This is a genomic window from Actinoplanes sp. NPDC026619, from assembly GCF_040638295.1.
In the GTDB taxonomy this organism is placed as follows: domain Bacteria; phylum Actinomycetota; class Actinomycetes; order Mycobacteriales; family Micromonosporaceae; genus Actinoplanes.
The window spans coordinates 227,391-268,452 of record NZ_JBEZYA010000016.1; the positions used below are offsets into that span (position 1 = coordinate 227,391).

At 70.0% G+C, this 41,062-nt stretch carries 37 protein-coding genes (1 of these 37 running past the window's edge); 21 read left to right on the forward strand and 16 right to left on the reverse strand.

Translation table 11 applies throughout. The features are described from left to right. Window positions 1-651, reverse strand: the beginning of a protein-coding gene (locus AB0E90_RS31460) for a HEAT repeat domain-containing protein (protein ID WP_360413944.1). 3,132 nt of this gene lie to the left of the window's left edge; only the first 651 of its 3,783 coding nucleotides appear in the window; the start codon lies at window positions 649-651; its stop codon lies off the left edge, out of view. A 278-nt stretch (window positions 652-929) separates the two neighbouring features. Between AB0E90_RS31460 and AB0E90_RS31465 the strand changes: the two genes are divergently transcribed. The 3 genes from AB0E90_RS31465 (at window position 930) to AB0E90_RS31475 (ending at window position 4,024) form a co-directional block, all read left to right on the forward strand. After that, on the forward strand, window positions 930-2,777 hold the full coding sequence (locus AB0E90_RS31465; RefSeq protein ID WP_360413947.1) for an adenylyl cyclase: 1,848 nt from the start codon (window positions 930-932) through the stop codon (window positions 2,775-2,777). 51 nt (window positions 2,778-2,828) lie between these two features. Then, complete coding sequence (locus AB0E90_RS31470) at window positions 2,829-3,317, forward strand: MarR family transcriptional regulator (protein ID WP_360413950.1); 489 nt, start codon at window positions 2,829-2,831, stop codon at window positions 3,315-3,317. A 77-nt stretch (window positions 3,318-3,394) separates the two neighbouring features. Beyond that, a complete protein-coding gene (locus AB0E90_RS31475) occupies window positions 3,395-4,024 on the forward strand; it encodes a putative glycolipid-binding domain-containing protein (RefSeq protein WP_360413953.1) in 630 nt (209 codons plus the stop codon). Here the strand turns inward: AB0E90_RS31475 and rho are convergent. Continuing rightward, a complete protein-coding gene (gene rho, locus AB0E90_RS31480) occupies window positions 4,021-5,172 on the reverse strand; it encodes a transcription termination factor Rho (protein WP_360413956.1) in 1,152 nt (383 codons plus the stop codon). The two genes, AB0E90_RS31475 and rho, sit on opposite strands and share 4 nt — an antisense overlap. A gap of 258 nt (window positions 5,173-5,430) precedes the next feature. Here rho and AB0E90_RS31485 point away from each other — a divergent pair, with 258 nt between their 5' ends. After that, on the forward strand, window positions 5,431-6,291 hold the full coding sequence (locus tag AB0E90_RS31485; protein WP_360413959.1) for a hypothetical protein: 861 nt from the start codon (window positions 5,431-5,433) through the stop codon (window positions 6,289-6,291). Beyond that, window positions 6,288-8,045, forward strand: a complete 1,758-nt coding sequence (locus AB0E90_RS31490) for a hypothetical protein (protein WP_360413962.1) — start codon at window positions 6,288-6,290, stop codon at window positions 8,043-8,045. Before AB0E90_RS31485 ends, AB0E90_RS31490 begins: the two co-directional genes overlap by 4 nt. 276 nt (window positions 8,046-8,321) lie before the next feature. Here AB0E90_RS31490 and AB0E90_RS31495 read toward each other — a convergent pair whose 3' ends face one another. From AB0E90_RS31495 to AB0E90_RS31520, 6 genes are read right to left on the reverse strand one after another with little or no spacing between them, the layout of a single operon-like run. Then, the gene (locus AB0E90_RS31495) at window positions 8,322-8,810 is read right to left on the reverse strand and encodes an N-acetyltransferase (RefSeq protein ID WP_360413965.1); all 489 of its coding nucleotides are present in this window, start codon (window positions 8,808-8,810) and stop codon (window positions 8,322-8,324) included. Window positions 8,811-8,836: 26 nt separating this feature from the next. Next, on the reverse strand, window positions 8,837-9,280 hold the full coding sequence (locus AB0E90_RS31500) for a hypothetical protein (RefSeq protein WP_360413968.1): 444 nt from the start codon (window positions 9,278-9,280) through the stop codon (window positions 8,837-8,839). A 6-nt stretch (window positions 9,281-9,286) separates the two neighbouring features. Next, window positions 9,287-10,042 (reverse strand): 5'/3'-nucleotidase SurE, encoded by a 756-nt coding sequence (locus tag AB0E90_RS31505; RefSeq protein ID WP_360413971.1) that lies wholly within the window; start codon window positions 10,040-10,042, stop codon window positions 9,287-9,289. 9 nt (window positions 10,043-10,051) lie between these two features. Next, on the reverse strand, window positions 10,052-11,245 hold the full coding sequence (locus AB0E90_RS31510; RefSeq protein ID WP_360413974.1) for a glycoside hydrolase family 27 protein: 1,194 nt from the start codon (window positions 11,243-11,245) through the stop codon (window positions 10,052-10,054). A 35-nt stretch (window positions 11,246-11,280) separates the two neighbouring features. Continuing rightward, window positions 11,281-12,396: a glycosyltransferase gene (locus AB0E90_RS31515; RefSeq protein ID WP_360413977.1), complete on the reverse strand. Its 1,116-nt coding sequence runs from the start codon at window positions 12,394-12,396 to the stop codon at window positions 11,281-11,283. Then, a complete protein-coding gene (locus tag AB0E90_RS31520) occupies window positions 12,386-13,336 on the reverse strand; it encodes a glycosyltransferase family 2 protein (protein ID WP_360413980.1) in 951 nt (316 codons plus the stop codon). The genes AB0E90_RS31515 and AB0E90_RS31520 overlap by 11 nt, the downstream gene beginning before the upstream one ends. A 210-nt stretch (window positions 13,337-13,546) precedes the next feature. On the opposite strand from AB0E90_RS31520, the gene AB0E90_RS31525 reads away from it, so the two are divergent. The 8 genes from AB0E90_RS31525 (at window position 13,547) to mmsB (ending at window position 23,579) form a co-directional block, all read left to right on the forward strand. Next, window positions 13,547-14,704, forward strand: coding sequence for an LCP family protein (locus AB0E90_RS31525; protein WP_360413983.1), 1,158 nt, complete (start codon window positions 13,547-13,549; stop codon window positions 14,702-14,704). A gap of 110 nt (window positions 14,705-14,814) precedes the next feature. After that, entirely contained in the window at window positions 14,815-15,669 is an 855-nt protein-coding gene (locus AB0E90_RS31530) for an MEDS domain-containing protein (protein WP_360413986.1), read from the forward strand. After that, on the forward strand, window positions 15,666-16,643 hold the full coding sequence (locus AB0E90_RS31535; RefSeq protein WP_360413989.1) for a sensor histidine kinase: 978 nt from the start codon (window positions 15,666-15,668) through the stop codon (window positions 16,641-16,643). Before AB0E90_RS31530 ends, AB0E90_RS31535 begins: the two co-directional genes overlap by 4 nt. A gap of 19 nt (window positions 16,644-16,662) precedes the next feature. Next, the gene (locus AB0E90_RS31540; protein ID WP_360413992.1) at window positions 16,663-18,228 is read left to right on the forward strand and encodes a GGDEF domain-containing protein; all 1,566 of its coding nucleotides are present in this window, start codon (window positions 16,663-16,665) and stop codon (window positions 18,226-18,228) included. Window positions 18,229-18,551: 323 nt separating this feature from the next. Further along, window positions 18,552-19,499, forward strand: a complete 948-nt coding sequence (locus AB0E90_RS31545) for a helix-turn-helix domain-containing protein (protein WP_360413995.1) — start codon at window positions 18,552-18,554, stop codon at window positions 19,497-19,499. Between the two features lie 167 nt (window positions 19,500-19,666). Further along, entirely contained in the window at window positions 19,667-20,797 is a 1,131-nt protein-coding gene (chvE, locus tag AB0E90_RS31550; RefSeq protein ID WP_360413998.1) for a multiple monosaccharide ABC transporter substrate-binding protein, read from the forward strand. Beyond that, on the forward strand, window positions 20,794-22,326 hold the full coding sequence (gene mmsA, locus AB0E90_RS31555) for a multiple monosaccharide ABC transporter ATP-binding protein (protein ID WP_360414001.1): 1,533 nt from the start codon (window positions 20,794-20,796) through the stop codon (window positions 22,324-22,326). The genes chvE and mmsA overlap by 4 nt, the downstream gene beginning before the upstream one ends. Further along, the gene (gene mmsB, locus AB0E90_RS31560) at window positions 22,323-23,579 is read left to right on the forward strand and encodes a multiple monosaccharide ABC transporter permease (protein ID WP_360414004.1); all 1,257 of its coding nucleotides are present in this window, start codon (window positions 22,323-22,325) and stop codon (window positions 23,577-23,579) included. Before mmsA ends, mmsB begins: the two co-directional genes overlap by 4 nt. A 3-nt stretch (window positions 23,580-23,582) precedes the next feature. On the opposite strand, the gene AB0E90_RS31565 is transcribed toward mmsB, so the two are convergent. Then, on the reverse strand, window positions 23,583-23,930 hold the full coding sequence (locus AB0E90_RS31565; RefSeq protein WP_360414007.1) for a DUF899 family protein: 348 nt from the start codon (window positions 23,928-23,930) through the stop codon (window positions 23,583-23,585). Window positions 23,931-24,071: 141 nt separating this feature from the next. Between AB0E90_RS31565 and AB0E90_RS31570 the strand changes: the two genes are divergently transcribed. Further along, complete coding sequence (locus tag AB0E90_RS31570) at window positions 24,072-25,517, forward strand: pectate lyase (protein ID WP_360414010.1); 1,446 nt, start codon at window positions 24,072-24,074, stop codon at window positions 25,515-25,517. 124 nt (window positions 25,518-25,641) lie between these two features. Further along, window positions 25,642-26,421, forward strand: a complete 780-nt coding sequence (locus AB0E90_RS31575) for a maleylpyruvate isomerase N-terminal domain-containing protein (protein WP_360414013.1) — start codon at window positions 25,642-25,644, stop codon at window positions 26,419-26,421. Window positions 26,422-26,977: 556 nt separating this feature from the next. On the opposite strand, the gene AB0E90_RS31580 is transcribed toward AB0E90_RS31575, so the two are convergent. After that, window positions 26,978-28,636 (reverse strand): GMC family oxidoreductase, encoded by a 1,659-nt coding sequence (locus AB0E90_RS31580; RefSeq protein ID WP_360414070.1) that lies wholly within the window; start codon window positions 28,634-28,636, stop codon window positions 26,978-26,980. A 51-nt stretch (window positions 28,637-28,687) separates the two neighbouring features. Between AB0E90_RS31580 and AB0E90_RS31585 the strand changes: the two genes are divergently transcribed. Beyond that, entirely contained in the window at window positions 28,688-29,449 is a 762-nt protein-coding gene (locus AB0E90_RS31585; protein ID WP_360414016.1) for an alpha/beta fold hydrolase, read from the forward strand. Between the two features lie 64 nt (window positions 29,450-29,513). Here the strand turns inward: AB0E90_RS31585 and AB0E90_RS31590 are convergent, their stop codons facing one another. Together AB0E90_RS31590 and AB0E90_RS31595 are read right to left on the reverse strand one after the other, a co-directional pair. Next, window positions 29,514-30,179, reverse strand: a complete 666-nt coding sequence (locus AB0E90_RS31590) for an alpha/beta fold hydrolase (RefSeq protein ID WP_360414019.1) — start codon at window positions 30,177-30,179, stop codon at window positions 29,514-29,516. 75 nt (window positions 30,180-30,254) lie between these two features. Beyond that, complete coding sequence (locus AB0E90_RS31595) at window positions 30,255-30,902, reverse strand: pentapeptide repeat-containing protein (protein WP_360414022.1); 648 nt, start codon at window positions 30,900-30,902, stop codon at window positions 30,255-30,257. Between the two features lie 180 nt (window positions 30,903-31,082). On the opposite strand from AB0E90_RS31595, the gene AB0E90_RS31600 reads away from it, so the two are divergent. The 3 genes from AB0E90_RS31600 to AB0E90_RS31610 are packed head-to-tail and all read left to right on the forward strand — an operon-like array spanning window position 31,083 to window position 35,072. Further along, entirely contained in the window at window positions 31,083-33,098 is a 2,016-nt protein-coding gene (locus tag AB0E90_RS31600; RefSeq protein WP_360414025.1) for an AMP-binding protein, read from the forward strand. After that, on the forward strand, window positions 33,095-34,576 hold the full coding sequence (locus tag AB0E90_RS31605) for an NAD(P)/FAD-dependent oxidoreductase (protein WP_360414028.1): 1,482 nt from the start codon (window positions 33,095-33,097) through the stop codon (window positions 34,574-34,576). Before AB0E90_RS31600 ends, AB0E90_RS31605 begins: the two co-directional genes overlap by 4 nt. Before the next feature lie 16 nt (window positions 34,577-34,592). Further along, a complete protein-coding gene (locus tag AB0E90_RS31610) occupies window positions 34,593-35,072 on the forward strand; it encodes a hypothetical protein (protein WP_360414031.1) in 480 nt (159 codons plus the stop codon). A gap of 63 nt (window positions 35,073-35,135) precedes the next feature. Here the strand turns inward: AB0E90_RS31610 and AB0E90_RS31615 are convergent, their stop codons facing one another. Genes AB0E90_RS31615 through AB0E90_RS31630 form a run of 4 tightly spaced genes read right to left on the reverse strand, consistent with a single transcriptional unit; the run spans window position 35,136 to window position 39,120 of the window. After that, window positions 35,136-37,457: a glycoside hydrolase family 95 protein gene (locus tag AB0E90_RS31615; RefSeq protein WP_360414034.1), complete on the reverse strand. Its 2,322-nt coding sequence runs from the start codon at window positions 37,455-37,457 to the stop codon at window positions 35,136-35,138. Beyond that, complete coding sequence (locus AB0E90_RS31620; RefSeq protein WP_360414037.1) at window positions 37,445-37,927, reverse strand: hypothetical protein; 483 nt, start codon at window positions 37,925-37,927, stop codon at window positions 37,445-37,447. Before AB0E90_RS31620 ends, AB0E90_RS31615 begins: the two co-directional genes overlap by 13 nt. After that, window positions 37,928-38,572, reverse strand: a complete 645-nt coding sequence (locus tag AB0E90_RS31625) for a methyltransferase domain-containing protein (protein WP_360414040.1) — start codon at window positions 38,570-38,572, stop codon at window positions 37,928-37,930. 8 nt (window positions 38,573-38,580) lie between these two features. Continuing rightward, entirely contained in the window at window positions 38,581-39,120 is a 540-nt protein-coding gene (locus AB0E90_RS31630; protein ID WP_360414043.1) for a GtrA family protein, read from the reverse strand. Window positions 39,121-39,400: 280 nt separating this feature from the next. On the opposite strand from AB0E90_RS31630, the gene AB0E90_RS31635 reads away from it, so the two are divergent. Then, entirely contained in the window at window positions 39,401-39,754 is a 354-nt protein-coding gene (locus AB0E90_RS31635; RefSeq protein ID WP_360414046.1) for a hypothetical protein, read from the forward strand. A 434-nt stretch (window positions 39,755-40,188) separates the two neighbouring features. Next, window positions 40,189-40,671: a hypothetical protein gene (locus tag AB0E90_RS31640; protein WP_360414049.1), complete on the forward strand. Its 483-nt coding sequence runs from the start codon at window positions 40,189-40,191 to the stop codon at window positions 40,669-40,671. Window positions 40,672-41,062: the final 391 nt, after the last annotated feature.

Genomic DNA, 41,062 nt, shown 5'->3' on the forward strand with positions numbered 1-41,062 from the left:
CGACTTCTGCCGGACCCGGACACGCTGGTCGAGGTGCGCGGCCCGGTCCCGTGGAACGAACTCCGGAAGGCCGCTGCGGGCGTCGTCCAGGATGGCGTGCAGGTAATCCGAGATGTCCTGGCGGTAGTCACGCGGGCCGCTCGGCTCGGGCCGGGATTCCCGGTGCTCGGCGCGCTGGGCGAGGAGTAGCTGAGTCAGTTCACGCAGTTCCGGCTGTGTGTGAGCGCCACGCATCAGCTCCTGCCGCAACCGGTCCGGGAACGCGTGCGCGAACTCCTCGACCGAGACGGTCTGTTCCAGCGTGTTCACGTCGCCGCCGGCATCCTCCAGCGCGGCGCGGAGGATCAGCTCGAACTGCCGCTGATTGCCGGCCGACGGCGCGGCGATCACCGAGATCAGCTGTGCGACTACGTCCGGCGTGAACGCAGGCGTCCACTGCTCGGCCACGGCGTCGATCCAGTCGTCCGTCGCCGGCAGACCTGGACGCCGCGCGCCGGCGAACGCGTGCGACGACGACCGGGCGACCACGGCGCTGAGAGCCCGGCGCTCCGGGTCTTGCTGGTAGTGCCGGTGCACGCCCATGGCAGCGATCGCATCGGCGACGGCATTGCCGAGCGCGCCAAGAGCAACGGATATGAGTATGTCCGACACTCTCAGCAACGTAGTGGGTGGCAGGGCGCGGATCCAGCGTCTACATCCTCCCGGGCGCCGCCGGCATCGACGGTTCGATCGTTTGCGCAGCGCAACTCGGCCACGGCGGTCGCCGGTACCGGTACCGGCGTTCGTTCGGGCAGTTCCTGGTGCGGAACCGGGCCGAGATGTCCGGAGCCGCCGCGTATGCCGGTCTCGGCGACGTTGACATCAACGAGCTTCTGTTGCCATCTGTGATCGCGTCTGTTGCAAACCCTTTACGGAAGGACCCCTCCAGCATGAGAAAGTTCGGGCGGATCTTCGCCATCGGCTTGGCGGTGGTTGCCGCCGGCGCGCTGACCGGCACCGCCGCCCACGCCAACCCCACCACCAAGGCGGTTCCCACGCCTGCCCTCGGCAGCAACGTGACCATTTTCGACCCGAGCATGCCGGTCGAGCAGATCCAGGCCAAGCTCGACGCGACCTGGACCAAGCAGGTCGACAACGAGATGGGCGCCGATCGCTACGCCTTCTACTTCAAGCCCGGCACGTACGGCACGGACGCCAAGCCGCTGCAGTTCAAGGTCGGGTATTACACCGAGATCGCCGGTCTGGGCGCGTCCCCGAACGATGTCGTGATCAACGGCAAGATCGAGGTCTACAACCGTTGCCTCGCCGACGGTGGCACCACCAACTGCCTGGCGCTGGTCAACTTCTGGCGGACCCTGTCGAACCTGTCGCTCAAGGTGAACAGCAGCGGTCAGGACGGCTGCCGCGGTGGCACCAACTTCTGGGCGGTGTCCCAGGCGGTGTCGCTGCGCCGGCTCAACGTGACCGGTGGCAACTTCTCCCTGATGGACTACTGCTCGGCCGGACCGCAGTACGCCAGTGGCGGCTTCATCGCCGACTCCCAGTTCCCGACCGTGATCAACGGCTCGCAGCAGCAGTGGCTGACCCGCAACAGCAAAGTCACCAGCTGGAGCAACGCGGTGTGGAACCAGGTGTTCTCCGGTGTCGAGGGCGCACCCGACGAGTCGGTGTTCCCGGGCACGCCGTACACCACCCTGGCAGCGACCCCGGTCAGCCGGGAGAAGCCGTACCTGTTCATCGACGCCAACGGCAAGTGGAACGTGCGGGTTCCGTCGGCGCAGAAGAACAGTGTCGGTGTCAGCTGGGCGAACGGGCTCACCCCCGGCAAGACGCTCCCGCTGAGCGACTTCTACGTCGCGAAGCCGTCCGACCCGGAGTGGCTGATCCAGGCGAACCTGCTGCTGGGTAAGAACCTGCTTTTGAGCCCTGGGATCTACCACATCAGCCAGGGCCTGAACGTGCTCTGGCCGAACCAGGTCGTGCTCGGCACCGGCCACGCGACGCTGACCGCCGTGAACGGCTCCACCCCGATCAAGGTGGCCGACGTTCCCGGCGCGATCATCGCGGGCGTCACCATCGACGCCGGCCTCAAGGAGTCGAAGACACTGCTGCAGGTCGGTAACAAGAACGGCCTGAACTTCAGCTCGGCGGCCAACCCGACGACGCTCTCCGACGTGTACTTCCGCGTCGGCGGCCCGCACATCGGCAAGACCGACACCGCGCTCGAGGTGAACAGCGACAACGTCCTCATCGACCACACCTGGGTGTGGCGCGCCGACCACGGCGTCGAGGGCTTCACCGGCGGTGACACCGAGCGGTGGAAGACCAACACCGGTCGCTACGGCGCCGTCATCAACGGCGACAACGTGACCGCGACGGGCCTGTTCGTCGAGCACTTCCAGAAGTACAACACCCTCTGGAACGGCAACGGCGGCACCACCGTGCTCTACCAGAACGAACTGCCCTACGACCCGCCGACGCAGGCCGACTGGAAGAACGGCAGCGAGAACGGATACCCCGGCTACAAGGTCAACGACAAGGTCAAGACCCACAAGTTGTACGGCGCCGGAGTGTACGTCTTCAACCAGAACAACCCGTCCATTCACACCGAGAACGGTTTCGAGGTCCCGAACCGTCCCGGCGTGCAGCTGCACCACATCATGACCGTCAACCTGTCGGCCGGCACCATCGACCACGTCGTCAACGGCGTGGGCGGCCCGGCTGAGACAACCGCGACCGGCACGCCGGTGTTCATCACCGACTACCCGGCGCCGTAACACCGATGGGGCCGGGGCCTGCAAGGGTCCCGGCCCTGCAATGATGCATTTGTGCAAACGCTGCCCGATCGCGAGCCCGCCGTCCAGGCGCTGATGCTCGCCAGCCGGGCCCTCGTCGGGCTGACCGTGCGGGCGCTCGCCGACCTCGAGGTCGACGTGACGATCCCGCAGTTCCGCGCCCTGGTCGTGCTGTCCAACCGCGGCTCGATGCGCGGCGCCGACATCGCCGACGAGCTCAACGTCAACCCGTCCACCGGCACCCGGATGACCGACCGCCTGGTCGGCAAGGGCCTCGTCCGGCGGGTGCGCTCGACCGACGACCGCCGCGTGGTGCAGCTGCGCCTGACCAAGGCGGGCCGCGACGTGGTCGAGGACGTGATGACAAAACGGCGCGCCGAGCTGGAACGCATCGTCACCGAGACGGCCTCGTTGTGGCAGCCCGCGGTCACCGAGGCACTCACCGCGTTCGCGACCGCGGCAGGCGAGATGCCCGAGCAGGAGTGGTGGCTGGGCTGGGCCCGGAGCGCCGAAGAGAGTTAGCAACTCGGCTACCCCGCGGCAATCGTTGCATGGTGCAATGATGGAACACCCCATCACCGACACCGAGGCGAGCTGAGATGACCCTCCGAACCGCGTCCACCCAGCGCCGGGTGACGTCCTCGCGCGCGCACGGCCCTCTTGTCTGGCAGCGCACCGGCACGATCGGCACCGAACTGGTGCTGCGTGACGACGCCGCGCCCGGTGTGGTGACCGGTTCGGCGGTGGTGGCCGGCCAGATGCCGTACTCCGCTCGCTGGCACGCCGACCTCGACGGCTCCTGGCGTGTCCGGGCTCTGACGATCACCTGCGAGGGCAGTGGCTGGCGCCGCAATCTGGCGCTCTCCCGCACGCCCGACGGTCAGTGGACGTGTGGCGCCGAGCAGTCCGGTGAGGTGGATGCCCCGCCGCCCGGCATCGACGACGCGGCGCGCATCGACGACACGGGTCTGCTGCTGGTCACCGACTCGCCGATCTTCCTGACCTGGGCGCTGCGCGCGTTGCGGCTGGAGCCGTCGTCCAAACCGGTCTCCGCGCCGACCGTGCGGGTGCGGATGCCGTGGCTGACGGTGGTGCCGGGCACGTCGGCGTTCCAGCGGGTCAGCGAGAACCGGCTACGGGTCACCGGCGACGGGCCGGCCAACTCCTACGACCTGGACGCCGAGGGCATCGTCACCTACCAGGCGGGTCGTCTGCGCATAACGCCCTAGAGGGAGAGGGCTACGCGACGGAGGAATTCGGCGTTCGAGCCGGTGGTGCGCAACTGCTCGAGCAACTGCCGCGTGGCGTTCGAGCCGGTCATCGCGCGGCGCACCTGGGCGAGCACGGCCAGTTCGGCCCGGCTCACCAGGGCTTCGTCGTGCCGGGTCCCACTCGATGCCACGTCGATCGCCGGGAAGGTGCGTGACTCGGCGAGCGTACGGTCGAGCTTCAGTTCGGCGTTGCCGGTGCTCTTGTACTCCTCGAAGATCACCGTGTCCATCTGCGAGCCGTTCTCGACCAGGGCGGTCGCGATGATGGTCAGCGAGCCGCCACCCTCGATGTTGCGGGCGGCGCCGAGGAACCGCTTGGGCGGGTAGAGCGCCCCGGCGTCGAGACCGCCGGAGAGCGTACGGCCATGGCCTTTCGCCGTGAGGTTGTAGGCCCGGCCCAGCCGGGTGATCGAGTCGAGCAGCACCACCACGTCCCGGCCCTGCTCGACCAGGCGCTTGGCCCGCTCGATGGCCAGCTCGGCGACGGCGGTGTGCTCCTGCGGCGGCCGGTCGAAGGTCGCGGCGATGACCTCGCCCTTGACCGTGCGCTGCATGTCGGTGACCTCCTCGGGCCGCTCGTCGATGAGGACGGCCATCAGGTGGATCTCCGGGTTGTTGCGGGCGATCGCCGCGGCGATCTGCTGCAGGATGATGGTCTTGCCGGCCTTGGGCGGCGCCACGACGAGGGCGCGCTGGCCCTTGCCGATCGGCATGACCAGGTCGATGACCCGGGTGGTCAGGATCTCCGGCGTGGTCTCCAGGCGCAGTCGTTCCTGCGGGTAGAGCGCGGTGAGCTCGTAGAAGTCGGGGCGGCGGCCCGGCTTGCCGCCGTTGATCGCCTCGACCTGCAGGGTGGCCGGCCGGCGGTTGCCGGCGACCTTGGCGAATCCGGTGATCCGGTCGCCGCGGCGCAGGCCGAGCTGGCGCACCTGCTGCATGGCGACCGGGATGTCGTCGGGGCCGGGAAGGTAGCCGTCGGCGCGTAACCAGGCGCGGTCGTCGACAATGTCGAGGAGCGCGTCGACCGCGACGTCGGCGGGTTCGACCGGCTGCTGCCGGCCTTTGGGTGTACGGGTTGTGGGTGTACGGGTAGCAACAACTGTCATTGAGGCGACTCCTCAGAAGGCCGGCTCTCGTGGTCCGGCTAGGGGAAACCGGCAGGCGTGGCCTGCTGGCTGAAGGAAACGAGTGCCGGGTCCAGGACTCTCGGCTTGGAGGGGATCGCGGGGGCCGGGGCCTCATCCGCTTTCCGATCTGGGCCAAAGGTAGCACCCTCGGCGTTCTGCGCAACAGCGACCCGCCCTCGGATGTTCCCGGCCACCCGCCGGACACGCGGTGTTTGCTTCGGTGATGTGGGATGGGGCGTGCATCATGCCAACCACTACTACGGGCATTCCCATGTCCTGGCGCGCTACTGCGGTCTCGACGACACCGACCCGCCGCGCCTGCAGGGCTACCTGCAGCACGGCTGGAACATCGGCGACGGCCTGGCCCCCGATCATGAGTACGCGCCGGGCGTGCCGTCGTTCCTCTGGTCGGAGCGCACCCGCCGGCGCGCCTGGTCGCTTGGCCGCCGCCAGGGTTACGTGGTCGGCGCCCCTTTCGCGTACTTGTTGACCATGGAGCCGCTGTCTGATTCCGATCAGCGCGAGGGCACGATCTGGTACCCGTTCCACGGCTGGGAGGGCCAGCACGTCGTCGGCGACCACGACGGGCTGATGGCGGAGATCCGTGAGGTGGAGGACGGCCCGGTCACGGTGTGTCTCTACTGGCAGGAGTTCCGGTCGGCGAAGCTGCGCCGCCGCTACGAGAGCGCCGGCTTCCGGGTCATCTGCCACGGCTACCGCGGCGGCTGGTGGAAGGACCTCGATCCCGGCTTCCTCTACCGGCAGCTCGCTGAGCTGCGCCGGCACCAGCGGGTGGCGTCGAACCGGCTGTGCAGCGCAGTCTTCTACGGCGCCCTGGCCGGATGCGAGCCGGCCGTCTACGGCGATCCGATGCACCTGGAGAACGAGAAGGCCGCGTTCGGCGGCCAGGCCCGCATCCTGCGCGAATGGGCCGAACTGCACGGCCCGCGCCCCGACCCGGCAACCGCTCGCCGGATCGCGACCGACGAGCTCGGCGCCGACCGCCTGCTCACCCCGGCCGAGCTGCGCCGCCTGCTCGGCTGGCCGATGCCCACGAGCGTCGCCGACGCCGAGCTGACCGGAGTGCTGACCCGATGATGCAGCTGATCGGCGGCGAGATGTCGGTCTGGTCCGACCTCGTCGGCGACCCCGCCGCCGACCCCGCCTTTCTCCCGTTGCTGGCCGCGACCACCGGCCGCACGCTGGTCGCCGGCCCGCACGCCCCACAGCTGATCGACGCGCTCCCGGCCGCCGAGATCACGCTGCTGGTGCGCGGCGTGCCTGACGCCGAACTGCTGACGGCCCGCCACGCGTCCCGCCCCGGCGTGACGGTGTGTTGCGGCAGCCTGGAGAAACTGACGGACTTTCCGGCGTACGACACGGTGGTCGCCCTGGACGGCCTGGACCGTCTCCTGACCACCGAGGCGCCCAGCCTGACCTGGGACGAAACCCTCACCCTCCTGCTGTCGTTCCTGGCCCCGCAGGCCCGCCTGCTGCTGCGCCTGGAAAACCTGTTCGGCCTGCACCGCCTCCTGGCCGTCCCCGGCGCCCCCACCGACACCGAGTGGTCGGCGGCCGGCGAAGGCGACCCCTCCCGCCCCACCGGCCCCGACGCGCTCCGGACCAGGCTCGCCGCCGCCGGCCTAACGGTGGTCCGCGACTACGCGGCCTATCCCGGCGCCCTGCTGGGCGGCGAGGTCCTGGCCGACCCGGCCCTGCACGGCTTCCTGGCGGCAACGCTGAACCTGCCACCGGCCCGCCTGCTGGCCGACCCGTCTCGCCTGATCACCGGCGCCCTGCACCACGGCCTCGCCGACGACCTCGCCCCGGCCTGGATCTTCCTGACCGGCCCCGGCCCCACCGGCCCGGCAGCCGTGCTGGCCGACCCCGGTTCCTCCGGCCCGGCGGCCGTGCTGGCCGACCCCGGTTCCTCCGGCCCGGCGGCCGTGCTGGCCGACCCCGGCCCCACCGGCCCGGCAGCCGTGCTGGCCGACCCCGGCTCCTCCGGCCCGGCGGCCGTGCTGGCCGACCCCGGTTCCTCCGGCCCGGCGGCCGTGCTGGCCGACCCCGGCCCCACCGGCCCGGCGGCCGTGCTGGCCGGCTCCGGCCCCTCCGGCCCGGCGGCCTCCGCGGGCGCGGACACGCCGGCCGTCCCGGCGGAGCCCGCTGCGGAGAGCGCGGCAGCGAGCCGGCCCGGCCGAGTCGGGTGGGTTGATGAGATCCGGCGCGATGGCGCGGGTCGCTGGGCGCGGGGTGAAGGCGTGCCGATCCCGAGTGGCCGCACGCTCGATGACCTGCTGATCTCGGCGTGCCAAAGGCGTGCGACGCCGGAGGTGCGCGGGCTGCTGACCGCCTGGCAGGACAGCCCGGCAGCGGGCGTCCCGGCCGCCCAGGTCGTGGTCGATGCCGACGGCAATCATCACGCCTTGGCCCCGGCCGGAAACCCGGTCGAGGCACTGCGCCGGCTCGCCGCCTCCATGATCGACGGTGGCTACGCCCACCTGTGGCCGTCCCCGGCCGACGAGGCCTCGCTGACCGCGCTGCTGGCCGGCATGACCGGCCGCGAGCTCGACCCGCGCGACGTGCCGCCCGGCCCGCGCGCCGGCGTGGAAACCGTCCGCGAGCTGACCATGGCCCGGGACCGCCTCGAGCGCGAACTGGCCGACGCCCGCGCCACGCACGAGTTCTACGAACGCCAGATCGCCTACCGCGACCACGAGCTGAAGCGGCTGCGCCAACTCAACGCGGTGCTCTCCGCAACCGTGCCCGGCAAAGCCGCGAACACCCTGGTCGGCGGCCTGAAAGCGGGCCGCCGAGCGGTCCGCGCGGTAGTCCGCCGCACCCGCGGCTGAGCGGTATTCCGCAGGACCGTTCCGCGTGGGCCGCGACGAGCACCCATGCCCGGTGCCGCCGCTTTGCTTTGCGCACCTATGCGCGCTGCTCTGCGCACCCATACGCGCCGCGCGTATGGGTGCGCAGAGCAAAGCGGCGATGGGGACTGCTGATCTGTCGGGCAGGCACCACGCTGACCAGTAAGAACGCGCTGGGTCGCCGCGCCGGGCCGGCTGAGGGGCTCGCATGGCATTCGTGCCCGGGGTCTGTTCGGGCCGTCGTCGGCCGCGATCTGTCTACTCGCGATTTCGACGAATTGTCGTCGGGGAGTCGCCCGAGCGGTACTGCACGATCTCGAACGGCCACGCCGCCAGCAGCCACCGACCCACCACGTCGGTCAGCGGACCGTCCAGGTCGGCGCGGGCGGCGGTTACCCACGACGACGCCGTCACCTCGCCCTCCGTGGTCGGAGACGGCTTGAAGTACACGCAACCCACCACATCGCCGGTGGCGGTCTCGATGGCCGAGAACGCGAAATCCACCCGTCGGGCTGACCGGTCCGCGTGGCTTTCCAGGTCTGACAGGTTCGCGGCGAGTGTCATCCCGTCGGCGGGCGGCCAGCCGCGTCCGAACCCCGGCGTCGACCGGATGTGTTCGATGCTCGACATCCAGGCCGCGTGATCCTTTTCGTTGTGCTGCGGCCCGAGCAACTCGAGCCGGAAACCATCGGCGACAAGCACGCCGGGCACCGCGAAGGAGTCGTCAACCAGCGGCCGAATCGTCATGACCCGAGCCTAGGGGCCATGCCGATTCAAGCTCCGGCGGCCCGTGACGGGAACAGCGCGATCTCGGCGGCCCACTGATCAGCTGCTCGAGCGAGATCGCCGTCGGAGAGATCCAGACCCAGCGTGTACACGCGGCCGAGGCCGGAGCCGGGCAACCACGGCGGCAACGACTCGTGTGAGAAGGAGACGTCGAGCCGGCCGGAGCGCGTCCGGAAAGCAATGTTGGGCTCGGTGAACAGGATTTCGTGCTCGCCGGGCGGGCGCCGAAGCCATCGGGCGAGATCCCCGGCCTCGGCGGTGGTCAGGCAGGGGTCGCGGAACGACCAGGTGCGCCGATCAGCGGTGGTGGCCTCCGCGGCGATGACGAGCCAGTCGTCCCATTCCTCCCATTCATCCGGCGCTTCGACGCCGAATTGGTAGCCAACCGGCCAGACCCGCAGCCAGGCACCGTCGTCAGAGCGGATCTCCATGGCTGCTCAGCGCGGGATGCGCTGGGTCGGGATCGAGATGTTCGGGGCTTCGGTCACCGGCTGGAGGGCGGTCAGGGTGGCGTAGCCCTGGGACAGGAGGGCCACGTCGCTGTTCTCCTCGGGCGGTTCGTCGCGTTCGAGGGTCAGGCGGGCGAAGTCCGCGCCGTGTTCGGCGACGGCCATGCGGACCTGACCGAAACTGGCCAGCGTGGCCCGGCGCAGCTCGGCGGCCGGGCGGTCGGGGACGTTGAGGTTCAGGACGGTGCGGTGCGGGGCGTCGGCCAGCCGGTCGAGCAGGTCAGCGGCCAGGTCGGCGGCGGTGGACCAGTGCAGGCGGGCGTCCTCGGTGACGGTGAACGTGTCGCCGGGCGCGATCACGTCGAGGGAGACGGCCAGGCCGCGAAAACCCTGGTTGGCGGCGGTGAGCGCGGCGCCGACCGTGCCGGAGTGCAGGACGCCGCGGCCGGTGTTGGCGCCGCGGTTGATGCCGGACAGCACGAGGTCCGGCGGTGGGCCGAAGACGCCGAGTGCGGCCAGGACCACGATGAACGCGGGGGAGGCGGCCACGGCGTACCCCAAGGGGTGGGTCCGGAAAGCTACCCGGCCGTCCTCGGTGACCGCGGTGAGGGCGGCGCTCATGCCGCTGGCCTCCTCGGCGGGCGCCGCGACGACCGTCTCGTAGCCGCGGTCGCGGACCGACGAGGCCAGCGCGCGGATGCCGGGCGCGTCCGCCCCGTCGTCGTTGGTGATGAGCACTCGCATCCGACGAAACTAATCGATCCGGTAGAGAACGGTGCCGTGCGCCGGGACGGTCGCCTCGATCGGGCCGGCCGACGACGTGGCCGCCCCGCTCCACAGGTCGGTCCGGGTGTGGTTGCCGGCGGCCACGCCGACCGCCGAGAGGTTGGTGGTGATGGTGGCGGGGGAGTCGGTCTCGTTGAACAGCGCGACCGCCACGTCGCCGCCGGACAGCGGCCGGGCCAGCACGTTCAAGCCGTCGGCGGCGGTGACCAGCGTGGCCGCGCGGCCGAGAGGGTCCTGGTCGACGGCGATGACGGCGGCGTTCGTCAGCAGCGCCAGGGTTTCCGGCGTCGCGGACACCAGGTCGGTGCCGGTGATCAGCGGCGCGGCCAGCATCGCCCACAGGCTGAGCTCGGTGCGGTCCTCGATCACCGTCATGCCGTTGCCGATCTGCAGCATGTCGGGGTCGTTCCAGCCGTGCGGCCCGGCCGAGGCGGAGAGCCCGACGGTCTGTTCGAAGATCGAGAGCATGCTGGTGTACGTCGTGGAGATGTCCCCGGTGGTGCGCCACAGGTTGCCGTAACCGGCGGCCCAGCTCGCCACGTTCTCGGTGCCCCAGCTGCAGATGCTGAAGACGATCGGGCGGCCGGTGGCCAGCAGCGCGTCCCGCATGACGGCGTAGCGGTCCTGAGCCGGCGCGGCCGTCCCGTCCGGGCAGCTGATCTGGTCGCAGCCCGGCCCGGCGTAGCAGTTGTCGTACTTCAGGTAGTCCACGCCCCAGGACGCGAGCATGGTGGCGTCCGCCCGCTCGTGGCCGAGGCTGCCGGGCAGGCCGCCGCAGGTCTTGAGCCCGGCGTCCTGGTAGACACCCAGCTTCAGCCCGCGGGCGTGCACATAGTCGGCGAGCGCCGCGATGCCGCTCGGAAAGCGGGCCGGGTCGGCGCGCAGGTTGCCGTCGGCGTCGCGGGTGGCGGCCATCCAGCCGTCGTCCAGGTTGACGAATTGGTACCCGGCGTCGCGCAGCCCGGTTGAGACCATCGCGTCGGCGGTCTGGCGGACCAGTTCTTCGGTGAAGTCCAGCCCGTACGCGTTGTAGTTGTTCCAGCCCATCGGCGGCGTCGCGGCCAGCCCGTTGTAGCCCCGCCGCAGCGAATCGCCCGTCACCGGATCGCCGGCCAGAAGGACAGTGAACAGGACACTGACAGCCAGGACGACATTCCGCACGCTCGACCCTCGCATGACGGCCTGTGCCGGACCTGTCAGCGACTCACCTCGTCGTAGAGGGACTCCAGCCGGCGGGTCTGGGTGACCAGGTCGAACTTGGCCTGCATGTAGGCGCGGGCCTGCGACCCGAGTTGTTCGCGCAGCGGCTCGTCGGCCAGCAGCCGGGCTATGTTGCCGGCCAGCGCGGGGCGGTCGCCCTCGGCGCTGAGCAGCCCGGTCTCGCCGTCGGTCACCGCCTCGGGGATGCCGCTGTGCCGGGTCGCCACCACCGGCAGGCCGAGCGCCGCGGCCTCCATGATGGTCGTCGGCAGGCCCTCGGTGTCGCCGTCGGCGGCGGTGCGCGAGGGGGCCGCGAACACCCGGGACGCCGTCACGACCTCGAGCACCTCGTGCGGTGTCCGGGAACCGAGGAATTGGGCATCCACGCCCAGCTCCCGCGCGTACGCAATCATGGCCGGAAGCAAAGGTCCCTCGCCGATCAAGATCGCCCGAGGTTTGGCGGCCCGGGGTTTGTCCTGGCCGAGTGAAGCGAGGGCAGCGAGCAGGTCGCCGGCGCCCTTCTTCTCGACGAAGCGCCCGACGAAGGCCACGTCCCACTGTTTCGGCGACGGCGGGACGGCGGCGGGGATCGGCACGCCGGTGTAGTGGACGCGGACCTTGGCGGGGTCGGCGCCCCAGCCGATCGCCTTGCTCTTGATCACGTCGGAGACCGCGATGATCGCCGCGGCGCGGTCGAAGACGGTGCGCAGGTTGCGGCGGTAGCGCAGGCCGTGCGCGCCGCCGCTGGCCGGCTGGCGGGTGACGTCGTGGCCGTGCACCGTGACGACCAGCGGAATGCCCAGCCGGGCCGCCTCGCCGCTGACCAGCCAGCCGTCGCCGCCGAAGTGCGCATGAACCAGATCAAAACCGGCGAGCAGGCGGCGGAGGCGGGGCGAGCTTCCGGTCAGGCGCAGGCGGAGGAAGGCGTTGCGGTCACTGCTTGCGGGGTACGCGATGAGGTCGCTGTCGCGGGACAGGGCCGAACTCTGTTTTGTCGCCCCGATATAGGTCGGCTTCCACCGGGACAGGGCGTCGCCCTGGTTGCGCACGAACGTCTCGGAGCCGCCGAGCATCGCGCTGCGCCAGATGGCGACCCGCGGGTCAGCGGGCATCGGCGCCGGCGCGGCGGCCGACGACCAGATCGCGCAGCCGGTGGCGGACGCTCGGCGGCAGCGACCAGATCTGCAGGAACGTCACGTAGTCGATGGCGCCGGGCCGGCCGTGGGTGCGGGCCTCGGACAGCAGTTCCCGGAAGACGTGGCCGCTGCGGGTGGGCGCGGCCATCGAGCTCAGCACGCTCATCGTGAACGCAGCATAGGCCCGCTTGGTGAACAGGGCCCGGTTGGCGCGCAGCCACTCGAGCTGCTCCTCCCACGGGTTCTGCAGGCTGATCCGGTCGCGGTCCTCGTCCTGGTGCCAGAGCACGAGCGCCTCGTCGGCGTAGAGCAGCTCGGTGTCCGCCTCCCGGATGGCCCGCAGCGTCCAGTCCAGCTCCTGCTGGCGGCGCAGCCCGACGGTGAACGGCACGCGCCGCAGCAGCTCGGTCGGCGCCATGATCGTCGAGGTCTGGATGAAGCCGTCGCCGTAGAACAGGCCGCGGCGCACGGTGAGGTATTCGCTGAGCGGTTCGCCGGGGGCGGGCAGCCGGCGTGGCATGACGCTGTCGGCGCGCGGCGTGCGGCTGATCATGCGGGTGGCGACGATCGGCGATGCCCGGGTGGCGGTCGCGGCCAGCTTCAGCTGCGTCTCGAGCTTGCCGGGCAGCCATTCGTCGTCGTCGTCGAGCAGCGCCGTCCAGGTGCCGCGGGCGGCCAGCGCGCCCTGGTTGCGGGCGTTCGGCGCCTTGCCCCGCTGGGGCAGCTCATGCACCCGCACCCGGTCGTCGCCGATCGACTCCAGGGTGCGGCGGGTGTCCGGGTCGGGGCCGTCGACGACCACGACCACCTCGAGGTTCGTGTGCGTCTGCGCGAGGGCGCTGCGCACGGCCCGGGCGGCCAGTTCCGGGCGGTTGAGCGTCGGGATGACGACGCTGACGTCCGGTTCAGTGGACATGAGGCGACCTGCTTAGCGGGGAGGGGAGCGCTGGCAGGTCGGACGTTAGGGGCACCCGGCGGCCAACCGGTTAACACGGGACGGACAGAAGGGGAAGTGAGGGAGTCTCAGGACCTTGACAGATCTTTCTCACCAAATTCTCACCGGGCAGAGGCATCTTTTGATGTCCCGGCGTCCGTCTTATAGGAGGAAGCCGCAGAGGAGATGGTCTTGAAGAGGAAAGTTCGCCGGCGGCGCAGCCCACGCTGGGCACGCCTATGTCTCGTGTTCGGCGCAGTGCTGACCGTGGTCGGCGGGGGATCGGTGGTGGCCCTTCAGGCGACCGTCGACGCCGCGACCAAGGCGGTCAGCCAGCAGAGCCTGATCGGTTCGGCCAAGACCACCGAAGAGGTCAAGCACGCGTCGATCACCGGGGCGAAGAACATCCTGCTCGTCGGCATCGACGCCCGTAAGGACGCGCTGCCCACGGCCGGCACCCGGTCCGACTCGATCATCCTGCTGCACATCCCGTCGGATCACGACTCCGGTTACATGATCTCGTTGCCCCGGGACAGCTATGTGCCGATCCCGGCCTACGACAACGGCAAGCAGTCCTTCGCCGGCGGCAAAAACAAGATCAACTCGGCGTTCTTCTTCGGCAGCCGCGGGCTGACCGGCGAGGCCGCTTTGTCGCACGGGTTCGAGCTGCTCTCCCTGACGATCAAGGAGCTGACCGGGATCACCCCGGACGCCGGCGCGATCATCGACTTCCAGGGCTTCAAAAATGTGGTCAACGTGCTCGGCAAGGTCTGTATGTATGTCGACGAGGACACCACCTCGATCCACATCGGCAAGGACAACAAGACCGGCAAGACCGCCGCGCCGTACGTGATCAACCCGGACGGCACGCTCAAGTCGAAGATCAAGGGCGTCACCGCGAACTTCTACGCCAAGGGCAACCACTGCTTCACGCCGACCGAGGCGCTCGACTTCGTCCGCCAGCGCGACCTGCTGGCCAACAACGACTTCGACTACGGCCGCCAGCGGCACCAGCAGCAGTTCTTCAAGGCGATCATCAACCAGGCGGTGAAGGACGGCCTCAACTCGCCGACCAAGCTGCCCGGCCTGATCACCGCGATCGGCAAGACGATGACGGTCGACACCGGCGGCATCTCGCTCGAGGACTGGGTCTTCGCGATGAAGGGCATCAACCCGAGCGACCTGATCACGATCAAGACGAACGAGGGCAAGTTCAACCCGGAGAAGGTCGCCGGCATCGGTGATGTCGAGATCCTCAGCGACGACAGCCTCGACCTCTTGAAGGCCGCGAAGAACGACACCGTGGCCACCTTCGCCGCCACCCACCCGACCTGGGTCTCGGCCACGTAGCGTGATCACCTCCCACTCCGCGAAATCTGTCACCCCCGCGGGGTAGCGCCGCCGCGCAGGGTCGTAGGTACGGTGTACCGCATCCCAGCGACCGTGTGGGAGGGAGAATCGTGGGCGGCCCTCCGCTCCTCGACCAGGTCACGCTCGGTGATCATGTGTGCTGGTCCGTGGACGACGACGTCATCCGGATGGAGACGATCGCCGGTTTCGTGCGGACCGGTCTGCGTAACCGCGAGCGCGTGCTCTACTGCGGCGACGACCCCGCAGCCGTGGTCGAGGGCCTCCGGCAGCGTGGTGTCGACACCGGCGCCGCGCTCGGCGCCGGTGATCTGAGCGTGGACACGCCCGAGGGCAGTTACCTGGCCTCGGGCGCCTTCGACCCGCACGCGACGATGCTCCTCTGGCGTTCCGAGGTGGCCCGGGCCCGGTCGGCGGGATACCGCGGCATCCGGCTGCTCGGCGACATGTCCTGGGCCAGCCGCCGGTTCCCGGGGTTCGAGCACCTGCCGTGGTACGAGGCGCAGATCAACATGATTTTCGCCGAGGGCTACGTCGCCGGAGTGTGTGCGTACGATCGGCGCCGTTTCGACCCGCTGCACCTGCGCCGGCTGCTCTGGGCGCACCCGGGCGCGGCCGGCTCGGAGATGCCGTTCGACCCCGACTCGTCGCTGCGCATGCGGCGGGTGCTCGACCCGTGGGGGCTGCGTCTGGAGGGCGAGGCCGACCTGTCGAACCGGGACGCGTTGCGCGCCGTCGCCGAGCACCTGTTCGACGACGGACCGGACGTCACGATCGACGTTTCCGAGCTGCGTTTCGCCGACATCGCGGCGGCCCGGGTGCTGGTCGCCGCGGCCGCGAGCGGCGCCGGCCGGGTCCGGTTGACCGGCTGTTCGCCCAGCCTGCTCCGGCTGCTGCGATTCCACGGCGCGGACGGTGTTCCGGCGCTCGTTGCGGAGGCCCGATGACCGACGGTCCGCTGGACCATCCAGGTCTCCTCTACCGCGACTCCGCCGGTCTCCTGGCGGCGATCGTGCCGTTCGTCCGGTCCGCGGTCGAGGCCGGCGACCCGGTCCTGGTCGCCGTGCCCGGCCACAACCTCGAGCTGCTGCGCCCCGTCCTGGAGGGCGCCGCCGGGCACGTCGACTTCGCCGACATGACGGTGACCGGCCGCAATCCGGGCCGGATCATCCCCGGGCTGCTGCTGCGGTTCGTCTCCGCCCACCCCGGCAAGCGGGTGGCGATCGTCGGCGAGCCGGTCTGGCCGGGCCGCACCACGGTCGAGTACCCGGCCTGCGCCGCCCACGAAGCCCTGATCAACACGGTGTTCGCCAACCGCGAGGCGTCCATCCTCTGCCCCTACGACACGTCCCTGCTCGCCGAGTCCGCGATCGCCGATGCGTGGCGTACCCACCCGGTCATGATCGACGCTGGGGTGCGGGTGCCGAGCCCGGCCTACGGCGATCCGATCGCGACCGCCGGCGACTTCAACGTGCCGCTCCCGCCGCCACCGGCGGACGCCGACGTCCTCAGCTACGAGCGGGTGCCCGATATGGCGGCGGTGCGAGACTTCGTCCGCCGGCACGCGGCGACGGTGCTGCCGGACGACCGGGTCGAGGAGATGGTGCTGGCCGCCCACGAGCTCGCGGCCAACACGGTCCGGCACGCCGCCGGCCCGGGCCGGATCGCCGCCTGGACCGAGCCGGGCCTGTTCGCCTGCCAGATCGAGGACGCCGGCCACATCACCGACCCGCTCGCCGGCCGCGTCCCGCCCGACCCGACACTGCCCAGCGGCCGCGGTCTGCTGCTGGTCAACCAGATCTGCGACCTGGTCCGCATTCACACCGGCCCCACCGGCACCACCATCCGCACCCACCTCTGGGCTCCCGGATCGGGCCTCTCGGCTCCCGGATCGGGCGGCGAATCCTCAGGCCGGGGGTAGCCCGGTCGATAGCGACCTTGTGATCCAGGCCAGGTCGGCAGCCCTACTCCGCATCCGCCGGGCGCTCTCGCTCGCGCTGCGCCATGACTCCGTCATGATCGCGGCCGTGCTGTGGGCGCTGGCCGGCGTCGCCGTGCTGTTCGCCCTGGCCGGCCAGGAGAACGGACAGGTGCGCACGTTCTGGGCGTTCCAGCCGCCGCTGGACGCGCTTCTGGCGTACTCGTCGTGGCGGGTCTGCCGGAAGGCGACCGGAGCGCTGCGGCGGTTCTGGCGGGTGCTGTTCGTCGCGGGCACGCTGTTCACCGTCGGCGACGCCACCCAGGCCGTCCTCGCGTTCCAGCGGCACGGCCAGTGGTCGACAGCCGGCGGCACGGTGCAGGGCGCCTGTTTCGCCGTCGGGATGGGCGCGGTCATCGTCGCGATGCTGCTGCACCCGCTGCCCGGCCAGTCCGGCCGGGAGAAGCTGGCGTTCTGGCTGGACTCCACCACCGTCCTGGTCGGTGGCGCCGTCGTCGCCTGGTGTTTCGCCGCCGGCCAGAGCAGCACCGACGACCTGGTCGGCACCCTGGCCGCCGGCGCGGTCATCCTCACCTCCGGCTTCGCCGCGGTGAAGCTCGTGCTCAGCGGCAACGCGCCGATGCACCGGGCGGCGGCCATCCCGATGGTGCTGTCGGCCGGTATCAACAGCGTCGGCTTCTTCCTGCCGTCCGCCGCCGACGGCCACGTGCCCGCGTACGTCTATGCCGTCCGGTTCTTCCCGTCGTTGTTGATAGCGCTGGGCCCGCGGATCCAGGAGATCGTGGTCCGGGTCGACGCGACCACCGCGTTCGGCTCACGCCGGCGGCGTCCCTACAGCCTGCTGCCGTACGGGTCGATCGCCGTCGCCTTCACCGCGGTGCTCGCCGCCCTCCCGCAGGACGCGAACACCAAGCTGTGGGGCGCCGTCTCCGGCCTCGGCCTGATCTTCGCCCTCGTGGTGCTGCGCCAGCTGGCCGCGTTCCACGACAACACCCGGCTGATCGAGCAACTCGACACCACCCTGGCCGAGCTGCGCGAGCACGAGGCCCGGCTGCGGCACCAGGCCCTGTTCGACGGCCTGACCGGCCTGGCCAACCGCACCCACTTCCACGAGGAGGTGACCACGGCGCTGGCCGATTGCACGCCGGGCACGACCTCGCTGGTGCTCATCGACCTGGACGGTTTCAAGGCGGTCAACGACACCCTAGGCCACGAGGCCGGCGACGCGCTGCTGGCCGGGGTGGCCGACCGGCTGCGCTCCTCGGTGCGCGACAACGACCTGGTGGCCCGCCTCGGCGGCGACGAGTTCGCGATGCTGCTGCGCGACTGCTCGGACGAGGACGCGGTGCTGACGTCGAAGCGGATCCTGGAGGCGCTCGAGGAGCCGATCCCGTACGGCGCCACCGCGGTGCGCGCGAACGCCAGCATCGGTTTCGCCTGCGCGAGCCCGGGCGACGAGGTCAGCAGCCTGCTGCGCGCCGCCGACCTGGCCATGTACGCCGCCAAGCACGACGGCAAGGGCACCTGGATGCGTTACCACGAGTCGATGCAGCCCACCGGCCGCTAGGGCGGAAAGCCGCCAGAGATCACCGCGCGGCGGGCGGCCACCCGCGTGTCGTGGCCGCCGCGCCGCGTGGCGGGGTCACCGCTGCCGGTAGGCGCGGATCGCCGGACCCGTCCACCTAAGGTCCCGCTCGGTGGACGGGAGCAGAGCCCAGATCGGCGTGCCGCCGTTGGCACATCGCTGCATAGGAATTCCTCTATATAAAGTCGGGTATGTCGACGATCGTGCACGTGCACGTGCTCGTGCAACGGATCGATTACGGCGGCTTCCGTTCCTGACGTAAATCCGCCAAACTGCGCCGGTAAATCCAACGGCGGAGGTGCGCGGTGCAGCCGGACGTGCTGGGCATGGGGGCGGCGGAGTCGGCCGCCTATCGCGCGCTCATCACCGTTCCGTCGGCCGGCCCGGACGAGTTCGCGTCGATGCTGCGGGTGCCCGCCGGGCAGGCGCGTGACCTGCTCACCGGGCTCGAGGCGGCCGGCCTCGCGGTGCGCAGCCTCGGCGACCCGGACCGTTTCGTGGCCACCCCGCCGGCCACCACCCTGCGCGACGCGTTGCGCCGCCGCCGCGAGGAGCTGCAGCGCGCCGAGTCGGAGCTCGGAGTGCTCGACGAGGTCTACCGGGCGGCCGCGCAGCGCCGGGGCGCGCCGGGCATCGTCGACGTGCTGCACGGCCTGGGCGAGGTGCGCGAGGCGTTCGGCCGGCTCCAGCTGGGCGCTCGCGACGAGGTGCTGTCGCTGGTGAAGGCGCCGATCGCGGTGATCAGCGCGGCGGAGAACGTCGAGGAGGACAGCGCGGTCGAGCGTGGCGTCCGTTACCGCGTGGTGTTCGAGCGCGCGATGCTCGACGAGGAGCCGGATGCGTTCGCTCGCATCGTCGCGGCCCGGGCCGCCGGTGAGGAGATCCGCATCGCCGACGCCGTACCCCTCAAGCTGTTGATTGTGGATCGTGAGCAGGCGTTCATGCCGTTGCACTCGGCCGGTCCGCCGGGCGCGCTCCTGGTCCATGAGAGTGGGCTGTTGCAGGCGCTTGTCGCGCTCTTCGAATCGGAGTGGCGGCGAGCGACCCCTGATGGTACGAAATCTCTGGATGAATTGGACTCCCGGATCGTCAGCCTCCTGATGACCGGGCTCACCGACGAGGCGGTGGCCGCCCATCTGGGCACATCGCTACGCACGGTCCAGCGAAGGGTGCGGCATCTGATGGAAAAGACCGGCGGCCGGACCCGTATGCAGCTCGGTTTTCACGTCGCCCGTCTCGGTTGGTTGGACTGACGAACACCGTCTGTTATCGATAACAATTTGGCCTCTGGCGAGGTCGGGCACGTTTGAGAAACAAGTTTCCTCAACATGTCGCGGACGTTGCCAGAACAGTTGACACCCCCGTTGTTAGCGTTCACACTCGACGCCACGCCGCCGCCCCGATGAAGGAGTAACGCGCAATGAAACTTTCCCGGATGGGGGCCATCGCCTCCGCCGTTGTCCTTTCCGCGGCACTCGCCGCATGTGGCTCGAGCGAAAAGACCGCCGACAAGGCGGCCGCCCCGGGCGACACCAAGGGCGCCCTGATCGGCGTCACCATGCCGACCCGTTCCTCGGAGCGGTGGATCTCCGATGGTGACAACCTGAAGAAGCAGCTCGAGGCGCTGGGCTACCAGGTCGACCTGCAGTACGCCGAGGACAAGATCCCGACGCAGACGCAGCAGCTGGACAACCAGATCACCAAGGGCGCCAAGCTGCTGATCATCGCGTCGATCGACGGCACCGCGATCACCACCCAGCTGGAGAACGCGAAGGCCAACAAGATCCCGGTCATCGCCTACGACCGGCTGATCCGCAACAGCCCGAACGTGGACTACTACGCCACCTTCGACAACAACAAGGTCGGCGTGCAGCAGGCGACCTCGCTGCTGACCGGCCTCAAGGTCCTCAACGCCGACGGTTCGAAGGGCACCGCGAAGGGCCCGTTCAACATCGAGCTGTTCGCCGGCTCGCCGGACGACAACAACGCGACGTTCTTCTTCAACGGCGCGATGAGCGTGCTCAAGCCGTTCATCGACGACGGCACGATCGTGGTCAAGAGCAAGCAGACCGACTTCAAGACGGTTGCGATCCTGCGCTGGCAGCCGAAGGTCGCCCAGGACCGGATGGAGAACATCCTGACCTCGACCTACCGCTCGGGCGCCAAGGTCGACGGCGTGCTCTCGCCCTACGACGGCCTGTCGATCGGCATCCTGTCGGCGCTCAAGAGCAACGGTTACGGCACCGCCGCTCAGCCTTACCCGATCGTGACCGGTCAGGACGCCGAGCTCGCCTCGGTGAAGTCGATCATCGCCGGTGAGCAGTACTCGACGATCTACAAGGACACTCGCGAGCTCGCCAAGACCACGGTCGCGATGGCCGACGCGGTCCTCAAGGGACAGCAGCCGCAGACCAACAACACGACCGACTACAACAACGGCATCAAGGTCGTCCCGTCGATGCTGCTGCAGTCCGTGGTCGTGGACAAGTCGAACTACGAGAAGGAACTCGTCGACGGCGGCTACTACACCAAGGCCCAGCTCGGGTCATGAGTGACACCATCCTGCGGATGCGGGGCATCACCAAGACGTTCCCGGGCGTGAAAGCGCTCGCGGACGTCAACCTGGAGGTGTCCCGCGGCGAGATCCACGCAATCTGCGGGGAGAACGGCGCCGGAAAGTCCACCCTCATGAAGGTGCTTTCCGGCGTCTACCCGCACGGTGACTACGAGGGCGAGATCGAGTTCGATGGTCAGGAGTGCCGGTTCGCCGGCATCCGGGACAGCGAGCACCGCGGCGTCGTGATCATCCACCAGGAGCTGGCGCTGGCGTCCAACCTCTCCATCGCCGAGAACATCTTCCTCGGCAACGAGCAGTCCAAGCGCGGGCTGATCGACTGGAACCGGACGAATGCCGCCGCCGCCGAGCTGATGCAGCGCGTCGGCCTCAGCGAGAACCCGGTCACCCCGGTCCTCGACCTCGGTGTCGGCAAGCAGCAACTGGTCGAGATCGCCAAGGCACTGTCCAAGCAGGTGCAGCTGCTGATCCTGGACGAGCCCACCGCGGCGCTCAACGACGACGACTCGGCGCACCTGCTCGGGTTGCTGCGCGGGCTGCGTGACCAGGGCATCACCTGCGTGATCATCTCGCACAAGCTCAACGAGGTGCTGGAGATCGCGGACCGGGTGACGATCCTGCGCGACGGGAAGACGATCACCACGCTGCCGGCCGAGGGCCTGACCGAAGACAAGATCATTTCGGGCATGGTCGGCCGGGACCTGGACCACCGTTTCCCGCCGCACGAGCCGGTGATCGGCGAGGAGGTGCTGCGGATCGAGGACTGGACCGTGCACAGCCCCACCCAGCACGGCCGGCTGCTCGTCCAGAACGCCAGTCTGTCGGTTCGCCGTGGCGAGATCGTCGGGCTGGCCGGCCTGATGGGCGCCGGGCGCACCGAGCTCGCGATGAGCGTTTTCGGCCGGTCCTACGGGACCGGCATCTCCGGCCGGATCTTCAAGAACGGCCAGGAGATCAAGTTGCGCTCGGTTCGCGAGGCCATCCGGCACGGGATTGCGTACGCGACGGAAGACCGCAAACGCTACGGCCTGAACCTGATCGACGACATCAAGCGGAACGTCTCCGCCGCCGCCCTGGGCAAACTGGCCAAGGGCGGCTGGGTCGACGACAACGAGGAATTCAAGGTCGCCGAGGAATACCGCCGCAGCCTCAACATCAAGGCCCCGAGCGTCTCGAGCATCACCGGCAAGCTCTCCGGCGGCAATCAGCAGAAGGTCGTCCTGTCCAAGTGGATCTTCACCGACCCGGACGTGCTGATTCTCGACGAGCCCACCAGGGGCATCGACGTCGGCGCCAAGTACGAGATCTACACGATCATCAACCGGCTCGCCGACGAGGGGAAAGCCGTGCTGCTGATCTCCTCCGAGCTGCCCGAGCTGCTCGGGCTCTGCGACCGCATCTACACCCTCTCGGCCGGCCGGATCACCGGTGAGGTGCCCCGCGCCGAGGCCACCCAGGAAGGTCTGATGACCCTCATGACCGCCGGACAGGAGGCACCACGGTGAGCCTCGCCCCCACCAACGCCGAGCTCGCCGTGGGCGGCGGCGGCCCGTCGCTGCCCGAGTCGTCCGCCAGCGGCCGCAAGTTCAACATCAACCTGCGGCAGAGCGGCATCTACATCGCGTTCGCCGTGATCGTGGTGCTGTTCACGATCCTCACCGACGGCGACATGCTCGCGCCGCAGAACATCAGCAACATCATCGTGCAGAACTCGTACATCCTGATCCTCGCGATCGGGATGATCCTGGTGATCATCTCCGGGCACATCGACCTGTCGGTCGGCTCGGTCGTCGCGGCCACCGGCGCCATCGCCGCCGTGCTGATGGTCAACCACCATGTGCCGTGGCCGCTCGCCCTGCTGATCACCATCGTGGTCGGCGCCGCGATCGGCGCGTGGCAGGGCTACTGGGTGGCGTACTTCGGCATCCCGGCCTTCATCGTCACGCTCGCCGGCATGCTGCTGTTCCGCGCGATCACCTACATGATCCTCGGCAACCGAGGCATCGGCCCGTTCCCCGAGTCGGTGCGGACCCTCGCCAACGGCTTCACCGACGGTTACCTCGGCAACATCGGCCTGGGTAACTATCTGGGCGGCGCCGACCTGCTCAGCGTACTGATCGGTGTGTTCGCGGTGGTCGGCATCGTGGTCAGCCAGTGGCGCTCGCGGGCCGGCCGGGTGCGCTACGGCCAGGCGGTCGAGGCGTTCCCGCTGTTCGTCGCGAAGATCGTGGTCGCCGCCGTGGTGGTCATGTTCGTGATCGTGCAGCTGGCCCGCTTCCGCAACCTGCCGTGGGTGCTGGTGCTGCTCGCCATCCTGGTGCTCGGCTACACGCTGGTCACCAACCGGGCGGTCTTCGGCCGGCAGATCTACGCCGTCGGCGGCAACCTGCAGGCCGCGACGCTCTCCGGCGTCAAGGTCAAGGCCGTGGTGTTCTGGATCTTCGTGAACATGGGCGTGCTGTCGGCCATCGCCGGCATCATCTTCGCGGGCCGCCTCAACCAGGCCAACCCGACCGGTGGCGACCAGTTCGAGCTGGACGCCATCGCGGCCGCCTTCATCGGCGGCGCCGCGGTTCAGGGCGGCGTCGGCAAGGTCGTCGGCGCCATCACCGGTGGCCTGATCATGGGTGTCATCAACAACGGCATGAGCCTGATCGGCGCTCCGTCCGAACAGGTCATGCTGGTCAAGGGCGCGGTCCTGCTGGCCGCGGTCGCCTTCGACGTCTGGACGAAGCGGCGCGCGGGCGCGTCCCGCTAGTTCTTAAGAGACGCCCGGCCTGATGGCCGGGCGTCTCTTGCTGTCAGCCGTAGGTCGGGTGCTGCGGCCAGCCGGCGGGGAGTCCCCCCAGTCCTTCTGGCGGCCCCAGGCGCTGAGGTCGCGGATGTTGTTGGAGAACAGCAGCCGGTCCACCCCGCGCGAACCGGTGCGATAGGTCAGGTAGATCTCGTCGGCGTCCCGCAGGAACATGCAGAACTGGAAGCCACCCCCGGCGCCGCAGTCGTCCGCGAACGACGTGCCGTGCGACGAGACGAGCGGCATCGTCCAGCCCCGCTCGGCCGGGTCGCTTCCTTCTCGGCCCGGAGCAGCTCCGCGCGTGCCTGCTCCCACTCCTCGGCCGTCACCACCTGTGGGTTTTCCATCCGGGCAGCGTTCCCCCGGTCACAGAAAGTTAATCGCGGAAGACCGGCAACCTTTCCCCGGGCCCAAACCACTAGATCACGTACGACGTTGATCTGGAGGAACTCACCGATGAAGCACGCACAGACCGCCCGTCCCCGCGGGCGGCGGCGCGCCGCCATAGCCGGCGGTTTTGCGATCGTCCTGGCCGGAGCGGCGGGCCTCACCGCCACCGCGTTCGCCGGCAGCAGCGCATCGCTGTCCGACAACTTCGAGGACGGCGACACGGCCGGCTGGTCGAAGTCCGGAGGTTCCTGGGCGGTCGTCGCCGACGGCAGCAAAGCGCTACGGCAGTCCGACGCCGGCAGCGCGCTGGCCCGCCAGTTCGCCGGCGACAGCGGCTGGACCGACTACACACTGACCGCCAAGGTCAAGGCGGTGACCCTCACCGGGAGCGCGGCCGCGGCCGGCATCGCCGCCCGGGCCGGCGGCGCCCACCAGTTCGAACGGCTGGTGCTCGCACCCGGCGCGGCCCGCCTCGAGGAGGTCCGCGGCGACGCCGTCACCGTGCTCGGCAACCTGACCCTGGCCTCGGCCGCGTCCGGCTTCCACACGCTGCGCCTGGACGTCTCCGGCAGCACCGTCACCGGCTACGTGGACGGTGCGAAGGTCGGCAGCGGCACGGCCAAGCTCACCAAGGGCCGGGTCGGCCTGATCACCACGTCGGCGGTCGCGTCCTTCGACGACGTCGCGGTGACCGCCATCGCGGGCACCCCGGCTACCACCTCGCCGGCCACGGCATCCCCGACCCCCTCGAAGACGACCGCGGCCCCCACCACGGCGCCGACGACCGCGGCGCCCAGCCCGACCAAGACCGCGACCGCATCACCCACCGCGGTCGCGACCAGCTGGCCCAAGGCGACCGGCACCACCACGCTGACCGCCACCAAGGCCGTCAGCGGGACTTTCGACGGTGGCAACGTCGAGTTCATCGGCGGCGGCGACCTCGGCAGCGGCGACCAGGAAGAGGGTCAGGACCCGCTGTTCCAGCTCGCCGACGGCGCGACCCTGTCCAACGTGATCATCGGCGCCCCGGCCGCGGACGGCGTGCACTGCGCCGGCTCCTGCACGCTGAAGAACGTCTGGTGGCTCGACGTGGGCGAGGACGCCGCCACCTTCAAGGGCACCTCGGCGAGCCAGACCATGACGGTGACCGGCGGCGGCGCGATGCACGCGTCCGACAAGGTCTTCCAGCACAACGGCCCGGGCACGTTCGTCATCAAGAACTTCCAGGCCACCGACATCGGCAAGCTCTACCGCTCCTGCGGCAACTGCTCCAAGCAGTTCGCCCGCAAGGTGCAGATCTCCGACGTCACGGTCACCGCCCCGCTGAAGACCCTGGCCGGCATCAACCCGAACCTGGGCGACACCGCCACGATCACCAACGCCACCATCATCGGCGGCAAGTCGACCAACGTGTGCGCGCTGTTCAAGGGCGTGACCAGCGGCGAACCCACCGAGACGAGCAACGTCCCGGACGGCGTCGCCTGCATCGCCACCGGCATCACCCTGAAGTAACCCGGACCGCGGGAGGCTCTCTCCGCGAGAAGTGCGCCGGCCCAGGGCACCTCAGCCCGGCCCTGGACCGGCGCTCCCGCGGTAATTCCCTGTTCGGCGGGGGAGTGCGGTGGTAGAAAACGGCGTGCAACCGACTTTGGAGTTCCCCGATCGGCTGCGGCTGATCGACGATCGATCGACCGCCTTCCGCGCCGCGGTCGCGTCCGCGACCGACCTCGATGCGCCGGTGCCGGCGTGTCCCGGCTGGACGCTGTTCGATCTGATCCAGCACGTGGGCCGGGGCCGCCGCAAGGCCGCCGCGATCGTCGCCGCCGGGCCGGCCGACGCGCCGCCGCCGGCGTCCGCGTGGCAGGGCGACACGGAGCCGCCCCGGGAGCTCCCGGCTCTGCTGGCCTGGCTGGACGAGTCGGTCGAGCTGCTGGCGAGCACGCTGCGCGAGGCCGGGCCGGACCGCGGTTGCTGGACCTGGTGGGGTGACTCGCAGTCGCCGCAGACCGCCGGCGGCGTCGCCCGGCACCAGATTCAAGAGGTTGCCGTGCACACCTACGACGCCCAGCTCACCCTCGGCGCGCCGCAGCCGCTGCCGGCCGGGATCGCCCTCGACGGCGTCGAGGAATTCCAGTTCACCTGCTGCGCCACGACCGTCGGCTGGCCGCACGAGCCCGCCGTCGTCGACTACCACGCCACCGACGGCCCGACCTGGCGGCTCCGGCTCTCCGGCGACGGCGCACGGGTCGACCGCTTGGCCGCCGGCGAGGACCCGGGCGTGGCCGACGCCTCGCTCCGGGGCACGGCCGGCGAGCTGGTGCTGGCCTTCTACGAACGCATCCCGCTGGAATCGCTGAAGGTCGACGGCGACCGGCGCGTCCTCGACCGCCTGATCGACTGGGACCCGAGCGCGTAGGGACGTCTTCGAGGCCGGTTTCCTTGAAACCGGGGGTCTCGAACGCCAGCTGCGGAGACCCCGATTTCACCCGGCCTGCCCGCACCACGCGATCGGTGGCCACACGGGTACGCGCCGCGCTTGTCGCGCAACCGCACCCTACGGGCCCGCTTTGCTTTGCGTACCTATACGCGCGGATCCGCGCGTATAGGTACGCAAAGCAAAGCGGCGAACAGACTGGTGTTCGCCCCGGTCAGGGCGAATGTTCCTGATGCCTGTCGGCGGCCGGGAGGGCGTCGGGGTCGGGCCCGCCCGTAGCGGGCGCGCGGGGAGTGAGCTGCACCTGCCGGGACCGACGGCCACGGGAGCAGGGCAGCGCGTACGGAAAATGAGAGCGTGAGTGGAACGCGCGACGCTGCGGCAGGCGTCCAGCCCGAGCTCGGGAGAGGCCACTTGAAATCGGGCCTTCGCGAACCTCCGGGCGGAGCACGGCCGACGCGCGGCATGCTGGGCAGATGGCGGACCTTGATCGCGAAACAGCATGGCCCACCAGGCGGCGAGACCGGCGGACTCGTCTCTAGAGCCGTAGTGCACCCGGTGCGGACGGCGGCACTGCCGGGCGGCGGGGCGCTGCGGCCGGGACGTGCTCGTAGGGGGCGCCCAGTGGCGGCCGTGGGTCGGGGTCGCCCGCGTTCGGCCACATCGCGACGGCGCGCTCGGCCAGGGCGGTGATCGTCAGGGACGGGTTCACGCCCAGGTTCGCGGCCACCGCCGAGCCGTCGATCACGTGCAGGCCGGGATGGCCGTACAGCCGGTGGTAGGGGTCTATGACCCCGCGGGCCGGATCGTCGCCGATCGCGCAACCACCGATGAAGTGGCCGGTTACCGGCCGATTCACCAGCTCGGTCAGGGGGCCCAGCGGAACCCCGTCGATCTTCTCCGCCACCCGCCGCGCCACGTCGTGGGCGGCCGGCACCCACACCGGATTCGGTTCGCCGACGCCCGGACGGCTGCGCAGGCGCCGCCGCCCGAAGAGGCCGCGGGACGTGTGCAGGGTGATCGAGTTGTCCAGCGGCTGCATCCCGAGCAGCACGATCGTCTGCTCCGACCAGTGCCGCGGCCAGGCCAGCAGGCGCAGGTCCTGCCGGTCCCGGACGAGCTTCCTGAGGCCGGCCACCAGCCGCGACTTCCCGCCGGTGTCGTCGACCAGCACGGTGGCGAGCAGCGCTAGCAGGTTGCTGCCGCGGCCGTAGCGCACCGGCTCCACGTGGGTGGCCGGGTCGGGATGGATCGACGAGGTGATTGCCACGCCGCGGCTGAAGTCGGCGTCCCGCCGCCGGGTCCGCGCGCCGAGGATCGACTCGGAGTTCGTCCGGGACAGCTCGCCGAGCCGCGGCGAGACGTGCGGCAGCCGGCCCCGATCCCGCAACCCGTGCAACAACCGCTGGGTGCCGACCGCGCCGGCCGCGAAGATCACCTGCCCGGCGGTCACCTCGCCCCTGGCGATCCCACCCGTCTTGCGGGTACGCACCGAGAAACCCCCACCCGCAAGCGCCCGCACATCGGTGACGGTGGTCATCGGCAGGACCGTGGCGCCGGCCTGCTCGGCCAGGTACAGATAGTTCTTGACCAGCGTGTTCTTGGCCCCCACCCGGCACCCGGTCATGCAGGCCCCGCACAGCGTGCAGGCCCGCCGCTCCGGCCCCACCCCACCGAAGAACGGATCTGCGGCACTCGGATCGGCGAAGAGGACGCCCACCGGCGTACGGCGGTAGGTGTGTTCTATGCCCAGGTCTTGGGCCACCGCGCGTAACGCCTGGTCGGAAGCCGTCTCGACCGGGTTCGTGGTTACGCCGAGCATGCGTTTGGCTTGGTCGTAGGCGGGGGCCAGCTCCGTCTTCCAGTCCGTGATCTTGGACCATTGTGGATCGGCGAAGAAGGCATCGGGCGGTTCGTAAAGGGTGTTGGCGTAGCCCAGCGAGCCGCCGCCCACGCCGGCGCCGGACATGATCATGGCGTGCCGGAAGAGGGTCAGGCGGAGGATGCCGTAGCAGCCCAGGGCCGGGGCGAACAGGTAGCGGCGCAGGCGCCAGGACGTCTCGGCGAAATCGTCGTCGGCGAAGCGGCGGCCGGCCTCCAGGACCGCGACCCGGTAGCCCTTCTCGGTCAGGCGGAGTGCGCTCACGCTGCCACCGAAACCCGACCCGATGATCACGACGTCGAAATCTTGCGCCATGGCGTACGGTGGCATCGTTGTTGACGTTGTGTCAATAAGCCGAGGTGAACCGTGCAGCATCACCGTCAGGGCAGTGGCAGTCCGATCGTGCTGATCCACGGCATCGGGAGCCGGTGGCAGGTGTTCACACCGGTGCTCGGCGCGCTGGCCGAGTCGCATGACGTGATCGCCCTGGACCTGCCGGGTTTCGGCGGGTCGCCGCATGACGGCGTGCCCGGATCGGTGCCGCACCTGGCCGACGCGGTTGCGAAGTTCCTCGGGTCGCTCGGGGTCGAGCGGCCGTTGATCGGGGGCAGCTCGCTCGGTGGCGGGGTCGCGCTCGAGCTGGCGCGGCGCGGGCTCGCCCGGTCGGTGGTGGCGTTCTCGCCGGTCGGCTTCTTCACCACGGCAGAGGCGGCCTGGTGCCGCACGGTCGTGGCCGGCGCCCGGGCCGGTGGCGCCGCGCTCAAGCCGGCGCTTCCGCGTCTGTTCGCCACCCGAGCCGGGCGGGTCGCGCTGGCCGGGGTCTTCTTCGGTCGGCCGGCGTCGCTGCCCGCCGAGGAGTGCCTCGCCGACGCGCGGGCGATGATCGCCGCACCCGGGTTCGCCGCGGCCCGGCGCGAGCTGGGGCAGTGGCGGCTCACCGAGCCGATCGCGGACGTTCCGGTGACCATCGCCTGGGGCGAGCGCGATCTCGTGCTTCCGGTCCGGCAGGCGGCCCGCGCCCGCCAGGTCCTGCCGCACGCCCGGCACGTCCGGCTGCCGGGCTGCGGCCACCTCCCGTTCGCGGACGACCCCCGCACCTGCGCCCGCCTGCTGCTGGAAGCGGCCTGACGGCCGCGCGCCTGCGGCCTGACGGCCGCGCGCCGGTGGGACGCGCGGCCGCACACGGGGCGGGTCAGCTCGCGAGGAAGGATCTGACCTGGGTGAGTGTGATGGTGTCGGTCAGGTAGCCGATGTGGGTCTGGCACGCCACGTAGTTGTTGGTGGCGCCGCTCAGCACGGTGCTGGTGTAGGGGATGATGATGCCGTCACAGGGGGAGTACCAGGTGCCGTACTTGGTGCTGCCCGGGGTCTCGTCGCCGGCGCTCAGCGTGTTGATGAACGACGAGCCGGGATACATCTGCTGGCAGGTGGTGTAGATCAGGCAGGCGCTCGCGTAGGTGGTGCCGTGGTTGGCGCCGGCGATCGACGCCAGGTGCCGGACGTACTGGTTGCCGCCCAGCTGCTTGAGGTACCACAGGCTGACCAGGCCGCCCATCGAGTGGTTGACGATGTCGACCTGGGCCGCGCCGGTGCGCGACCGCACCTGGTTGACGTAGGTCGCGAGCCCCTGGGCGTTGGTGATGTTGTTGCCGTAGGAGTTGTACTCGTACGCGAACAGCTCGCTGCTCGAATAGCCGCCGGCCCGGAACACCGACATCGCGGTGGTCCAGTTCGAGGCGCTGCCGGTGTAACCGTGCACGAAGATCACCGGCGTGCCGGGAGCGGCGGCGGCCGGCCGGGCCGGGCTGAGCGCGAGCGCGGCCAGCACGGCGGTGAGGAGGACGACGAGACGACGCATGAAACCTCCATTGTTCGGGGTCTCTGCATCGTCAGTGCAAAAAGGTGGCCAGGCATCGGCGAAATCGCCAGTGGTCTATCCGCTGACCGCGATGCCCATCGCCAGGGCCAGGGCCGGGGCCACCTCGGCCAGCTGGCCGCCGTCGATGGTCACGCCGCGCAGCGACTCCCAGCCCTGGGCGACGTCGAGCTCCCGGGCGCCGCGGAAGTCGACCTTCTTCGTGGTCACCTTGCCGAAGCGGGCGCGCCGGATCGCCGAGCCGGGGAATGTCACGTTGATCAGGGTGGCGTCGCCGAAGTCGACCTCGCTCAGGTCGCAGTCGCGGAACACCACGTCCTGCAGCTTGGCGGCGCGCAGGTTCAGGCTGTCGACCTTGCAGCCCTGCACCACGACCCGCCGCCAATAGGCTCGATAGGACTGCACGCCGGCCAGGACGCTGTCCATGATCTGCACGTCGAGCAGCTGCGACTCGGCCCAGTTGCCGCCGATCCAGCGACACCGGGAGATCCACACATCATTGAGGCGTACGTGGTCGAAGTCGCCACCGGTGAAGGTCACCCCGGTGATCGCACTCTCCGAAAACCGCGTGCCGGACGCCTGCGCCTCGTCGAGCTCGGCGCCGTCCAGATGGACCTCGGTGTGATCGCCGTCCATCTCCAGCTCTCCCGTGAAGGGCTGCAGATGCTGGGCGTACGGGAGGGATTCGAGCACGGGCCAGGTCACGTCACGAGGTTATCGGGGGTTGCGCCGCAACCGTAAATTGATAGACGCCACTGCCGGTTACGGCTGCTGGCGTCGGGTTCAGGACATCACTTCCACGCTATTGGCACCGTGCCAACAGGCTGCTAGTTTCGGGCGCAGAACCCGTGCCGCCGTCCTTGGCACGCTGATGAGGGGACGCTTATGAGCCAGCCCCGCGACACCCTGACGCACGAACCCACCATCTTCGACCTTTCCCTGGCCGACATCGTCGACGACGACCAGGCGCCCGCGACGATGTGCGCGGCTTTCCAGCAGACTGTCGCGCTCCGCGGCGACGCGATCGCCCTCCGGATCGCCGGCGGCGGCGCTTCCTACACCTGGAACGAGTACGCGTCGAAGGCCGCCGCCATCGCCGGTGGCCTGGCCGCGCGCGGGGTCGGGCCGGGTGACCCGGTCGCCCTGCTGCTGACCAACCGACCCGAGTTCCACTTCGCCGACACCGCCGTGCAGCACCTCGGTGCGGTGCCGTTCTCCTGCTACAACACGTCGTCGCCCGAGCAGCTCGGCTACCTTCTGCAGGCCTCCGGCGCGCGGGTGGCGATCACCGAGCAGCGGCTCGCCGCGGCGATCGCCGGCCACCTCGACGACCCGGACAACCCGCTCGAGCTGCTGATCCTGGTCGACGGGGCCAAGGCGCCGAAGGCCGAGCTCGGCGAGGGTGAGGACGGCGGCGGAAGCCACAGCCCGCCCGCCGATGTGGAGACGTTCGTCGACAAGCCCGACGAGACCGGCGCCGGCGAGGACGGCGGCGGCAGTCACACGCCCCCGGCCGAGGTCGACGAGCCGGCCGAGACCGGCACCGGCGACGACGACGGCGGCAGCGCCGCGCCGCCCGCCGAGGACCGGGTCGTCGCGCTCGACGACATCCTGGTCGACGGGTTCGACCTGGCGGCCGCGGCGGCCGACGTCACCGCGGGCGACCTGCTCACGCTGGTCTACACGTCGGGGACGACCGGCCGGCCCAAAGGGGTCGAGATCACCCACGGCAACATGGTCGCGATGGCCACCGCCACCGCGCCGCTGGTCGGGGTGCGGGCCGGGGACACGGTCATCTCGTTCCTGCCGGCCGCGCACATCGCCGACCGGTGGGCCTCGCACTACCTGAACATCTTCAGCGGCACCGAGGTCACCTGCCTCGACGACATCCGCCGGCTCGCGGCGACGCTCGTCGAGGTCCGGCCGACCCTGTTCGGCGGAGTGCCGCAGGTCTGGCAGCGGATCGTGGCCGGCATCAGGGCGTTTCCCGACCCGGTGATGAAGGCCGCGATCGACCAGTCGGTCGAGATCGGCGTGCAATACCTGCGGGCGAAGGCGGCCGGCGGCGTACCGGAAGATCTGAAGGCCCTGCAGAAGGCCGCCGACCAGCGGGTTCTCGGCCCGCTGCGCGCGAAGCTCGGTCTCGACCGGGTGCGGGTGGCGGTCACGGCGGCGGCCCCGACGCCGCCGGAGGTGATCGAGTTCGTCAACGCGATCGGCGTCCCGCTGGTCGAGGCCTGGGGCATGTCCGAGGTGTCGGGCATGGGGGCGATGGTGCCGCTGGGCGCGGTCCGGCCGGGCTCGATCGGCCTGGCGATTCCCGGGCTCGAGGCGCGCCTCCTCGACGACGGCGAGCTGCTGGTGCGCGGTCCGGTGGTGATGCGGGGATATCGCGACCAGCCGGCCGAGACGGCCGCGGCGATCGACGCCGACGGCTGGCTGCACACCGGCGACGTCGCCACCCGCGACGCCGACGGCTACCTGCGCATCGTCGACCGCAAGAAGGAACTGCTGATCACCGACGGCGGCAAGAACATCGCCCCGGCCGGGGTCGAGCTGGCGCTGCGGACGCACTGCCCGCTGCTGGCCCAGGCGGTGGTGGTCGGCGACGCCCGGCCGCACCTGACCGCGCTGCTGGTGATCGACCCCGAGGTGGCGGCGTCTAAAGGCATCACCGGCAGCCCGGCCGAGCTGGCCGCGCATCCGGCGATCCGGGCCGCGATCGAGGCCGGCGTCGCCGCGGCCAACGCCACCCTCTCCCGGGCCGAGCACGTGCGGGCCTACGAGGTGCTCCCGGAGGTCTGGCTGCCGGGTGGCGACCTGGTCACCCCGACGATGAAGGTCCGCCGGCGCGCGGTCATGCAGACCTACGCCGAGCGGGTAGAAGCGCTGTACGGATGACCGAACCGAACCACAAGCCGCGCGTCGTGATCATCGGCGCCGGCTTCGGCGGGATCGCGGCGGCGGTCGAGCTCCTGAAGCGGGGGCTCGACAACGTCGTCCTGCTGGAGAAGGCCGGCCAGGTCGGCGGCGTGTGGCGGGACAACTCCTACCCGGGTTGCGCCTGCGACGTGCCGGCCCCGCTGTATTCGTACTCCTTCGCCCTCAACCCGGAGTGGTCGCGCCGGTTCCCGCCGCACGAGGAGATCCTCACCTACGTGCGGAAGACCGCCGACCGGTTCGGGGTGACCGGGCGGGTGCGCTTCCACACCGAGGTCACCGACGCCACCTGGGACGAGGCCGCGGCGAAGTGGCTGATCACCATCGCCGGTGGGGAGATCATCGAGGCCGACGTGCTGGTCCCGGCGGTCGGCCAGCTCAGCCGCCCGTCCACCCCGGCGCTGCCGGGCGCGGCGCGGTTCGCCGGCCGGGCGGTGCACACCGCGCAGTGGAGCCGGGACATCGAGATCGACGGCCGGCGGGTGGCGGTCGTCGGCACCGGCGCGAGCGCGATCCAGCTGGTCCCGGCGATCGCCGGCCGGGCCCGGCAGGTCACCGTCTTCCAGCGCAGCGCGCCCTGGACACTGCCCAAACCGGACCGTCGCTACGGCCGCGGGCGGAAAACGGCGTACCGGAAAATTCCGCAGCTGATGCGCCTTCCGCGCGCCGGCACCTGGGCCATGACGATCGTGACCGGCCTCGCCGTCACCGGCAACCGGCCGGCCGGCGCGTTCCTCCGCGGCGTCTCCACCCTGCAACGCCGCTGGCAGGTGCGGGATCAGGCGCTGCGGGCCCGGGTGACCCCGGACGAGCCGATGGGCTGCAAACGGGTGCTGTTCACCAGCAGCTGGCTGCCCGCCCTTGCCCGCGAGGACGTGTCGCTGGTCACCGAGAAGATCGTCGAGGTGGTCCCGGACGGCATTCGGACGGCCGACGGCACGGTGCATGCTTGCGATCTGCTGGTGTACGCGACGGGCTTCGCAGCCACCGAGTTCCTGGCGCCGATGCGGATCACGGGGCGTGACGGCCGCACCCTCGACGACGAGTGGCGTGACGGTGCGTACGCGTACCTCGGCGTGGCTGTTCCGGGTTTCCCGAACCTGTTCCTGATCTACGGCCCGAACACCAACACCGGCAACACCTCGGTGCTGTACTTCCACGAGGCGCAGGCGCGTTACCTGGCCCAGCTGGTGGCCCGGATCGATCAAGAGCAGACCCCTCTCGAGGTACGCCGTGAGCGCGCCACCACCTACGACGAAGAGATCCAGCATCGTCTTGCTAGTAGTGTGTGGACCGGTTGCCAGAGCTGGTACCGCACGGCGACCGGGCGCATTGTCACGAATTGGCCGGGTATGGCGGGCGAATACCACCGCCGAACATCACGCCTCGGTGACGGCGATTACGCGCCCATAACGGCCCGAAACGAAACCACTCAATGACTGATACCGTGGCGATATGTCGTATCTGCGCCGGGGGCTGGCGCTGCTGATACTGCTGGTGAGTGGCCTGCCCTCGGCCGCCTGCCAGAGCAAACAGGAATACGAGTGGCTGACCGCCCAACTCCTCGACAACAAGGTTGTGTTCACTATCGGTGGTCAATGCGGGGCGCAGAGCTATCTGCGCCGCCTCGAGATCGCCGACACCGTCGCGCCGAACCCGTCCGGGTCCGGATCATCGCGTCATCTGCTGTGGTCGGTGCGGCAGCTCGATCCAGCGGCCGCCACCCCGACCGTCACCGTCGGCCAGGTTCCGACCGGGTTCGAGGAGCTCACTCCGATGGGCTCGTTGACCTGGCCGATCTCGGTCGACGTGTGGACCAATTTCCGCTACGAGGTCAACATCCCGCAGGGCGATCTGTCCGGCGGGGCCGCCAAGAAATACTCTCCGCAACCGATCTGGAACGAGAAGTCCGAAGTAAACCCGCCTAAGTGCTGATCGGCCCGGCGCCGCCCTGCCCCGGGAGAAATTGCGGGGCAGGGCGGGCGGCAGGGCTCACGCTCACGCCTTCGGGTCGGCGTGCTCGGGTGCCGCGATGACGGTAATCAGGTAACGGATTCCCGGGCGGGCGGCAAACGTTACTCGATCTTGGTGGCGCGCGGCCTGGACCGTACGGCCGGAAACTGCCTCCACCAGGCGGAACCCGGACGCCAGGAATGCCGATCGCAGGGTGATCGGGCCGGCTCGGTCGGCCGTCACCGCGACCTCGTATGCGACGCCCGCCGACCAGGCGATGTCGACCGTCAGGTCGCCGCGCGCCCGCAGGCCCGACACGCGGCCGTCCGGCCAGGCCGGCGGCAGGGCCGGCAGGAGGTGCGCCGCGTCGCCGTGCGACTGCAGCAGCATCTCCAGCACGCCCGCGGTGGCGCCGAAGTTGCCGTCGATCTGGAACGGCGGATGGGTGTCCCACAGGTTCGCGAGAGTGCTCGTCCGCAGCTGCTGGCTGAGCATCCGGTGGGCGTGCCCGCCGTCGAGCAGCCGCGCCCAGAAGTTGATTTTCCAGGCCTTGCTCCAGCCGGTGCCGCCGTCACCGCGGGCCCGCAGTGTCACCTTCGCCGCCGCGGCAAGCTCGGGTGTCGTGGCCGGGTCGATCTGCCGGCCGGGGTGCAGCGCGAACAGGTGCGAGACGTGCCGGTGCTCGTCGGCCGGGTCGTCCCAGTCGCCCTTCCACTCCTGGAGCTGACCCCACGAGCCGAGCCGGATCCCGGGGTCCAGCCGTTCCAGGATCGCGCCGGCCTCTTTTCCGAATAGGTGGTCGCCGACAACGGCCGCGGCCTCGGCGACGTCCTTGAACAGATTCCACACGATCTGCTGGGACATCGCCGCGCCGGCCGAGAAATCGCCGTGCTCCGGGGAGAAACTGGGCGACACGACCAGGGCGCCGTCGCGCGGGTCGGCGACCAGCTCCGCCAGCCAGAATTCGGCGGCCTCGCGCATGATCGGCCAGGCGCGTTCGCGCAGGAAACGGTCGTCCAGCGTGTACCGGTAATGGTCGTAGAAGTGATGCGCCAGCCAGGCGGCCGCCTCCGGGAACCAGAACGCGGTCGGCCAGTCGTGCACCCCGGTGAATCCGAACGGATTGGTCTCGTCGTGCACCACCCAGCCGGGGCCGCCGAACATGTCCCGCGCGGTTCGCCGGCCCGGCGGTAGAAGCGCTTCGACGAACGCGAAAAGGGGACCGATGGTCTCGCCGAGGTTGGCCGCGTCGGCGAGCCAGTAGTTCATCTGGACATTGATGTTCGTGTGGTAATCGCCGCTCCACGGAGCGTATTCATCCCTATTCCAGACGCCCTGGAGATTGGCGGGAAGGATGTCGTCGGCCCGGCTCGAGGCGATCAGCAGATAGCGGCCGTACTGGAAGAACAGCGCCTCGAGCGCCCGGTCGGCCGGGGTGCTGGCGCCCCGATAGGCGGCCAGCAGCCGGTCGGTGGGGGTGTCCGGCATGCGCTGCCCGATGTCGAGGCTCACCCTCGACATAAGGGTCCGGTGGTCGCGCTGATGCGCTTCCTTCAATTGGGCGTACGGGATGCGCGCCGCCCGGTCGAGATCGGCCGTCACCCGTTCGTGCGGGTCGTTGCCGCGGTAATCGGGATAGCGGCCGGCATAGTCGGTGCCGGCCGCGATGAGGATCGTCGCGTCGTCCGCCCCGTCGACCGTCACCGAGCCGTCGGCGTTGTCTGTCCGGGTGCCGCCGCTCGCCAGCACCCGCACCTGCCCCTCGAACCGCAGGCCGTTGTCGGTGAGCGTGCCGGCGACCGTGATGCGACCGTCCTCGGCCGTGGCGGTGGCGGTGCGATTCGGCGGCAGCGCGAGGGCGGCATCGAAGCTGATCCGGCCTCCGCTCAGGTGGATGACGATCACCCGGTGCGGATGGCTGACGAAGTATTCGCGCCGGTGCCGGACGCCGTCCGCGGTGTACTCGACCTTGGCAATCGCGTCCGCCATGTCGAGTTCTCGCCGGTAGTTCTCCGCGGTGCGCGGCGCCGCCGTGAGGACGAGCTCGCCGAAGCTCTGATAACTGCCGTACCCGATCCGGGCCTGCCCGAGCGCCGCCGCCACCTCCTCCGGCGCGACCCGCTCCCGCTCGTCGATCAGCTTCCGCACGGCGGCGACGGCCCCCGGCCGCGGCTCCCGCCAGTTCCCGGAGTCGTAGCCGCCGGCCGACCCCGGCCCGCCGGTCCACAGCGTCTTCTCGTTGAACTGGACCGTCTCGGTGCCGGCCGCCCCGAAGACCATCGCGCCCAGGCTGCCGTTGCCGATCGGCAGGGCCTGGCTTTCCCAGTCGGTGGCGGGCGAGTCGTACCAGAGCCTCAGCGGTTCCAAGTCCCCTCCTGCCGGGCCTGGGTGCGCAGGCGCTCCATCAGGCCCGATAGCTGATCCTGTTCGAGCCTGGTCCGGTTCTTGTGCGCGGCGGGGGAGTTGGCGCGCCAGATCGGGGTCTCGATCTCCGCCCCGTGGCGGTCGGAGATCCATAGTGCCAGGGCGTCGTGCCCGGTGGCCGGGCCGAGCCAGACGCGATCGAAATCGGCCCACGGCACCACCCGGGTGCGCAGCACCATGCTGATCTTGACGCCCCGCGCGCCGACCCACACGCCGATCAGGGAGACCCGCCACGCCACCGTGATGAACGCGGTGCCGAGCAGGAGCCCGGCGATCCAGGACAGTGGCTGACTCGGATCACCGAGCGTGAGCACGCACAGCGGCAGGAAGCCTGCCATCGAGAAGACGGTGGCGCCCACGTAGCGGGTCAGCGTCCGGTCCGGCGACTCGTAGGGCACCTCCCACCGCGGCATTTACCGCCGCCGGACCAGCAGGTATCCCAGCGGCGGGCCGTCGTCGACCTCGGCCGGACGGCCGGCCCAGAACACCATGCCGAAACCAGCCTCGGCGAAGCGGTCCCGCATCTCCTCCGGGGACAGCCGGTACGCGTCGAACTCCACGCCCAGGCCGACGGTGCGCCCGGCCCGGCGCAGCTCGCCGTCGCCGATCTTGTACGCGGCCACCAGGTAGCCACCGGGCTTCACCACGCGGGCCAACTCGGCGAAGGCCACCGGCCGGGCGTCGGGCGCCAGGAACAGCAGCGAGAACCAGCAGACCACACCGGCCAGCGACGCGTCCGCGAACGGAAGGTCCCGCAGGTCGGCCTCGTCGAACGAGAACCCGGGGTGGTCGCGCCGGGCCACCCGGACCATCTCGGGGGAGAGGTCGGTGCCGTGCGGGGACAGGCCGCGCGCGGCCAGGTAGGGCGCGAGGCGGCCGGTCCCGCAGCCGACATCGCCGACCTCCCGGCCCAGATCGGCGGCGATGGTCAGCTCGCTGAACAGATCGAGCACCGCCCGATCGATCGGGTCCTTCTCCAGCGCGCCGTCCAGATATTCCACATAGAACGCGGCGAGCACGTCGTGGGCGGCCCGCAGCTCGTCCGTCTTGGCATCCATCGGCGTCCCTATTCCTGGCGGTTTGCCGCACGGCGGCGCTCGCGGTGCAGGATCCGGGTGCGCGGGCCGGTGCGGGCGGCGGTGCGGCGGGCCGGGCGGGCCTGCGGGTGCGGGAAGACCCAGCGCTTGAACGCCCACAGGCGGAACGCCATCGCGATCAGGGTGCCGAGGATGAGGCCGCTGACGAAGTCGGCGATCTCCTGGACCGGGCGGGACACGTCGGGCACCCGCAGCAGCAGCACGTAGCGGGAGACCCACAGCGGGATCACCTGCAGGACGATGCCGACCGCGCTGACCGCGAAGAACAGGGCCGCCTCGTGGTGCCGCTCACGGCCGCCGCGGGCACGGAACGACCATTCCCGGTTCAGCACGTACGACAGGATCGTGGCGAGCACCGTGGCGAACGCGAGCGCGATCACCGGCTTCTGGTGCAGGACGGTCAGTTTCAAGGCGTAGTTGACAACCGTGGTGGCGAGGAAACAGGCCCCGCCGACCAGGAGAAACTTCGCCGCCTCATGATGCTTGCGCCACATCCGGCTGAGCCACATCCGCGCGAGTCTAGACATCATCCGGGATCGGCGTCACCCCGTCCGGGCCCGCTGTTCAGTCAATCGGTCTTTTGTCGCATTCAAAGTTGGCGGGCCTCACGATCAAGCTGGTTGCCAGTTGGCGCGGCCGACGAATCGCAGTCGCCCAGACCACAACGGGACGTCGGTACGGCAGCACAACGAGCCTGCTGGAAACCGGGTTGGCGCAGTGCTCGGCACAGCGGTGTGCTTCTTCCTGCGCCGACGGTTACCGCCGGCTCCATCAGGGAACCTGAGGGAGATGAGTACCTATCCCGATCCGGCCCGGCACGGCGACGTCTACCCCTCTGAAGAGGAGATCGATCCGTCCGGCACCGACGGCCCGGTCGGGGCGTACGCCAGCCGGCCCGGCCCACTACCGTCCTCCGCGCCTGGATCGCCCGGACCGGCAGGCCGGGTCGCCGCCACCGCTAATTCGATTGTCAGCCGACGCTCGGACGGATCGATTGAGGTGGTCACCGACCTCGACGGTGACGGCATCGCCGACGTGGTGCAGCTCGACCTCGACGGTGATGGGGTGCCCGAGCTCACCTACCTCGACACAGACCGCGACGGGCTGCTCGACACCGTGCTGCGCACCCCGAACCAACACTGACCGCACGGCTCTCCGCCGGCCCATTTCCGGACCGCACACGCTGCCGCAGCTCATCGCGCCCGGACCGGTGACGGCCCCTACTGCCGCAGCGACCTCAGCGGCGGCTGAGTGCTGATCTCGTCAGCGTCGAGGCGCTCCGACACGGATCCGGCCACGAAACCGACGGGCAACGCGCCACCAGCACGCGAGTACGCTCCGCGTTTTGTCTGCGGCAGATGAGGACGCCGGTTTCGGTGTCGGCAGCTGGCCCGAGCTTGCATGGAGGTGGTCAGCAGGGCGGTGGAGTCTGCTCCGTGGCGGTGAACGGGAAGACGTTCACGGGTCTTCTTTGCGAGCAAAGCTGTCGGGATATGTCACGAGAGCGCCCTCCGCCGTTGTCCTGACGGTTCCGCCCTGAACAATGGGCGGCGGCCCCGCCGTACAAAGGAAAGGTCTTGATCATGGGTTGGAATACCTCGGTGCTTTTCCGTCAGGACGTGACGGCGGACGAGGCTGTGGACGACCTCGCCATCACCGATTTCAGCGGCGAACTGGTCGGAGCCGACCAGGCTACAAGCGCCCTCAAGCCCGACGCCCTCTATGCGGCCGAGTCGGATGGCTGGGTGCAGGTCTGGAACCCGATGATGGATGTGGTCATGGGCTGGGAGCCAACCGACCCGGCCGACGCTTTGGTGGTCTTCTTCAGCAGCGTTTCGAGCACATACGGCTTCACGCTGTTCACGAATGGGGAACGCACCCGGCATTACGTCTACGCCGACGGTGTGGCCGTCGAGGACGAAGGAACGCCACTGCCGGTCGAGGCCGATATTGCCCTGCCGTCCTGGGGCCCGGACGAGGACTTCCTCTGGTCGATCATCACGGCAGTCACCGGTCTCCGATATGACGAAAAGCTGCAGTACCGCGTCTACCCGGTGTGACGCCGTATGCGACGGGCTACCGAGCCGGGGTCGATTGTTGCGAGGCCTGCCCCGCGACGCCTGCGAGCCAACGCCGCTACGGGTCGGCATGGAAGGCGAGGACGATGCCAGCGCCAGCTTCAGTCCGGCCATCGGCCGAATTCCCGCAGGACCAGGCCCGGCCACGCGATTGTCGGCGCGTCCGACGCCGGCAGTCGCGTGGCGTGCGGGTCAGCAGGGGTAGGGAGCGACGATGTAATTGCGGGAGTCCGGCAGCGACACCTTCTGGTTGCCTTGCATGATCTTGATTTTGTGGTGGGGCTTGCCCCCGGATCTTGGACACGGGGTTTATGCGGCTGGGGCCAGCGTAGCCGGTGCCGTTCGGATGGTGTTCTCGTAGGTGTTCGGGGAT

Excerpts from the sequence above, each read along its gene's own strand:
- mmsA (WP_360414001.1), top strand. The coding sequence starts at position 20,794 with ATGAGTGACACCATCCTGCGGATGCGGGGCATCACCAAGACGTTCCCG.
- AB0E90_RS31610 (WP_360414031.1), top strand. The coding sequence starts at position 34,593 with ATGTCGTATCTGCGCCGGGGGCTGGCGCTGCTGATACTGCTGGTGAGT.
- chvE (WP_360413998.1), top strand. The coding sequence starts at position 19,667 with ATGAAACTTTCCCGGATGGGGGCCATCGCCTCCGCCGTTGTCCTTTCC.
- AB0E90_RS31520 (WP_360413980.1), bottom strand. The coding sequence starts at position 13,336 with ATGTCCACTGAACCGGACGTCAGCGTCGTCATCCCGACGCTCAACCGC.
- rho (WP_360413956.1), bottom strand. The coding sequence starts at position 5,172 with ATGACAGTTGTTGCTACCCGTACACCCACAACCCGTACACCCAAAGGC.
- AB0E90_RS31475 (WP_360413953.1), top strand. The coding sequence starts at position 3,395 with ATGACCCTCCGAACCGCGTCCACCCAGCGCCGGGTGACGTCCTCGCGC.
- AB0E90_RS31605 (WP_360414028.1), top strand. The coding sequence starts at position 33,095 with ATGACCGAACCGAACCACAAGCCGCGCGTCGTGATCATCGGCGCCGGC.
- AB0E90_RS31500 (WP_360413968.1), bottom strand. The coding sequence starts at position 9,280 with ATGGAGATCCGCTCTGACGACGGTGCCTGGCTGCGGGTCTGGCCGGTT.
- AB0E90_RS31625 (WP_360414040.1), bottom strand. The coding sequence starts at position 38,572 with ATGGATGCCAAGACGGACGAGCTGCGGGCCGCCCACGACGTGCTCGCC.
- AB0E90_RS31580 (WP_360414070.1), bottom strand. The coding sequence starts at position 28,636 with ATGGCGCAAGATTTCGACGTCGTGATCATCGGGTCGGGTTTCGGTGGC.
- AB0E90_RS31570 (WP_360414010.1), top strand. The coding sequence starts at position 24,072 with ATGAAGCACGCACAGACCGCCCGTCCCCGCGGGCGGCGGCGCGCCGCC.
- AB0E90_RS31465 (WP_360413947.1), top strand. The coding sequence starts at position 930 with ATGAGAAAGTTCGGGCGGATCTTCGCCATCGGCTTGGCGGTGGTTGCC.
- AB0E90_RS31590 (WP_360414019.1), bottom strand. The coding sequence starts at position 30,179 with ATGCGTCGTCTCGTCGTCCTCCTCACCGCCGTGCTGGCCGCGCTCGCG.
- AB0E90_RS31505 (WP_360413971.1), bottom strand. The coding sequence starts at position 10,042 with ATGCGAGTGCTCATCACCAACGACGACGGGGCGGACGCGCCCGGCATC.
- AB0E90_RS31620 (WP_360414037.1), bottom strand. The coding sequence starts at position 37,927 with ATGCCGCGGTGGGAGGTGCCCTACGAGTCGCCGGACCGGACGCTGACC.
- AB0E90_RS31630 (WP_360414043.1), bottom strand. The coding sequence starts at position 39,120 with ATGTGGCTCAGCCGGATGTGGCGCAAGCATCATGAGGCGGCGAAGTTT.
- AB0E90_RS31490 (WP_360413962.1), top strand. The coding sequence starts at position 6,288 with ATGATGCAGCTGATCGGCGGCGAGATGTCGGTCTGGTCCGACCTCGTC.
- AB0E90_RS31535 (WP_360413989.1), top strand. The coding sequence starts at position 15,666 with ATGACCGACGGTCCGCTGGACCATCCAGGTCTCCTCTACCGCGACTCC.
- AB0E90_RS31635 (WP_360414046.1), top strand. The coding sequence starts at position 39,401 with ATGAGTACCTATCCCGATCCGGCCCGGCACGGCGACGTCTACCCCTCT.
- AB0E90_RS31495 (WP_360413965.1), bottom strand. The coding sequence starts at position 8,810 with ATGACGATTCGGCCGCTGGTTGACGACTCCTTCGCGGTGCCCGGCGTG.
- AB0E90_RS31600 (WP_360414025.1), top strand. The coding sequence starts at position 31,083 with ATGAGCCAGCCCCGCGACACCCTGACGCACGAACCCACCATCTTCGAC.
- AB0E90_RS31515 (WP_360413977.1), bottom strand. The coding sequence starts at position 12,396 with ATGCCCGCTGACCCGCGGGTCGCCATCTGGCGCAGCGCGATGCTCGGC.